Source organism: Halovenus amylolytica, assembly GCA_004015825.1.
Classification (GTDB): domain Archaea; phylum Halobacteriota; class Halobacteria; order Halobacteriales; family Haloarculaceae; genus Halovenus; species Halovenus amylolytica.
This window is the reverse complement of the sequence record SAYS01000013.1, coordinates 1-56236: the sequence shown is the minus strand read 5'-3', so window position 1 is coordinate 56236 and position 56236 is coordinate 1. Positions and strand designations below refer to the sequence as shown.

The 56236-nt window shown below is 56.2% G+C and carries 57 protein-coding genes and 3 pseudogenes (1 of these 60 cut by a window edge); 32 read left to right on the top strand and 28 right to left on the bottom strand.

What is annotated here, in order from left to right; genetic code table 11:
- The 4 genes and pseudogenes from EOW68_RS10920 to EOW68_RS10905 form a co-directional block, all read left to right on the top strand.
- Positions 1-1130 carry the 3' portion of a proton-conducting transporter transmembrane domain-containing protein gene (locus tag EOW68_RS10920; protein WP_128225198.1) on the top strand. The gene continues 358 nt to the left of window position 1, outside the view, so only the last 1130 of its 1488 coding nucleotides appear in the window; the start codon falls outside the window, past its left edge; its stop codon occupies positions 1128-1130.
- Positions 1120-3543, top strand: coding sequence for a DUF2309 domain-containing protein (locus EOW68_RS10915; RefSeq protein WP_128225197.1), 2424 nt, complete (start codon positions 1120-1122; stop codon positions 3541-3543). The genes EOW68_RS10920 and EOW68_RS10915 overlap by 11 nt, the downstream gene beginning before the upstream one ends.
- Positions 3544-3751: 208 nt before the next feature.
- A complete protein-coding gene (locus EOW68_RS10910) occupies positions 3752-4207 on the top strand; it encodes a ferritin-like domain-containing protein (RefSeq protein WP_128225196.1) in 456 nt (151 codons plus the stop codon).
- 242 nt (positions 4208-4449) lie between these two features.
- Positions 4450-5793 (top strand): annotated as a pseudogene (locus EOW68_RS10905) (RNA-guided endonuclease InsQ/TnpB family protein).
- A gap of 371 nt (positions 5794-6164) precedes the next feature.
- Here EOW68_RS10905 and EOW68_RS10900 read toward each other — a convergent pair.
- From EOW68_RS10900 to EOW68_RS10885, 4 genes and pseudogenes are all read right to left on the bottom strand, one after another.
- Positions 6165-6581, bottom strand: a complete 417-nt coding sequence (locus tag EOW68_RS10900; RefSeq protein WP_128225195.1) for a DUF7970 domain-containing protein — start codon at positions 6579-6581, stop codon at positions 6165-6167.
- A complete protein-coding gene (locus EOW68_RS10895; protein ID WP_128225194.1) occupies positions 6578-7417 on the bottom strand; it encodes a ParA family protein in 840 nt (279 codons plus the stop codon). The genes EOW68_RS10900 and EOW68_RS10895 overlap by 4 nt, the downstream gene beginning before the upstream one ends.
- 408 nt (positions 7418-7825) lie before the next feature.
- Positions 7826-8947 (bottom strand): tyrosine-type recombinase/integrase, encoded by a 1122-nt coding sequence (locus EOW68_RS10890; RefSeq protein ID WP_128225193.1) that lies wholly within the window; start codon positions 8945-8947, stop codon positions 7826-7828.
- 360 nt (positions 8948-9307) lie between these two features.
- Positions 9308-9520: pseudogene (locus EOW68_RS10885) on the bottom strand (transposase); the annotation flags it as partial.
- A gap of 50 nt (positions 9521-9570) precedes the next feature.
- On the opposite strand from EOW68_RS10885, the gene EOW68_RS10880 reads away from it, so the two are divergent.
- Both EOW68_RS10880 and EOW68_RS10875 read left to right on the top strand, forming a co-directional pair.
- Entirely contained in the window at positions 9571-9807 is a 237-nt protein-coding gene (locus EOW68_RS10880; RefSeq protein ID WP_128225192.1) for a hypothetical protein, read from the top strand.
- Positions 9804-10157, top strand: coding sequence for a type II toxin-antitoxin system PemK/MazF family toxin (locus EOW68_RS10875; protein ID WP_128225191.1), 354 nt, complete (start codon positions 9804-9806; stop codon positions 10155-10157). Before EOW68_RS10880 ends, EOW68_RS10875 begins: the two co-directional genes overlap by 4 nt.
- A 122-nt stretch (positions 10158-10279) precedes the next feature.
- Here the strand turns inward: EOW68_RS10875 and EOW68_RS10870 are convergent, their stop codons facing one another.
- Positions 10280-10675 (bottom strand): CopG family ribbon-helix-helix protein, encoded by a 396-nt coding sequence (locus EOW68_RS10870; protein ID WP_128225190.1) that lies wholly within the window; start codon positions 10673-10675, stop codon positions 10280-10282.
- A gap of 103 nt (positions 10676-10778) precedes the next feature.
- Here EOW68_RS10870 and EOW68_RS10865 point away from each other — a divergent pair, with 103 nt between their 5' ends.
- From EOW68_RS10865 to EOW68_RS10855, 3 genes are all read left to right on the top strand, one after another.
- Positions 10779-11609, top strand: coding sequence for a sulfite exporter TauE/SafE family protein (locus tag EOW68_RS10865; protein ID WP_128225189.1), 831 nt, complete (start codon positions 10779-10781; stop codon positions 11607-11609).
- A 466-nt stretch (positions 11610-12075) separates the two neighbouring features.
- Entirely contained in the window at positions 12076-12996 is a 921-nt protein-coding gene (locus EOW68_RS10860) for an ABC transporter ATP-binding protein (protein ID WP_128225188.1), read from the top strand.
- A complete protein-coding gene (locus EOW68_RS10855) occupies positions 12993-13859 on the top strand; it encodes an ABC transporter permease subunit (RefSeq protein ID WP_128225187.1) in 867 nt (288 codons plus the stop codon). The genes EOW68_RS10860 and EOW68_RS10855 overlap by 4 nt, the downstream gene beginning before the upstream one ends.
- A gap of 104 nt (positions 13860-13963) precedes the next feature.
- Here the strand turns inward: EOW68_RS10855 and EOW68_RS10850 are convergent, their stop codons facing one another.
- Positions 13964-14284, bottom strand: coding sequence for a hypothetical protein (locus EOW68_RS10850; protein WP_128225186.1), 321 nt, complete (start codon positions 14282-14284; stop codon positions 13964-13966).
- 168 nt (positions 14285-14452) lie between these two features.
- Between EOW68_RS10850 and EOW68_RS10845 the strand changes: the two genes are divergently transcribed.
- The 5 genes from EOW68_RS10845 (at position 14453) to EOW68_RS10825 (ending at position 22303) form a co-directional block, all read left to right on the top strand.
- The gene (locus EOW68_RS10845) at positions 14453-14683 is read left to right on the top strand and encodes a YgaP family membrane protein (protein ID WP_128225185.1); all 231 of its coding nucleotides are present in this window, start codon (positions 14453-14455) and stop codon (positions 14681-14683) included.
- A 6-nt stretch (positions 14684-14689) separates the two neighbouring features.
- Positions 14690-15103 (top strand): DUF6069 family protein, encoded by a 414-nt coding sequence (locus EOW68_RS10840; protein WP_128225184.1) that lies wholly within the window; start codon positions 14690-14692, stop codon positions 15101-15103.
- Positions 15104-15613: 510 nt separating this feature from the next.
- Positions 15614-20785 (top strand): PAS domain S-box protein, encoded by a 5172-nt coding sequence (locus tag EOW68_RS10835; protein WP_128225183.1) that lies wholly within the window; start codon positions 15614-15616, stop codon positions 20783-20785.
- Positions 20775-21218: a response regulator gene (locus EOW68_RS10830; protein ID WP_128225182.1), complete on the top strand. Its 444-nt coding sequence runs from the start codon at positions 20775-20777 to the stop codon at positions 21216-21218. Before EOW68_RS10835 ends, EOW68_RS10830 begins: the two co-directional genes overlap by 11 nt.
- Positions 21215-22303, top strand: coding sequence for a sensor histidine kinase (locus tag EOW68_RS10825; protein WP_128225181.1), 1089 nt, complete (start codon positions 21215-21217; stop codon positions 22301-22303). Before EOW68_RS10830 ends, EOW68_RS10825 begins: the two co-directional genes overlap by 4 nt.
- A 62-nt stretch (positions 22304-22365) precedes the next feature.
- On the opposite strand, the gene EOW68_RS10820 is transcribed toward EOW68_RS10825, so the two are convergent.
- Positions 22366-22851, bottom strand: coding sequence for a hypothetical protein (locus EOW68_RS10820; protein WP_128225180.1), 486 nt, complete (start codon positions 22849-22851; stop codon positions 22366-22368).
- Between the two features lie 272 nt (positions 22852-23123).
- On the opposite strand from EOW68_RS10820, the gene EOW68_RS10815 reads away from it, so the two are divergent.
- Positions 23124-23585, top strand: coding sequence for a DUF4112 domain-containing protein (locus EOW68_RS10815; RefSeq protein WP_128225179.1), 462 nt, complete (start codon positions 23124-23126; stop codon positions 23583-23585).
- A 130-nt stretch (positions 23586-23715) separates the two neighbouring features.
- Here the strand turns inward: EOW68_RS10815 and EOW68_RS10810 are convergent, their stop codons facing one another.
- The 3 genes from EOW68_RS10810 to EOW68_RS10800 all read right to left on the bottom strand — a co-directional run bounded on the left by EOW68_RS10810 (position 23716) and on the right by EOW68_RS10800 (position 25358).
- A complete protein-coding gene (locus EOW68_RS10810; protein WP_128225178.1) occupies positions 23716-24147 on the bottom strand; it encodes a DUF7124 domain-containing protein in 432 nt (143 codons plus the stop codon).
- The gene (locus EOW68_RS10805; RefSeq protein WP_128225177.1) at positions 24144-24407 is read right to left on the bottom strand and encodes a hypothetical protein; all 264 of its coding nucleotides are present in this window, start codon (positions 24405-24407) and stop codon (positions 24144-24146) included. Before EOW68_RS10805 ends, EOW68_RS10810 begins: the two co-directional genes overlap by 4 nt.
- Before the next feature lie 180 nt (positions 24408-24587).
- Positions 24588-25358: a pirin family protein gene (locus tag EOW68_RS10800; RefSeq protein ID WP_128225176.1), complete on the bottom strand. Its 771-nt coding sequence runs from the start codon at positions 25356-25358 to the stop codon at positions 24588-24590.
- Between the two features lie 442 nt (positions 25359-25800).
- Between EOW68_RS10800 and EOW68_RS10795 the strand changes: the two genes are divergently transcribed.
- Positions 25801-26199, top strand: coding sequence for a DUF4112 domain-containing protein (locus EOW68_RS10795; protein WP_128225175.1), 399 nt, complete (start codon positions 25801-25803; stop codon positions 26197-26199).
- 17 nt (positions 26200-26216) lie between these two features.
- Here the strand turns inward: EOW68_RS10795 and EOW68_RS10790 are convergent, their stop codons facing one another.
- Together EOW68_RS10790 and sp36 are read right to left on the bottom strand one after the other, a co-directional pair.
- Positions 26217-27221 (bottom strand): DUF7972 family membrane protein, encoded by a 1005-nt coding sequence (locus tag EOW68_RS10790; RefSeq protein ID WP_128225174.1) that lies wholly within the window; start codon positions 27219-27221, stop codon positions 26217-26219.
- Complete coding sequence (gene sp36 / locus EOW68_RS10785) at positions 27218-27418, bottom strand: Sp36 family protein (RefSeq protein WP_128225173.1); 201 nt, start codon at positions 27416-27418, stop codon at positions 27218-27220. Before sp36 ends, EOW68_RS10790 begins: the two co-directional genes overlap by 4 nt.
- Positions 27419-27634: 216 nt before the next feature.
- On the opposite strand from sp36, the gene EOW68_RS10780 reads away from it, so the two are divergent.
- Positions 27635-28762, top strand: coding sequence for an AI-2E family transporter (locus tag EOW68_RS10780; protein WP_128225172.1), 1128 nt, complete (start codon positions 27635-27637; stop codon positions 28760-28762).
- 217 nt (positions 28763-28979) lie between these two features.
- Here EOW68_RS10780 and EOW68_RS10775 read toward each other — a convergent pair whose 3' ends face one another.
- The 7 genes from EOW68_RS10775 to EOW68_RS10745 form a co-directional block, all read right to left on the bottom strand.
- A complete protein-coding gene (locus EOW68_RS10775) occupies positions 28980-29336 on the bottom strand; it encodes a DsrE family protein (RefSeq protein ID WP_128225171.1) in 357 nt (118 codons plus the stop codon).
- Between the two features lie 164 nt (positions 29337-29500).
- Positions 29501-29806 (bottom strand): putative quinol monooxygenase, encoded by a 306-nt coding sequence (locus tag EOW68_RS10770; protein ID WP_128225170.1) that lies wholly within the window; start codon positions 29804-29806, stop codon positions 29501-29503.
- A gap of 97 nt (positions 29807-29903) precedes the next feature.
- A complete protein-coding gene (locus tag EOW68_RS10765) occupies positions 29904-31331 on the bottom strand; it encodes a dihydrolipoyl dehydrogenase (RefSeq protein WP_128225169.1) in 1428 nt (475 codons plus the stop codon).
- Positions 31332-31442: 111 nt separating this feature from the next.
- A complete protein-coding gene (locus tag EOW68_RS10760) occupies positions 31443-32456 on the bottom strand; it encodes an NAD(P)/FAD-dependent oxidoreductase (protein ID WP_128225168.1) in 1014 nt (337 codons plus the stop codon).
- 71 nt (positions 32457-32527) lie between these two features.
- Positions 32528-32908: a winged helix-turn-helix transcriptional regulator gene (locus EOW68_RS10755; RefSeq protein WP_431358870.1), complete on the bottom strand. Its 381-nt coding sequence runs from the start codon at positions 32906-32908 to the stop codon at positions 32528-32530.
- A 101-nt stretch (positions 32909-33009) separates the two neighbouring features.
- The gene (locus EOW68_RS10750) at positions 33010-33510 is read right to left on the bottom strand and encodes a hypothetical protein (RefSeq protein WP_431358869.1); all 501 of its coding nucleotides are present in this window, start codon (positions 33508-33510) and stop codon (positions 33010-33012) included.
- A gap of 29 nt (positions 33511-33539) precedes the next feature.
- The gene (locus EOW68_RS10745) at positions 33540-34301 is read right to left on the bottom strand and encodes a DUF3179 domain-containing protein (RefSeq protein WP_128225166.1); all 762 of its coding nucleotides are present in this window, start codon (positions 34299-34301) and stop codon (positions 33540-33542) included.
- A gap of 462 nt (positions 34302-34763) precedes the next feature.
- Between EOW68_RS10745 and EOW68_RS10740 the strand changes: the two genes are divergently transcribed.
- A complete protein-coding gene (locus tag EOW68_RS10740) occupies positions 34764-35612 on the top strand; it encodes a sulfite exporter TauE/SafE family protein (RefSeq protein ID WP_431358883.1) in 849 nt (282 codons plus the stop codon).
- Between the two features lie 35 nt (positions 35613-35647).
- Here EOW68_RS10740 and EOW68_RS10735 read toward each other — a convergent pair whose 3' ends face one another.
- The gene (locus EOW68_RS10735) at positions 35648-36934 is read right to left on the bottom strand and encodes a Glu/Leu/Phe/Val family dehydrogenase (protein WP_128225164.1); all 1287 of its coding nucleotides are present in this window, start codon (positions 36932-36934) and stop codon (positions 35648-35650) included.
- A gap of 405 nt (positions 36935-37339) precedes the next feature.
- Between EOW68_RS10735 and EOW68_RS10730 the strand changes: the two genes are divergently transcribed.
- A complete protein-coding gene (locus EOW68_RS10730) occupies positions 37340-37897 on the top strand; it encodes a carboxymuconolactone decarboxylase family protein (protein ID WP_128225163.1) in 558 nt (185 codons plus the stop codon).
- Here the strand turns inward: EOW68_RS10730 and EOW68_RS10725 are convergent.
- The 3 genes from EOW68_RS10725 to EOW68_RS10715 form a co-directional block, all read right to left on the bottom strand.
- Complete coding sequence (locus EOW68_RS10725) at positions 37894-38322, bottom strand: HTH domain-containing protein (RefSeq protein ID WP_128225162.1); 429 nt, start codon at positions 38320-38322, stop codon at positions 37894-37896. The two genes, EOW68_RS10730 and EOW68_RS10725, sit on opposite strands and share 4 nt — an antisense overlap.
- Before the next feature lie 175 nt (positions 38323-38497).
- Positions 38498-39139 (bottom strand): helix-turn-helix domain-containing protein, encoded by a 642-nt coding sequence (locus EOW68_RS10720; protein ID WP_128225161.1) that lies wholly within the window; start codon positions 39137-39139, stop codon positions 38498-38500.
- Positions 39140-39222: 83 nt separating this feature from the next.
- Complete coding sequence (locus EOW68_RS10715) at positions 39223-39483, bottom strand: CBS domain-containing protein (RefSeq protein WP_128225160.1); 261 nt, start codon at positions 39481-39483, stop codon at positions 39223-39225.
- A 157-nt stretch (positions 39484-39640) separates the two neighbouring features.
- On the opposite strand from EOW68_RS10715, the gene EOW68_RS10710 reads away from it, so the two are divergent.
- Positions 39641-40411 (top strand): SDR family oxidoreductase, encoded by a 771-nt coding sequence (locus EOW68_RS10710; protein WP_128225159.1) that lies wholly within the window; start codon positions 39641-39643, stop codon positions 40409-40411.
- 371 nt (positions 40412-40782) lie between these two features.
- Here EOW68_RS10710 and EOW68_RS18685 read toward each other — a convergent pair whose 3' ends face one another.
- Entirely contained in the window at positions 40783-41109 is a 327-nt protein-coding gene (locus EOW68_RS18685) for a DUF7344 domain-containing protein (RefSeq protein WP_431358868.1), read from the bottom strand.
- 234 nt (positions 41110-41343) lie between these two features.
- Between EOW68_RS18685 and EOW68_RS10700 the strand changes: the two are divergent.
- Positions 41344-44025: pseudogene (locus tag EOW68_RS10700) on the top strand (PAS domain S-box protein); the annotation flags it as partial.
- A 22-nt stretch (positions 44026-44047) separates the two neighbouring features.
- Here the strand turns inward: EOW68_RS10700 and EOW68_RS10695 are convergent.
- Positions 44048-45352, bottom strand: a complete 1305-nt coding sequence (locus tag EOW68_RS10695; RefSeq protein WP_128225156.1) for an RNA-guided endonuclease TnpB family protein — start codon at positions 45350-45352, stop codon at positions 44048-44050.
- Positions 45349-45483 (bottom strand): ribbon-helix-helix domain-containing protein, encoded by a 135-nt coding sequence (locus tag EOW68_RS10690; protein ID WP_119821545.1) that lies wholly within the window; start codon positions 45481-45483, stop codon positions 45349-45351. Before EOW68_RS10690 ends, EOW68_RS10695 begins: the two co-directional genes overlap by 4 nt.
- A 59-nt stretch (positions 45484-45542) precedes the next feature.
- Here EOW68_RS10690 and tnpA point away from each other — a divergent pair, with 59 nt between their 5' ends.
- From tnpA to EOW68_RS10640, 10 genes are all read left to right on the top strand, one after another.
- Positions 45543-45971 (top strand): IS200/IS605 family transposase, encoded by a 429-nt coding sequence (tnpA, locus tag EOW68_RS10685; protein ID WP_128225155.1) that lies wholly within the window; start codon positions 45543-45545, stop codon positions 45969-45971.
- 553 nt (positions 45972-46524) lie between these two features.
- The gene (locus tag EOW68_RS10680) at positions 46525-46755 is read left to right on the top strand and encodes a helix-turn-helix domain-containing protein (protein WP_431358867.1); all 231 of its coding nucleotides are present in this window, start codon (positions 46525-46527) and stop codon (positions 46753-46755) included.
- Between the two features lie 418 nt (positions 46756-47173).
- On the top strand, positions 47174-48355 hold the full coding sequence (locus tag EOW68_RS10675) for a DUF7344 domain-containing protein (protein WP_128225153.1): 1182 nt from the start codon (positions 47174-47176) through the stop codon (positions 48353-48355).
- A 364-nt stretch (positions 48356-48719) separates the two neighbouring features.
- Positions 48720-49694: an alpha/beta hydrolase gene (locus EOW68_RS10670; RefSeq protein WP_128225152.1), complete on the top strand. Its 975-nt coding sequence runs from the start codon at positions 48720-48722 to the stop codon at positions 49692-49694.
- A gap of 173 nt (positions 49695-49867) precedes the next feature.
- Positions 49868-50113, top strand: coding sequence for a YgaP family membrane protein (locus EOW68_RS10665; protein WP_128225151.1), 246 nt, complete (start codon positions 49868-49870; stop codon positions 50111-50113).
- A gap of 272 nt (positions 50114-50385) precedes the next feature.
- Entirely contained in the window at positions 50386-50772 is a 387-nt protein-coding gene (locus EOW68_RS10660) for a DUF7475 family protein (protein WP_128225150.1), read from the top strand.
- Between the two features lie 255 nt (positions 50773-51027).
- On the top strand, positions 51028-51798 hold the full coding sequence (locus EOW68_RS10655; protein ID WP_128225149.1) for a CDP-alcohol phosphatidyltransferase family protein: 771 nt from the start codon (positions 51028-51030) through the stop codon (positions 51796-51798).
- 27 nt (positions 51799-51825) lie between these two features.
- A complete protein-coding gene (locus EOW68_RS10650; RefSeq protein ID WP_128225148.1) occupies positions 51826-52308 on the top strand; it encodes a metal-dependent hydrolase in 483 nt (160 codons plus the stop codon).
- A 116-nt stretch (positions 52309-52424) separates the two neighbouring features.
- Positions 52425-53117 carry an SDR family NAD(P)-dependent oxidoreductase gene (locus EOW68_RS10645; RefSeq protein ID WP_128225147.1) on the top strand — a complete coding sequence of 231 codons (693 nt, stop codon included), beginning with the start codon at positions 52425-52427 and terminating at the stop codon, positions 53115-53117.
- A 255-nt stretch (positions 53118-53372) separates the two neighbouring features.
- Entirely contained in the window at positions 53373-53612 is a 240-nt protein-coding gene (locus tag EOW68_RS10640) for an amphi-Trp domain-containing protein (protein ID WP_128225146.1), read from the top strand.
- 91 nt (positions 53613-53703) lie between these two features.
- Here EOW68_RS10640 and EOW68_RS10635 read toward each other — a convergent pair whose 3' ends face one another.
- Complete coding sequence (locus tag EOW68_RS10635; RefSeq protein ID WP_128225145.1) at positions 53704-54801, bottom strand: DUF7537 family lipoprotein; 1098 nt, start codon at positions 54799-54801, stop codon at positions 53704-53706.
- A gap of 100 nt (positions 54802-54901) precedes the next feature.
- Between EOW68_RS10635 and EOW68_RS18680 the strand changes: the two genes are divergently transcribed.
- Complete coding sequence (locus tag EOW68_RS18680) at positions 54902-55072, top strand: hypothetical protein (RefSeq protein ID WP_431358866.1); 171 nt, start codon at positions 54902-54904, stop codon at positions 55070-55072.
- 610 nt (positions 55073-55682) lie between these two features.
- On the opposite strand, the gene EOW68_RS10630 is transcribed toward EOW68_RS18680, so the two are convergent.
- Complete coding sequence (locus tag EOW68_RS10630) at positions 55683-55928, bottom strand: DUF6199 family natural product biosynthesis protein (RefSeq protein WP_128225144.1); 246 nt, start codon at positions 55926-55928, stop codon at positions 55683-55685.
- Positions 55929-56236: the final 308 nt, after the last annotated feature.

Below are 56236 nucleotides of genomic sequence, written 5' to 3'. Positions count from 1 at the left end.
CCGCGTGGCTCGCGATGGGACTCGTGATGGCCGGACTGATCGGTCACGCTGCGGATTGGCCGCAAGCACAGGCTGCTGGCAGGCTTGCACGGCGGCACTTCCTCACGAGTAGTGGTTTGCTCGCAGTCTCACTAGCGACGCTGTGGTGGCAGACCGGGTCGACGACTGTTTCGGGACTCGCCGACTCTGTCGGAACTGTCTCGTCGGCGGTCGTCCTGTTCGCAGCCGGTCTGCTGTTGCTGGCGGCGATGATCCAGTCGGCGCTCGTCCCGTTTCACGCGTGGCTACTCTCGTCGATGACCGCCCCGACACCGGCTTCGGCGCTGATGCACGCTGGCTTCGTCAACGCCGGCGGTGTCCTGCTGGTTCGCTTCGGGCCGGTGGTCACGATCGATCCCGGATTCATGATCCTCGTCGTGATTGTCGGCGCTGCGAGCGCGCTACTGGGCAAACTCCTGAAGACCGTCCAGACGGATATCAAATCCAAACTCGGTTGCTCGACGGTCGGACAGATGGGCTTTATGATCATGCAAGTCGGGTTAGGGTTTTTCGCAGCTGCGATCACGCATCTCGTTTTGCACGGATTCTACAAGGCCTATCAGTTCCTCTCCTCGGGAAGTCAGGTCGCACACGAAACGCCGAGAAAGCAGACGACTTCGGGCTCGGCAGGTCTCGTCGGTCTCGCCGTGGTTGCCATCACCGCCCTCGCAGGTGGCATCCTGTTTGCCACGCTCACTGGCAAGGGGACTGCGGTCGATAGCGGTCTCTTGCTCACGCTGCTTGTCGTCCTGACGGTGCTCCACGCTGCCCGTGATATTGTCACCGAGAGCTCACTTTCGGCGACGATCCGGTACGGGGCCGTCCCGCTGGTCGCGTTGCCAGCGATCGCTGTCTACGCGGCTGTCTATCGAGCGATCGAGGCGCTGCTGGCCGATCTCCCTGCTGCCGGTCAGGCGGCAGAACTGACGGTCGCGCACGGAATCGTTGCCGTCGCCTTCCTTGCCATCTACCTGGCCGTCGAAACTGGCGTCTACAAGCACAGTCAGCGTCTGTACGTGGCGCTATTGAATGCTACCCAGCCGCCATCGCAAACCCAGCTCACTACAACGGAGGAATACAATGAGTACTGAATCAGCTATCGAGGAGTGTATCGAAGATGCAGCAGATGCAGTCGGCTCCGTCTGGCCGCTCCACTCGTTTGTGACGGCCAACCCGCTCGCTGGATTCGAGGATCGGCCGTTTCACGAGGCCGTCGCCGACGCCGAACAGTTACTTGGTGGGGACGGCTACCCCAGTGCTGACCTGTTTCATCGCGCGTGGGAAGCCGGCCAGATCGATCCAGCGGTTTTGCGATCCGAGTTGGAGAGTCACGGCTACGACACTGACCCCGAAACATCGCTCGACCGAATGGCGTCTTCGGAGTCGGTCGACTCGACAGCGACGACGACATCTGATCGTGTCGATGCGATCCTGACGAGGTGGCTGGCAGCATTCCTCGATCAGGGGCAGGCAGAGTGGCCAATGCCAGACCGCGAGGATGGATTCTACGACGCATTCCGTTCGGTTGCTCGCTACGACCGCCACATCCCGGACAACAGCTCGATCGCAGAACTCCCCGACAAGCCGACCGATACGATCCGTAACTGTGTGGCCGAGTACCAGACCGACCAGTGGGGAGATATTTTCGAGCGCCAGCTGGCAGCCCTCCCAGGCTGGACGGGATTCATCAAGCAACGTGCTGCCGCCGAGGACGCCTGGCAGACTGAATATCCGATTACGCTGGCAGGATATCTGGCGATCCGCCTGACACTCGTGGAGCTGTTCGACGCCCCAGTTGCCCCTGCTGACAAACCCGCCAGCGAGGACACCATCGAATCTCCGGACGGCGACGTTCCCCTCCCCGAACTCTGGCTGAGCGCGTGGGAAGCGAGCTATCGTTCGGAACTCGTCGATTCGCTCACCGACGAGAGCAGGCAGGTCGCCGAGATGGGAGACGGTGACCGCCCCGATGCCCAGCTGGTCTTCTGTATCGACACGCGATCTGAAATCATCCGCCGGCACATCGAGGCTGCCGGCGAGTACGAGACCCACGGCTACGCCGGTTTCTTCGGGATTCCGATGCGGTACGACGACTACAGTTCCGACGTGACAGTAGATGCCTGTCCGCCGATCGTCGACCCAGCCCACCACGTTGTGGACCGTCCTGATACCGCTGAAAACAAGCGAGTGGAGTACGACCGCTGGCAGGAGACACGCAGGGCCGCAATAACGGCGCTCAAAGATGTCAAATCCAATGCGGCGACTGCGTTCAGTTTCGTCGAAAGCGCCGGAGCCGGGTATGGAACTGCCCTGGCTGCCCGGACGCTGCTCCCAGGACGGTTCCACGACTTCCTCGATCTCACCGACGAGCAGATCCCGGACGACCACGAGTTCTGTGAGCCGACACTCGATCACGACCACGGCTCCGACTATCAGCTCCCTCAGGGACTGACTCTCGAAGAGAAAGTCGAGTACGCCACGACAGCGTTCGAACTCATGGGCTGGGAGCAGTTCGCCCGCGTCGTCGTCTTCACTGGCCACGCCAGCGAAACGGCGAACAATCCGTTCGATTCGAGTCTCGACTGTGGCGCCTGCGCAGGCAATCCCGGTGGGCCGAACGCCCGCGTTCTCGCAGCGATCTGCAACGACGAGGCAGTCAGAGCACAGCTCCGCGATCGCGGGATCGATGTCCCCGAGGACACTGTCTTCGTCGCTGGCGAACACAACACGACGACAGACGAAGTGGAGCTGTACGCCAGTGACGTCCCCGAGACGCACCAGCCAGAGATCGACCAGCTCCGTACAGATCTCGCCGTGGCACGCGAGGGTGCAACCGCAGAACGTGCCGGCGACATGGGATCGGACACCAGCGCCAGCGTTCGTGAGACCGAACGCCGTGCCGCCGACTGGGCGGAGACGCGCCCGGAGTGGGGATTGGCCGGAAATGCGGGATTCGTGATCGGGCCTCGCGAACTCACCGATGGGCTCGATCTCGACGGACGGTCCTTTCTCCACTCCTACGACTGGACGACTGATCCGGATGGCGACGCGCTCGAGGCGATCATGGCCGGGCCGATGGTCGTCACTCAGTGGATCAACGCACAGTACTACTTCGCGACGGTCGACAACGCGGTGTACGGCAGTGGCTCGAAGGTAACCCACAACCCCGTCGGGAACGTCGGTGTCTATCAGGGCAACGGCGGCGATCTGATGACCGGTCTTCCCCAGCAGTCCCTGATGAGCGCAGACGAAGAACCGTACCACCAGCCGCTCCGTCTCTCGACTGTCATCCACGCGCCAGTCGAACGCGTTACAGAAATCCTGGCCGAACACGAGGAGCTAGTCGAACTCCTCGACAACAACTGGCTCTCGGTGACGGTCGTCGATCCAACACGGGATCATCAGGCGATGCAGTACACTGCCGATTGCGAGTGGACTCCAGCGACCGAACAACCTGAAAAGGCTTCAGACCCAGTACCAACCACCCCTGTTGCAGACGACTGAACAGGGACGTCCCAGTGAAATTGAACTCGTTATTCTGGTGGCTATCAGAAACTGAAGAATTTCGACCCGCCGTCAACAGAACTCTCCTGCTGAGGCCTTCGACGGGACCAGCGATGCCCCAGTCCGTGCTGCGTGCTCTTTCAACAGATTTCGAGAGAATAGGAATCAGCGATGGACATATTTGGGCTTGACTGGTAGTATATCTTGTATGACATCAGATCGTGTCATCAACCTGCTTCAGAAGGCCTACGAGGATGAGATGGAGACGGTCATGAACTACCAGACGAACGCGATTGTACTGGACGGCGTCCGCGCCGAAGAAATCAAGCAGAGTCTCCAGCAAGATATCCAGGAGGAACTGACTCACGCCCAGCAACTCGGAAATCGCCTCAAACAGTTGGATTCCCGACCGCCCAGTTCGGCGGAGTTCACGGCTCGGCAGGACTCGTTGCAACCACCCGAGGATTCGACCGACGTGCTCTCGGTTATCCAAGGTGTTCTCGACGCCGAAGAGGGCGCTATCGAGACGTATCGGTCGCTCATCGACGCTGCCGAGGACGCTGACGACCCGGTCACCGAAGACCTCGCAGTGACGATTCTCGCCGACGAGGAAGCCCACCGAACCGAATTTCGGGGTTTTGAAAAAGAGTATCAGAACGACTGAACAATCCTATCTTGATTCAGCGAGAGAATCCCGCCGTTCACGGCGTTGACGAGACGCTTCGCGTCTCGTTCGCACATCAGAAATCAAAGATTTCTGAGGACGGGCGTGAATCGTGTACGCTCCGGTGGGAAACCACCGCGTTACTGCTTGTCTCGAGTCTCCAACGAGACAGGCGGTGAGTTTTACTTTCACCGTGGATGGCTGACCTTCATATTTCACCGACTCGTTGACTCAGACGGCAAATGAAGCGTGTCAACACGTTCGCCGTGCGACCGCTCTCCGACGACGGAGGGCAGGTGCTACGAAAACTGTTGGACGCTTCCGCCGCTCTCTGGAATGAAATCAACTACCAGCGTCTCATGCGCTACAACGACGAAGATGGCTTCGAGGGTGACATATGGGGCGCCGATACAGGCCACCTCGAAGGGAAATACAAAGGCGTTCTTGCTGCGTCTACTGCCCAGACTGTCCGGCGAGCAAACACCGAAGCGTGGCGGTCGTTCTTTCGATTGAAAAAGAAGTTTCACGACGAGTCGAATAATTCAGTCACGGAACACCCGGAACCGCCGGGCTTCCGTGGGAACGAGGACGACGGACGTGTTCTCAAAGGTGTCGTCCGCAAGGACGCATACACTGTCGACTGGGGCGACCGCTCCCGGCTTGAGATGGTCGTCGGAAAAGAACTCCGAGACAGACACAACAGCCCGAAAAGCCGTCTCCGGCTAGAAATCGTTGGTGACCCAAACTGGCCTGACTACGAGGACCAAGGCCGACTAGAGCTGTGGTACGACGAGAGTGATAGCACCTTCCGAGCTTCGCAACCCGTGACTGTTTCTGAGGAGACACGGGAGACTCCACTGGCCGACGAGACGGCCGCTGTTGACATTGGTGCAAACAATCTCGTTGCCTGTACCACGACGACCGGCGAGCAATATCTGTACGAAGGCCGCGAGTTGTTCCAACGATTCCGTGAGACGACGCGAGAAATCGCCCGGTTGCAGTCCAAACTCGAAGACGGCAGGTACAGTAGCGAGCGTATCCGGCGACTGTACCGGAAACGGACTCGCCGTCGTGACCACGCTCAGGAAGCGTTGTGTCGTGACCTGCTGGAACGGTTGTACGAGGACGGTGTGGACACGGTGTATATCGGCGGCTTGACCGACGTGTTGGAAAGCCACTGGTCGGTCAAGACGAACGCCAAGACCCACAACTTTTGAGCGTTCAAGCAATTCACCGAGCGACTGGCCTGTACCGCCGAGGAATACGGTATCTCGGTCGAAGTTCGATCGGAAGTGTGGACCAGCCAAGGATGTCCGCAGTGCGGTTCGACAGACAGAACGACACGGCATCAGGACACGCTCACCTGTCCATGTGGATTCGAGGGGCACGCCGACCTTACAGCGTCGGAAACGTTCCTGAGGCGGCACACAGAGAAAGCAGTCAGGCTGATGGCACGGCCCGTGCGGTTCGAGTGGGACAGTCATCAATGGCGTTCAACTACAGACGCTTCTTCAAATCCCAAAGAACAGCGTACAGACCAGAGTACCGTCCACGGTGACGGGAATGTTGCCTCGGGGGAATCTTAGACCGGCAGAGACTCCTATGGAGGAAACCGCGCCGTCGTCGGGCTTTGCCCGACTGCCTGCGGGATCTTTGATCCCGCTCTGTTCACGGCGCGGAGGATGTCATTCACGCACCGACGTGGCCCGCCGGCGTTCGCTACCCACCAGAGCGGGAACTGCACAGTCGTACAAACGACCCCCACCAGATCGAGAAATGGTTGTCGGTAATCTAGGCGTCGAGGTAGCTCCCCCAGTGGATACCGACGGCATGAGAAGTCCAGCGAGCGCCAGACGTGAGTCAGATATCTCCCGTGGAAACCATCGCTCTCTATCGGTTGGACTGCACACCTGAAACTCCCATCGGTCGGGATTCCTCCGTGGTTACGAGGAGGATATCAATGCCAGCCGTACCCCCATTCCCCTAACACTTCTTCGACGAGTTCTGGATTTTGCTGTGCAACTAATACTGCTGCTTCAAGAACATCCGTTCTATATACATTTTCGTCAAAGGATGATTCGAGTTTATCTACCAACTCTGGGATACCATCTTCGACGTCGTCTCGCAAAAATATTGGACGCTGTTGTCGATCGTCCTTGACTGAATCGCGTGCGTAAATAAACGGGAGAGACTTTTGTGTATCCATTGACTCGTCTGTTGTCTCATTTTCGGATCCGGAAGACTGGCTCGAAGCGTAAGCATCTTGATTGTCTTCGTCACTGTGATCCCCGTTTGCTTCTGTTGACTCCGCTACCTCGTTCGCTTCGTCCTGTGGCTCTTCAGCAAAGGGATCGTCAGTTGAACCTTGTTTCATGCTGGAACCTCCTTCTCTCGGCGGATGTACTCACTGAGGTTATCGAACTTTTCCAGTGTATCTAGTTCGTGATCACGTTCGCGCTCTCTATGCGTCTCAACATACGTGAATGCAGTACACTGCTCGGCCCAGCAGCCTTCGAGCATGGACGACCGTTCACGGAGCGTAACTGGAAGTTCCCAGCCGTCATCACGTAGTTCGTCCAGGAAGCGGTCCTGATCGTTCATCCCCTTGTATCGATTCGGGATGACAGCTAACACGCCGACTTCGATTTCGAGATTATCCTCTAGTCCGGTAACAAGCTGATCCAGACCTTGCACCGACTCGTACCCTTTCCCCGAGGGCTCGAATGGAATTACGACGTGCCGGGTCGCATGTATAGCGTTATGGAGTTTAATATCGGCCGTTGCCGGCGGATCGATAACTAGCGTATCGTACGTTTCGTGGACTCCCGCCTCTCGAAGTACACGAAGCAGTTGTTTGTTTGGATTGAACGTCTCGCCAAAGTCGGCTGCCTCTTCTTCCCGACGGCGAAGATGTTTTGAAGCGTACTCCAGAATATTGTGCGCTGGAATCACGTCGATCCCCTCACTCGTTTTTATCAGCTCTGAGAAGTCCCCCCGGGGTCGATCGATCATGTGTCTGAGGAGACTATCTGCCTGGTCATTATCCCGGTCTTCGTCGACATCCAGGAGGTACGAGAGGGATGCTTCCTGCGTGTCCAGATCGATCATCAGAACCTTACGACCTGCCCGAACTTCTGCTCGGGCGAGATTTGCTGCCAGTGTGGTTTTCCCAACGCCTCCCGCTTCACTGTACACTGTATATGCCAGCATATGCGTTGTGTTAGACTGATAAGCTATAAAGGTAAGTCAGACAAATGAGCTACTCGAGATGGTTATTAAGTATAGCTATGTAGTATAACTAAAACACGTGGCTAAACTGAACAGCTATCATATAACATCATAGCGTGTAACTATTTTATATGGATCTATCCAAAAGTTAAACAATATAGATATACTGATAGGCTATACCATATATCTGTTTTAATTAGCTATACAGACTACCTATACTAAACAGTCAAACTTTAACGCTATTTTGTATAGGTAGGGTATATAGCCATTAGAATATTCTATACTAAATAGCTAATGAGTATGGCTAATCAGACAAGTAAAATTGTATAACTAAAAAATGAAGCTACTCCAAAAAACACACACGAGAGGGAGACACTCAACGGCTCGGTCTCAAACACCGTCCTCGAAGACGTCATCGGTGACTTCGGCCACCTCACCAGCTTCGATATCTGCGTACATCTCCGACGTTGTCTCTGGATCTGAGTGCCTGAGCGCTTTCTGTGCATATTCGAAGGCTGAATCCTTGTACAATTGCTTCCCAAGTCCACGCCGGGCGCCGTGGGGTTTGAGATACTCGTGATCTCCTTCAACATCGATATTCCCCTCCTCACAGAGAGTCTTCAGAATATTCCGCACTGCTGTAGTGGAGATCGATGGTGGTGGGGTTTCAGTCTCCTGAAGAACCGTCATGGCATCACGACCGTCAAGATCGTCAGTGATTGTCTCTCTTGCAGTCTTATAGAGACTTGGCGCATGGGAAGTAGGGAAGACGGGCCAGTCGTCTGTAGGTGGCTCTAGTACTGTCTCGTAGCGCTGGACAGCAGAATGGGCTATCTCCGGGAATTGGACCTCCTCACGCTGTTGATCCTTGCCGAGAACGGTAATAGTCCGACTCTCGTAATCAATGTCACCCCAGTAGATACCGCGTCGTCGATCGTCGTTACTGTCGTGGACCAACTCTGCACACCGGGCTCCGGTGAAAGCTAACAGATAGACGAGTGCCCGATCGCGACACTGTGTAACCGCATCAGATCCATTTTGGTCGATAGCCTCGTGCGCGCGTGCATCAACGAAGCGAAGGAGCTGGGTTCGTTCCGACTCGCTCCATGTCTGTGGTTTGGTACCATCTCCACGGCTTTCGTCCGGGAGTTCATTGGAAACACGGTCCTGGTCAGCCGGATTTACAGCGATCCATTCCCACTCCTCGCAATAAGAGAGGAAGGCTCGAACGAGCGCAAAGTATTGATGAGCTGTCTGACCCGTGATTTTTTCATTGTTGACTCGGTGGCGGAGATGTTGAATCCACTTTCGGAGTAACCACGCATCGACCGCTCCTATTTTACTCACTCCCTGTTTCTCACACCACTGAGCCCAGTTTCCAACGACACGGTCGACCTCTATCGCGTAGTTCCCGGGGAGTTTGCCTTTCGAACGCGACTCTGTGAATTCTGCCAGTGCCTGCTCGATAGTCTTTTCCCGGGAAGAAACGCCCTGTCGGCTGGAATCCACCATGTATGCTTACCAGAGGGCGGCATCCCACTTGAATCTACTTTCCCTTAGAAGAGTAAGGCAAAGTAAATACCGACGCATTTGTGTGGCACCTAATCTGCCGCTGTCTTGCGGTTCCATAGTTTATAAACCATATAATGATATATGAAAAATAAGGGCGTGAAGTTGAGACTACACTGGCTAGAGACCTGCCAGAATGTACGATACTGGACGAACTGCGTTACCGAACCATTCCTAAATCAGGAATCTGTCGTCAATTTTACCGACTCGTTCCGAGTTTGGTTCATATACCACAGCTTGACCGCGGACCGAGACAGTGCTGCTGCTCACAATTTCGCTGTTCAATCGATAGAGAGAGTCTGGCTAGCCGATTCCCGACTGCTGTTTCAACAGCGTGAGCGTATTATCGGCAGTCACGAGCGGTGACCGTTCGTACTCACCGGTCAATTCGACTTGGACGAGCAGATCGACGGTCCGCCAGATCGAGTACAGGAGACAGGCAAACGCGAAGTAGAAGAACCGCAACACGAAATTCTTTGACGTGGTCGCGGCCATGAACCGCTTAATCGATCTATGGGTAATGGTGGGTAAGACTGATATAGGCGTGGGCAATAGTGGGTTGTGAGATGAAAGTTGACGCCGACAAACTCCAGACGAACGAGACCGACGACCGGGGGCGGGTGTATCTCGGGACTGAGTACGCGAACAAGCGCGTCACAGTGGCTGTCGTCGAAGTTGAGTCCGAGGCTACTGACGAGGAGGAACTGGCCGCCGCGTATCGTGAGGCGTCCGAAAGCGCCAGTGAACTTGCCGACGAGTGGGACGTGGCTTCGGATGAGGCGTGGTCGGGACTTGATGGATGAGCGACGACACCGAGATTCGGCGCGGTGATGTCGTTATCGTTCGACTCGATCCTGCCGAGGGGCACGAAATGCGAAAAACGCGGCCTGCGGTGGTGGTTCAGAATGATGTCGGGAACAGGAACTCGAACACGACAATCGTCGCACCGGCGACGGGGACGTACAGTGGCTATCCGTTCGAGGTTCTCGTGGAAGCGTCGGACTCACCGTTCGAGAAAGACTCCTCCGTGCGGCTCGATCAGATTCGAGTCGTGTCTGTCGAGAAGCGAATCCATTCGGTGGCTGGCAGTCTCGATGACTCGACGATGGGCGAGATCGACGACGCGCTCAAATTGAGCCTCGGACTCGACTGATCGAGAGACCCATTACTGTTTGCTCCTGTGATATCTTTTCAAACCCTTGCATGATCGGCCAGGGCGATAAAGCCAGGTGAAGCACATAGCGAGTGTACTTTTCGGAGGTTTCTGGCAGATTGTTATTTCTCGCCATCCCGGATGACCATCACCTTGACCCGATATACACCGTCAAAGTCGCGGAGCCGGTAGGTGAGGTTACGTACCTGCTCGGCTGGTCCCCGACAAAACAGTGATTCGAGGCACCAGTCTCCTTGGTGCGTATGACTCGTGTTGAGGATCACATCTTGATACTCGTGTTGGACTGCGTGGAGTTCCTGTATCACCTCGTGGTGGCGATAATCGAACGCGATGAGCGCGACGATCTCCCCGCTTGTCTCTTCGAGACGAGAGTGAGACTCGATGAACTCCAGCATCGCTTCCCGGACAGCTCGCGACCTGTTTTCGATATCCTGCTCTTTCCAGACTCGATCGAACTCTTCGACGACTTCGTCTGGAATATTGAAACTCGTTCGCATAGCTATTGGCTCGTCGTGTTTGTACAAGAGGGTCTCGTATTACGATGGCCCCATTTCGGTATTAACAACCGTTATTCACGTTGGTAGCAGATTCTCAACCGTGATGTTACACGGCGAAGGACTCGGTCTCTTCCTCGGGGCAGTCGCGCTCGGTGCGGTTCACGGTATCGAACCGGGTCACGGGTGGCCTGTCGCCGCCTCATACGCGCTCGATCAGACGAACAAGTGGGTGTACGGGTTCGCGGCGAGTTTCATCATCGGCGTCGGCCACCTTATTAGCAGTATCGCGATGGTAGGGGTGTTCTTCTACGCGAAAGACTACTTCAAGCTTACGCAGGTCAACGAGCCGATAACGATACTCGGCGACATCCATATCGGTGGGCCAGTCAGTCTCGTTGCCGGTGTCCTGCTCATCGTGCTTGGGATTCGTGAATACTCCCACGGGCATTCGCACGGTAGTCGTGATGCTGACGGCCACTCCGAGCATCACAGCCACGACCATCAACACGATCGGAACGAGCATTCCAGCCATTCTCACGAGCAGGGCCATTCACATGACCACAACAATGGACTATTCACTCGTTTGAAAGGATTCGTTCCCTTCGTCGGTGGACGCTCTCACTCACATGATGAACCCGAAGAGACCGCTGACCGTGGTCTCCTTGGGATCGCGTGGTTCGCGTTCGTACTGGGGTTCGCCCACGAAGAAGAATTCGAGATTATTGCGCTCTGCGCCGGGTCAAACCACTGCCTCAAACTGATGAGTGCGTACGCCCTCACCGTCATCGCGGGTATCGTTGGACTGACAATGCTGTTGATTGCAGGCTACCAGCACTCCGAGGAGAAAGTCGAGCGGTACACGCCGTACCTCCCGACGTTTTCGGCAGTTGTCCTGATCATCATGGGAGTTGGTTTCATCATCGGAGTATTCTGATACTGGTGGCTATACATTGGTAAAAATATTTGACCCCCCGGAGGGTCGAAAGTCGTCAGTTTCGTATAGCCACCAGTATGACGTTCGGAATCCACCACAGCCGTGGTCAGTAGCGAAAGCGTCAACGGAGTCTTCTGACTGACAAAGAGGACTGGTTGGCGTATCTGTGCGTTCACCGATAGCCGGACGGGCGACGTGTCCGTACTGCGAGAGTGTGGACACGATCAAGAAGGGAACGAAGAGGAGGGTGCTCCACGCTATCAGGGAAGAACTGTACTAGAATCTTGAATGATCCCACCGAGACTGTCTTTGCAGAACACCAGCTTTCTCTCCCACAAATGTTCCATATCGGCAGCAAAATTGAAGCACACAAAACCAACAATATCCATCAGATATTTTCTATTAGAACATAATACTTGGGTTACATTTATTTCGACTTTCTTAGTACAATGTTAGTAGGGAGAAAATGACAGCAATTCAGATCGACAACCTTTCCAAGCAGTTCGGAGATGTCGTCGCAGTCGATGGACTCGATCTAACGGTCGAAGAGGGAGAGATATTCGGTTTTCTGGGCCCGAACGGGGCCGGGAAATCCACGACGATCGACATCATCCTGGATTTTACCCGGCCGACGTCGGGATCAGTTTCGGTCCTCGGACACGACGCCCAGCGGGAAGGGCTGGCGGTCCGTCGGCGGACGGGTGTCCTCCCGGACGCATACCACGTTTACGACCGACTCACTGGGCGGGAGCATCTCGAATTCGCCATCGAGGCCAAGGAGGCCAACGGAGAACCCGAGGCATTGTTGGAGCGTGTGGGGATTGCCGATGCAGCGGACCGCAAAGCGGGCGGCTACTCGAAGGGGATGCGCCAGCGACTCATCATGGCCATCGCCCTCATTGGTGATCCTGACTTGCTCATCCTCGACGAACCGTCGACGGGACTGGATCCAAACGGCGCTAGAGAGATGCGTGAGATCATCCGTCAGGAGAGCGAGCGCGGGACGACCGTCTTCTTCTCCAGTCACGTCATGGAGCAGGTTGAAGCGGTCTGTGACCGTGTGGCGATCATCAACCGGGGCCAGCTCGTCGCCGTGGATACGATCCAGGGACTCAGGGAAGCCACCGAGGCCGGTGAAACACTCTACATCGAGGCCAGCAGGATCGACGAGGAAATCGTGGGGCGAATTCAGCAAATCGACGGCGTCACCGGCGCGACGATCGACGACGATCGGATCCGGGTTCTCGTCGGCGACAGATCGAAATTCAGAGTGCTGGAAACGATCGACGACTCTGTCGTCCAGGTGGAGGATTTCTCGGTCGTCACGTCCTCACTCGGTGATCTGTTCAGCCACTACACGACCGACCAACAGGAGGTCACAGCATGAGAGTGCTCACTGTTGCGAAGAAGGATTTCAAAGACGCCGTCCAGTCACGGGCGCTGTGGTCGCTTGTGGCCGTCATTGTTCTGGTAATGGTGTTCGTCACGTACGGCTATACACAGATTCCGGAGGCGTTCGGGCCAACTGACGAGGCCACGTTCGGTGGCCTGCTATTTTTCACGGATGGTATCCTCAGTCTCTTCGTCCCGCTCACAGCGCTTGTGGTCTGTTACAAAGCACTGGCAGGCGAGCGGGAACTGGGGAGCATCAAAATTTTGCTCTCACTGCCGCTGACACGGTCGGATGCGTTTTTTGGAAAATTCATCGGCCGAACGGGCGTACTCGGGGTTGGCATCGGTGTCGGATTGACCATCGGATTCACACTCGGCGCGGTGTTGCTCGGGTCTGTCGAGGTTGTTCCGTTGCTCGTTTTTCTGCTCCTGACACTTGTGTTCGTTGCAACCTACGCGTCGATCATGGTGAGCCTCTCAGCTGTCACCGGGTCGACGACGCGGGCGACGACACTCGCGGTCGGTTTTTTTGTTCTGTTCGAGTTGGTCTGGGATGCAGTACCGATCGGTCTCGTCTACGTCGTCGAGGGATTTTCACTGCCAGCTACACTCCCAGATTGGGTATTTCTCGTAACACAGGTGTCACCGTCGACAGCGTATGCAACCTCGCTGATCGCGCTGCTTCCGGACGTGGCCGCCGAGCTGGGTGCGAGCGTCGTGGTCGGGTCAGGTGACGTAGACCCGAGCAGTGCCGAACCGTTCTACGTGACAGCAGAAGCCGGGTTGGTTTTCATCGCGCTGTGGCTGGTCGTGCCGCTGCTCGTCGGCTACTCCAACTTCAACAGGTCTGATCTGTGAGACAGAAACAAACGGCTGTTGAGGACTGGTCGCCCCAGCGGACATTGTTTCGACGATGGAGGGGCTACCGAGTTGTCCAGCCTAGTCGAAAATCGTTGGTGTGACTAACCTCGCTGCTCGTCGTCCCTGTCATCCTCGATGCCTGCTTCGTCGTCGAACTCACTGGTCTCGACCTGTTCATTGTCGTTCTGTGCACGACTCTGCAAGAGCAGATCAGTACCGGCCGCGGCGACCATACCGACACCGAGAGCGCGTAACTGTCGGAGATACGCCGGCTTCGCCTCGAGTTGTGAGGCATTGTCGAAGTTCTTGCCGATCATATTTTTAATCATCTTTACACTTATCTGTGGGAGGAGTGCGGTCACCAGTCCCTGCAGGAGTACAAACGCTGCGCCGAACGTGCGGCTTTTTTGACTATGCATCACACTTTCATCTATGTACCGGACAGGGTTTAATATTGTGAAAAATAAACTACACTGTAATACAGAAGCCATCTCTGAGAATTTTTCGAGCCGTTGCAATTTTATCTCGATTATAGTATTGTATTATATCCTCAACGCTGGTATTATACGTCTGGCGACCGGAGTCTGTATATGAACCGGAATGTTGGCTCGGTAGACAGCACTCTCAGAACGGCAGTTGGTGCAGTTACGGGAACGGTCTCGATTGCAATTCTCACCGGGACTCTCCCGTTTCCGACAGGGCTCTCTCCAGTGCTAGGAATTGTTGCGATTATCATGCTCGCTACAGCAACGATGGGAACCTGCCCCATCTACTCGATGTTCGGCATCGACTCCTGCTCGTACAACTCCAGTTCGCCGTAACAACCAATGAGTACAGGCCACCGACATCCCAGAGACACACGGACGCTTGCAACACAAGGCGCAGGGGCGCTGGCGATCGCGCTAATTGTGAATCTAACTCTTGGCTGGATCGCGCTCAGCCAGAACCTCGTGGAGTCGACGGAATTTTTCCACTATCCGGGTATCGTGGTTTGGACCCTGCTCGGGATGGCTGGCGCGACAGTGGTGTATGGGGTGCTGACGCGCCGGTCGGCGACCCCAGACCGTACGTTCGTCCGGATTGCCGCCGTCGTGTTGGTACTGTCCTTTATTCCCGACATCGGGCTCGCACTGTTTACCGAGAGCGTGACGACGAGCGAGGCGATCGGGCTCATGATACTCCACGTCCCGCCGGCAGTCGTCGCGGTGCTGGTATTGCCGGAGCGTCCGCTAGGCCGGTAGTTTGCAGGGCAGCCCGCTCATGTGAACTGCCTCGGGGCTTGATCACGAAGCACTCGGCCTGTTCCGCCTGTAAACGGAACCGACACTGACTGCTAGATATACCCCTGTGTCAGTCCAACCCCCGAAATTTTCGAAGCAAACCATCACGAGTCGGGTGATGAGGGGACAGCACGTATTTTGCAGGTTGCTTTCCTCGTGTAGTCTCAACTACACTCGATCGGCGAGAGTGTGACTTCCCCGGTGACCCACGAGGGATTGAACGTGATGACGATAATATACATATAGTAGTGTAAAAAATGCTATAGTAAATAAAAATAATATTTATACAGTAGTAAAACTACATATATTCATGTTTACTCCTGTGCTGGGATCAAATTATTGGGTGGAACGTAGATTGACCACAGTCAGGGCGTTATCTAGCCCGTTGATCTCGGATCATCGTATTTTCGGTCGAACTCCCGAAGAGTCTGTGCCTGCGACTCACGGCTTCCCTGTACTGTCGAGGTGTGCATGAGTACAGACGCCAGCGGACATTCGCTGGGGAACCGGTCATCAGCGAACGCGCTGAAACGGATTGACGAAGCAGTGTGTGCATTCGATGACGAGTGGCAGTTCACGTTCGTCAACGACCGGGCAGCAACGCTTCTGGATCGCGTACCTGACGATCTCCTCGGCGAGGTTGTCTGGGAGGCCGTGCCGGAGTTCGAGGACCGAGCTATCAGTGACAAACTGCGTGAAGCAGTGGAGACAGAGACCCCTGTCCGGTTCGAGAGTCACAACGATCGGACAGATCGGTGGTTCAACGTTGGGATCTATCCCTCGGACGACGGTGTGACGGCGTGTTTCTACGATAAAACCGAAAAGCGGGGGGAGACACTCGAATTACAGCGACAACGACGGCTGTTCGAAACGGTGTTCGATGAGACAGAAGACGCACTGGTCGTTACCGATACTGACCGCCGAATTACGGATTTCAACCCCGCCGCCGAACGACTGTTTGGCTACGATGCCAGCGAGGTCATTGGGGAGAAATCCCGGCAACTCTACGCAGACTCCGTCGACTACCAGCGAGAGGGCGAGAAGCGGTTCAACGAGCGAACACTCCAAGGGGACGAGACTTACATTGTCGAGTACGAGCGAGCCGATGGTACGACCTTCGATGGCGAGACGCTCGGCACTCCGATCGGCTCCGATGGCGAGGCGTTTGCGTTTCTCGCGTCGATCAGAGATATCAGCAGACGAGTCCAGTACGAACAGGAGATCGAGGCACACAACAATACCCTCCGGAGCGTTCACGAGATAACGACTGACGAGGAACGCTCGTTCGACGAACAGATCGAACAGCTGCTCGAACTTGGACGCCACCAGCTGGGTCTCGATGGCGGGCTTCTAGCGAGCATCGAAGCCGACGTGTACACTGTCGATCACGCTGTCGGGCGGGACGAAACAGTCCAGTCAGGCGACCAGTTCGAACTCCGCGAGTCGGATTCTCCTCTCATCCCTGACGGGACGGACCCACTGGCGAGGGCGGATGCTAGCGACACGGAGAGCGTGGAGCATCCAGTCTACGACCAGCGAGAACTTCGGTCGTTTATCGGTGTGCCGGTCGTCGTGGACGGCGAGCGCTACGGAACGTTGCATTTCTCCGGTAGCCAGCCCCGCGAACAGGCGTTTACAGAGAGTGAACAAACGTTGGTGCGCGTCCTCGCACAGTGGGTCGGTAAAGAGCTTGGCCAACAGCAGAGCAGAACGCGTGCGACAGCAAACCGGAAGCGACTGCGCCAGATCATCGATATACTCCCACAGCTCGTGTTCTCGAAGGATCGACACGGCGAGTATATCCTGGCAAACCAGGCGCTTGCAGATGCCTACGGCACTACCGTCGACGAACTCGAAGGAGCGATGGATGCTGATTTCGCCGAATCAGAAGAAGAAGTCAGGCAGTTCCGTGAAGACGATCTCGCAGTTATCGACTCCGGCGAACCGAAGGAGATACCCGAGGAGCCACTGACGACCGCGGCCGGAGAGCAACTCACCGTACAGACGACAAAGGTTCCGTACGACCCGGTCGACCACGAGACAGAGGCCGTTCTGGGTGTCGCGACAGATATCACGGAACGCAAACAGCGCGAGCAAGAACTCGAAGCGGCTACACAGCGACTCATGTTCGCTCTGGAGGGGACAAACACAGCGATCTGGGAGTTAAATCTCGACACAGACGAGGTGATCTGGACCGGTTCGATGGAACAGCTACTTGGCACCGAAGAAGACTCCTTCGAGGGAACTTTCGACGCGTTTGCCGATCGAGTACATTCCGACGATCTCGCCGCAGTTGAGGAGGCACTCGATCGGGTCGGTAAGCGCACCGACTCGATCCAGATCGAGTACCGGATCCAGCGGGACGACGGCGTGGAGATCTGGGTCGAAGCACGGGCTGAACTGCGCGAGCGCACCGACGGCAGCGACCGCCTGGTCGGTATTCTCTCCGATATCACGGATCGCAAGGAGCGCGAATCAGAACTCGAACTCCAGTCTGAAGCGATGGAGGTTGCGATGGACGGCATCGCGATTCTCGACGGCGACGAGTACGTCTACATGAACCAGGCCCACGCTGACATCTTCGAGTACGACCCCACGGAACTCATGGGTCACGAGTGGCGAGGTCTATACGACGAGACCGAGATAGAACGGCTCGAGCGGGAGGTATTTCCCTCGCTTGCCGAGGATGGTGAGTGGCGTGGGGAAGCACTCGGTCGGAAACGTGACGGGACCAGTGTTCTCCAGGATCTGGGACTCTCGCTACTTGACAGCGGGGAACTGATCTGTACGAACCGTGATATTACCGAGCAGAAAGATCGCGAACGGGAACTGGCACGCCAGCGGACACGTATCCGGGCACTGTTCGATCAGTCACCGGATGGCGTCGTCATCCACGACGAGGAAGGCGATGTGATCGATGCGAACGACACGATGACCGAGAATCTCGGTGTCGACCGCCAGACACTGCTCTCGATGAACGTCTCGGAGTTCGAAGTCGGCATTACACAGTCAGAACTCACATCGATATGGTCCGACATAACCGCAGATGAGACATTGAAAGTCGAGGGGGAACACCGACGACAGAACGGCGAGGTGTTTCCGGTCGAGGTCTGGGTCAACCGGGTAGAGGTCGGCGGAAAAGACCGGTTTATCGCTGTCTCACGTGATATAAGTTCGCGGAGAGAGCGAGAAGAAGAACTCCGTGAGCTGAAAGAACGCCTCGATCTGGCTGTCGAAGGCGGCCAGATCGGTATCTGGGACTGGAATATGTCGACGGACCACGTGACGTTCAACGACCAGTGGGCGTCGATGCTCGGGTTCTCACTTGACGAACTCGAACCGACCCTCGAAACGTGGGAAGAGCGCGTTCACCCGGCAGATATGGCCTACGTCGAGGAACGCCTGGAGACTCACATCACTGGCGAACGCGAGCTGTACGACTGTGAACACCGGATGCAGACCAAAAGCGGCGACTGGAAGTGGATCAGAGACGTTGGAAGAGTCGTCGACCGTGACGACGATGGTACCCCGATACGTGCAGTCGGCATCCACCTCGATATCACCGACCAGAAAGAATCGGAGCTATTTCTCGAAGAAGAACGTGATATGTTCGCACAGGGACCTGCTGTCGTCTTCAAGTGGGCAAACGAGGAGGGATGGCCCGTGGAGTACGTCTCCGGGAACGTCACCGAAACCTTCGGCTATACACCCGAACAGCTCCAGTCCGGGGCGGTCCCGTACACCGACTTGATCCACGATGAGGATTTCGACCGCGTGTCGAGCGAGGTCGAGAACCAGACAGACGAAACGACCGAGCGGTTCAGCCACGAACCATACCGGATGGTGACCAACGCCGGGGAGATACGGTGGGTCACGGACAACACGAAAATCATCAGGGACGAGGGTGAGATAACTCACTACCTGGGGTATCTCATCGATATCACGGAGCAGAAACGTCTCGAACAGTCGCTTCGAGACAGCGAACGGTCGCTCCGACAACTCACCGAGATTGCGTCGGACACAGACCAGGGCTTCGAGGAGAAACTCTCGAGGCTGCTCGAACTCGGAACCGAACGGTTAGGAGTTTCCTTCGGCTTCCTCAACCGAGTCGAGCAGGACACACAACACGTCGTCCAGGCCGTCGGCGACCATCCACAGCTCCAGCCGGGGGAAACAGCGCCCAAGTCGGAGTCGTACTGCCGCAAAACCCTCCAGCAAGACGATGTCCTTGACATCAGCGACGCCGTCGCGGAAGGGTGGGCAGACGACTCGGCCTACGAACGGTTCGATCTGGGCTGTTATATCGGCGGGACAGTGGTCGTCGACGGAGACCAGTACGGCACACTCTGTTTCGCCGATCACGCCGACCGTTCCCACGCCTTCGACGATACCGAGAAAGCGTTCGTCGAACTGCTCGTCCAGTGGATCAGTTACGAACTGACCACCGACTCCTTCGAGCGGAAACTGCAGGAGATAAACGACACGGCACAACGACTCATGACAGCCCCGACAAGAGCAGATGTTGCAGCACTCACCACGAAGAGCGCCAAATCAATCCTCGGGATGCAGGTGACCGGAATCTGGTGGTACGACGAGGAGGCGGATGCGCTCGTTCCCGAACAACAGTCAGACGAGGCAACTGCCATCGTCGGTGAACAGCCAACATTCGAACGCGGAGGATCGATCGCATGGGACGCCTTCGAGGAGGGGACAGCCCAGGTCTACGACGACCTGCAAACTGTGCCTGAGCGGTACAACGACGCAACGGCGTTACGTTCGGAAGTGGCCGTCCCGATGGGCGAGTACGGTGTTATTATCGCAAGCTCGACAGAGCCCCAGGCATTCTCTGAAACTGATCTGAACTTGCTGGAGGTGCTGTCGGCGACAGTCGAATCGGCAGTGACCCGCGCACGGCGCGAACAGACGCTCCGGAAGACACAGCGAAAACTCAAACAGTCGAACGAAGAGCTCGAACAGTTCGCGTACGCAGCATCCCACGACCTGCAGGAGCCGCTCAGAACAGTGTCTAGCTATCTGACCCTGCTGGAGCGCCGGTACGGCGACGAACTCGACGAGGACGCCACCGAGTTCATCGACTTCGCGGTCGACGGCGCAGACCGGATGCGCGAGATGATCCAGGCGTTGCTGGCGTACTCCCGTGTCGATACCCGCGGGCGCCAGTTCGAGTCAATCGAGGCTTCGACTGTTTTCGAGCGTGTCACAGAGAATCTCGCAATGACCATCGAAGAGAGTGGCGCCACGGTCTCGACGCCAGATGGAGAGACGACGATCAGCGGGGATCAAAGCCAGCTCGTTCAGCTGTTCCAGAACCTGATCGAAAACGGTATCAAGTACAACGAGACGACGCCACACATCGAGATATCGGCAACCGCTCACGATGGGCTGGTCTCGTTCGAAGTGACGGACAACGGTATCGGAATGGAGTCCGACCAGATCGACACCATATTCGACGTCTTCCAGCGGTTGCACACCCGCGAAGAGTTCGACGGCACCGGGATCGGACTCTCACTCTGTCGGAAGATCGTCGAACGACACGACGGCGAGATCGCGGTCGAATCCGAGCCAGGCAAGGGTTCAACATTCATAGTGACGGTTCCCGAAGGTGAACGCAGTGAACAGTGATCCGACCTCCGGGGTTGCGAGGCCCCAGGTGTATACCATCGAGGATAACCCAGCAGATGTCCGGTTGGTCGAAGAAGGGATCGACGCGGCTGGCACGGAGATCGATTTACAGGTTATCAACAACGGGCGCCGGGCGATCGACCAACTCACAGGAGTCGAACCGGACGAGCGACACCCGGATCTGGTCCTCCTGGATCTGAACCTCCCGGACAACTCGGGCTTCGAGGTGCTCACCGCGATACGGGCAGAGACCGCCTTTCGGGAGGTGCCCGTCGTTGTTGTATCCAGTTCCGACAACAGTGCCGACATCAAACAGGCCTATGATGCGGCGGCAAATGCCTACGTGATGAAACCTGCCGACCCCGACAAATACATCCAGATGGTCGACTCCGTCGTCGATTTCTGGATCACCAATACCACATACGACAGATGACTGAGACAGACCTGACAAGTGTCCTCCTCGTGGAGGACAATCCGAGCGATGCACGGCTTATCGAAGAATACATGACAGAACAACCCTGGTCGGATACCGATACCGACGGTCCAGTAATCGAACGGTCCGACAGGATTGAAGAAGCTGTCACTGCATCATTTGACGAGATAGACATTATCCTGCTGGATCTGGGGCTACCGGACAGCACTGGACTCGATACACTCGATGAGATGGTTGCTGTGTGTGATGGCACACCAGTCGTCGTCCTGACTGGGCTCGACGACGAACGCGTCGGTGCCGAGGCCGTCGAACATGGCGCACAGGACTATCTGGTCAAAGATGACCTTTCACCACGCCTGCTTCGGCAGACACTTCGATACGCCATAGAGCGGGAACGTCGGCAACAGGAGTTGCAGCAGCGGAACACCGAACTGGCACTGCTGAATCAGGTCGTTCGACACGACATCCGAAACGACGTCACGGTCATTCTCTCGTGGGGGGACACGCTCACGGCACACGTCGACGACGATGGCAGTGAGTATCTCGATCGGATGCTCAACGCTGGGAAGCATATCACGAACATTACCGAGACTGTCGGTGATTTCCTCGACGTTCTGGAGGGCAACAGCGATCCGGAACTGCGACCGATCGATCTCGAGGGTGTCCTGATAAATGAAGTCGAGAAGGCGCGGTCGGCACACGACGATGTGACGATTGCGCTGACTGTCAATCACAAGGGAAGGCTACAGGTTGCAGCGACAGAACTGCTCTCGTCGGTATTCCGGAATCTGCTGAACAACGCAGTGACCCACAACGACAAACCGGAACCGGAGATTACTGTCCACGTCGAGGTTCTGGCGGAAACCGTGACCGTCGACGTCGCTGACAACGGTCCCGGTGTTCTCGACGGCCAGAAAGACGAAATCTTCGGACGCGGTGAGATGGGACTCGAAAGTTCCGGCAGCGGTATCGGTCTCTATCTGGTCGATACACTCGTGGACATGTACGACGGTACCGTCGTTCTCACCGACAACGACCCGGAGGGGAGTGTCTTTACCGTCCAACTGCAGAGGTATCGGAACTAAACGGTCTGTGGTATCTTTCTGCTACCCACGGCTAAAGCTGTGGGGTTTCTCATGGTTTTTTATTACCGCTTTGAATCTGCGACGATTTCGAGGAGTGTCTGCTGGTCGTCGAAGTATGCCGGCGCATCGTGACGCTGTTCGAACTGGACGACCCGTTCGAGCGCCTCCTGCCCGTCGTCGGCACTCTCGGTGAGTTCTACTGCCAGTTCAGCATATGCTTCGGACAACTCCTGGAAAGCGGCCATACGCTCCCGTTTAGCCTCGGCAACTGCCTGTTTCTCTTCAAGTGCTGTCTCCAAATCATCGAGCTGTGTGACTTCATCAGTCTCTGTATTGTTCGGAGTCGGTGGTGAAGCAGCGGATGCGTCAGGACCCGCCGAATACGTCGTCAATCGCTCGCGAATCTCTGCAATATCCTCGTCGATCTCGTCCAGTAACTCGTCGGTCTCCCTCCCGATCGTCTCGGAGCGCCCCGCGAGGAACCTGGCCTGTGTCCCACAGTAGTCGGCCAGTTCGGCTACAGAGAGCGTGACTCTATCGTCGCTCATTGTTTCCGTTTTGGACTCTGGATTCAAGACCGTTGCCACGCGAGACAGACTCCGTGACAGCACTCTTCCCGGCACCTCCGTTCTATTTCTGCCCGTTCTGTCGGCTTGGTCGGCGAAACAAACTAGCCGAATCGCTCTGTACTACGTTAAAGATGACCAACAGATAGCGGCGGGACGATCTCTACAGGCGGCGCAGGCCGAGTGCCTCTTTGCTTGACCCCGAGGCGGTTCACCACGCAGGCTTTATGTCAGCCACACGTAACAAAATTATCATGTGCGCTGACTTCGAATCTCGCTTCGACGTCGACTACGATGGTGAACTCCCGGAGAGCGTCGACAAAGCCGCGCTCACGCGGATGGAGACGGTTGCACACATCCTCGACGAGAGTGTGCGCGTGCCCGGCGTCGGCTTCCGAATTGGTGTCGACCCGATACTGGGCGCACTCCCCGTCGCTGGTGACGTGGTGAGTGCAGCCTTCTCCCTGTACATCGTCGCCGAGTCAGCGTACCTCGGCGTCTCTTTCACGACGTTGCTTGAGATGCTCGCCAATATCACCATCGACGTGGCGGGTGGGTCGATCCCCTACGTCGGTACTGTGATCGACGCGCTCTGGAAGGCGAACAAGCGCAATGTCGAACTCGCCCTGGAGGATCTCGCCGAAGCGGTAGAGCCGGACAGATCCAGCGATACGATAGACGGCGGCATCGACATCCCCGTCGAACCAGAGGACTGAGTGAACTCGCTGATATTTCGTGCCCGTCGGGCGCGTCCACAACCTGCTTGGACACCGTCACACTCTTGCTATTCGTCGGTCACCTCCTCGTGAGGCTTACTGCCCCCGATACGCGTCACCGGCGAAGTCGTTACTCGAACAGGTCTCGAACCGGAGCCAGGAGACGGCTGATGAGACCCGGTTCGGATCGAGTCTCGGAGACCGCCCAGCCAGCTTTCTCGGCCGCCTCGGTAACCCGAACGTACTCCCAGTCGAACATGGTTGACACCCGCATGTCCTCGTCACTCGCCCCAACGTAGACGTGCCGTGGCGTCGGCGTCGTCTCGCATATCTCATCGAGAGCAAACCACTTGTCTCGGTCTTGCATGTCGTAATCTTGCCGGAGGTCGTACTCGGCGACGATCCGCTCGATTCGTTCAGTATCGTCGTCGATGAGACCGATTGCCCAGCTCCAGGTCTGTGCATCCTCGAAGACTGCGTTCGGGTCTTCGAGTTGCTCGATAGCCGAGAGCGAAAACGCGAGCGTAACCTCGCCGGTGTCGGTGTTGCTGTCGGCGATCATGAGGCTGTCAGGCGTTCACAACGCGCGTCACCCGCCTCGTTCGCCGCCAGGATCAACTGGACGACCGCGCCGTCAGCGAGGTTCTCCCGGACCAACGTGTCCTCCCATCCGGGGCCGTACTCCTGTAGCCAGCAGTGATCGTCGTCTGGATGGTGTGCTCGATACATACCGACGCGATCGTCCCAATCTGTGTGCGAGACTGCTTCGGTGATCTCTTCCAACAACAATGCTTCACCGTCGAATCCGAGACGCATACTCATAGGCGGCAGTAGGTGATCAGCAGTACTTGTCCTTGGGGACTCACAGCCCAAGTTAGCAGAGACGCCCTGTTCCGCCTGTCGACCACTGACTGGTATCAACATGAATCCTCAAAATGAAAGGACTCGAACCGACAGGAGGTGTAAATACTACCTGCGAGGATTCATCGAGAACGGGTAAGGTCACCGACCGATCGTTCCCTGGCGGGTGATTTGCGCGTCAGGATCGACACAGAAGGCGACGAGAATCGAATCCTCGCTTGCGGTCAGAGATACTTCACCCTCATCAGTGACGAGGCCGCTTTCAGTGTACCCGAGAGTTACTGCTCCATCGTCGGCTGTCACCGCGCCCTCGAACACGTAGACGTATGTGTCCCAGTCGGAATGTGACGGGAGCCTGACGGTCCTCCCGGCGTCGAGTTGACAGTCATAGAAGTGGACATCGTTGCGGACGAACAGCGGTGCGTCACTATCGTCGGGGCCGAACAGATGCCGCCACGTATTCGGCATCGAGTCGGGAATTGGTTCGTGCTGGATGGTAGGTTCGAGATCCAGGGTATGCGGTCGGACAAAAATCTGGAGCATCCGAAGCGGCGGATCGTCTTCATAGGTTTCCTCGGCGTGCCAAAAGCCACTCCCTGCATTCATCACCATCAGGTGGTCACGGTCAGTAACGAGCGAATTGTTCTGTCGGTCTTCGTGACGCATCACTCCATCTGGCACCCACGAGATAATTTCCTCGTTACGATGCTGATGCATCCGGATCAGCGTCCCAGGGTCCATGAAGGACTCGACGACAGTCGCCAGTGGCCCGTACCCATGGTCGTCGTGGTCCGGTAGTACCCGTCCAGGAAAGTTGAAATGGATCCGGAATTTGCCCTGATTCTGGGATATCTCTGTTCGTGGCGCAGTATAGATACGTGGCTGTGTCTGTGTCCCAGAGGAGTCGTCCATTTGGTAGCCATAGGATCTCGGGTGGTATATTGGTTCTGCGCGGTTGTGCTCTAACTTTAACAGGTAATCTCGAAACAACTGATCGCTACAGACACAGTCTGGACCACCGACAAACAGCGTTCTTGCCCAACAGTATCTCGACCAGTTGATCAAGAAATACGACGGTGACGACACCGTGTTTCTCACCGATGGCTCGCACTCACTGATACTGCCGGCTGTAAGAAACTGAAGAATTGTGCCACCCCCGGGGTGGCGCATATCTTTACGAATATACAGCCGGCAGTATGAAAGACGCTTGCTCTCGACACGGTCTTGCTCTCTCTGTCGACCGCTACGAAGATTTCAACAGCGGTGAACGTGTCCTGTAAAAAATCAGCGCCTCTGAACAGTATACCCCATTCGTTCCAAAGAGCTAACAGGTTTTAGCGACAATACGAGAGTGATGGATCTTTTCAGAACAACTACCAGTCCCTCGACTGATCACTCCGAGCAATTTGAACACCCCACGCTGTCGCGTGTCCGGTCAGTGAGCACCGTTCTCGACGATTTTATCCGTATTCCAGGGACGAATATCCGGTTCGGGCTCGATCCGATTCTGGGGATCTTGCCTGTCGCGGGTGATTCGGTTTCCTCACTCATTTCGCTGTACATCATTGCTGAGAGCTACCTCGCAGATGCACCCCCGAGTGTGCTCGCGAAGATGCTCGGATTGCTGGCAGTGGACTTCGCGGTCGGTTCTATCCCGGTAATCGGACCAGTGTTCGACGCCTTCTGGAAGAACAACAAATGGAGTGTCAGGCTTCTCGAAAAGCATCTTGAGCAAGCCGAGGCAGAGTTGTAATTTTATCAGTACCAGTATCAGCTACGGAGAATCAGTGGTTCGATCGCCAGGGTCCGCTTTGCCACTGTGAGAATTCGGAGAATATAGGAGACGAAAAGAAGGAACGGGAGCAGTGTCACACTGAACGCAGCGCCCACAAGGATGGTAATTGCTTCGACACCGTAGAGAGTCCCCGAAACGGTCTCTGGGCTGACGACGGCGGCCATGACGCCTGCAACGATCACGGCCGGAATAGCCGCATAGAGGATCATCTGGGAGAGCGAAATCAGTGCCCACTGGAAATACAGCGTCTTGATATGCTCCCGCGCAGGGCCGAACATCGACAGCACTGTTTTGAGTTCTTCGAGTCGGTCGACGTCGACATCGGTGAACTGTTGTTCGTACTCACTTTCCAGTCGCTCGATCCTGCCGATTTTCCAGCTGTAGTTGAAATTCAACGAGGCAGAGATGACGTTGAACGAGCCAAACCCGTTCCCGTCTAGTCGCTCGCTCACCTCCCGGGCGTTCTCCAGGATGCTCTCGACGAATCCGTTGATATTTTCCTGTACCTCGACATCAGTCGCTTCCAGTCCGTCACGCAAGGCGATACTCCGGCTGATCGTCTCATCGACTAACTGTCCCAGAAACTCGTCAGGACTCGTCGCAGCCGGCTTCCCAGTAATCTCCGTGGTAAAATCTCGAAAATCCATCGCGTTGGCCATCCGATCACGCTGGTCCCCGAGTGGGCCAGTTTCCTGTGTCAGGACGAGTTGCCCGATGGAAACCACCAGTGTCGTCCCTGTCAAAATGACGCTAATCATCGTCGTAAACATCGTTTCGATCGTATCAGCATCACGTAATTTATAGACAAACGATGGCTCCAGGATGGTGACCGTGAACACAAAGCAAAAAAAGACCACGAGACAGAGGCCGCCTGCGATCGCAAGACGGTTTACTTCCATCAGTACAAACATTTTGAACCGGTTTTCGTCAGCGCGATCCCCCATCGTGTTGTCTGGGCTATTCTCACCCCGGTCTGTCACGTGCGTTCACCTGCTGGTCGTTTGAAGACGAGATACTTCGTCCCGCCCCCTGTGTAGTCGATCGTCCCAACAAGTTCCCATCCCTCGGTTCCATGCCGATTTAGTTCGGCCTCTGGATCTAATGCCTCCTTTTTTGTCTCGTCCCGCGGCGGCCGACACGTCCGGTACTCCCACCGGGTCGAGTGCGACTCGGACATTGGTCCAAAAACGGGCTACAAACGCCTTAACAGATAGTACTTACCGAGTGTCGTGCACAGTTAGCCATTACCTTTCGACAAAGTAAGCGATGGGCAGCACGCAGTGGTCCCTCCGAAACGTGGCTATTTTCTCTCTCATTTCGGATTCCAAAGAACTTCTTTCGCAGCCAGCAACAGCCCGAGCAATTTATACGCAAGAGCCTGGCAACAGGATACATGGATCGAGCACGAGGAATCATAGGTGGTCTTATCGGTACGTTGTTCGTGCTTGCGGTGTTGCTTGTACTCCCGTTTCTGGAGTATTTTTTGCTCGCAGTGCTTCTGGCATACGCGCTCCGACCGATCCAGCAACGGTACGAGCGCAGGCTCGGTCCCCGAATAACGGCCGGCGGGCTAGTCATCGGTAGCGCCATCGCAATCATACTGCCAGTCCTGTGGCTTCTACGAATCGTGATCCGCGAGACGACGCGATTCGTTCGGCGTGTCCGCAGCGGCGATATCACGTTCACACAGGTAGAAACGTGGATATTCGATCTGACCGGCGAGGAAGTCGATATCCTCGGAACTATCGACAACGTCATCCGGGACACCGGTATCGGAACTCTCAACGGCGCGCTCGGCGTCTTTGGAACGATCACGAATCTCTCGATCGGGATCGCCCTCACGCTGTTTTTACTCTACTACTTCCTCAAGGATGGCGACAAATTCAACCACTGGCTTCGGATGACGGTTCCTCTCCCGGGTCACATTCAGGACGACCTTCAGCGGGAACTTCACGACGTCGTCTGGGCAGTGCTTCTTAGCCACGTACTCATTGCAGTTATTCAGGGTGCCGTCGCAGGGGCGGGGTTGATCGTTCTCGGTGTCCCGAACGCCATCTTCTGGACGATGGTGATGATCATTCTCGCTGTTCTCCCGATCATCGGCTCGTTTCTCGTCTGGGGACCAGCTGCGATCTACCTTTTCAGTGTTGGTCGGCCGGTCGCCGGTGGTGCCCTTCTGGTGTATGGCGCGATTGTGGTCAGCTTCAGTGACGACTTCCTTCGACCGCTCATTATCGAACGACACACTGAAAATCGCCTCAACCCCGGCGCTATCGTTCTCGGTATTCTGGGTGGTGTTTACGTAGTCGGCTTCATCGGTATCTTCTTCGGCCCGGTCATTATCGGCTCGCTACGTGCAGTGCTCGATATCTACCGGCGTGAATATGTCGAGGAGACGTCGACCAAAGATACAACAGCCAGTGACGGGGCTGAGATGAGCGAGAGTCGAGTGGAGCCAACACCGGGCGATGAGACCCAATCTGGTCCACAGCCCCACGGTACCACAGGCAGCGAGGAGTGAACACGATCGCGAGAAAATCCCGCCCTTCCAGTGAACGACGAGTGTTCCGACAGAGCGTCGGAAGCGAGCACTGAGCAGGGCGGGAGTGAATCGGGGACACTCTGATACGACGCCGCCGGCTAATAGCTTCGCAACGTCGTCGTCCGCGAGAACTGACGCTCGAAAAATTCCAGTCGGCTTTCGCAACGGTCGACGTCTGGCTGTCGGAACTGTCCTTCTAGAACGTGATGATCTCGTAGTCGTCGGCGACCAGCGAGCGGACACTCGGGTGGCCATCGTGGTCGTCCAGGGTGACGAGACCCGAATCAGCGACTGCGTCCTCGACACCGAACGCACCGGCACAGAAATCACAGACGGATGTGTCGTCACGAACTGCCTGATAGAGTTCGTGGTAGTCGCTATCCTCGTCTTCGAGTTCCGGAATCCACTCGGTTCCAGCGCCGTCGAAGATGAGTTCTAGCTCGTCTCCCTCTGTCTCTGCGAACTCTTTGGCTGTCTCGAGGCCGTTCACGAGGTAGCCGGCGTTCTCGTGGCCTTCTGTCCCTGCGAGAATTATTACTGCTGCTTTTGTCATTGCATCCAATAATACGAGTGCTATGGTCTACCCTGCTGGGGGTAACTGCAACCAGAATGCGCTCGCGACGAATATTTATATCGCCCAGTGGGCCATCCTGAGCCAAATAGAGCTTCCGACACCGTCAGCGTTCGTCGGAAAACGACGGCCCCTTCGAGATGGTATCAGAGTTCGACATCCGACACTGAATCCACGTCGAACCGGGTAACCTCGGGTTCCCCCGCGAGCAGCTCTGGGAGTTCCGACTCGAACTCGCCGAAATGTTCACTTTCGGCGTGGGCACCGAACGCCGCTTCGTCTTCGTACTGTTCGGTGAATCTGAACAGGTTCGGGTCGTCGATATCTGTGGCGACCTGATAGTCGATAATCCCGTCCTCGTCCCGTGAGTTCTCTGCCAGTTCTCGCACCAGATCGATGGCGTCCTCGCGTCGATCCGGATCGACCGGGAAGGTCGCGTGAATTACTAACATCGCTATAAGGAACAACAGTTGAGTTGTTCATATACCTATCGTGGAAGTGTACAGGGTATGCCAGACAGCCGTCTGAAAGACCAGCACACCATCGTCGTCAGTGTGAGTGGCCGCTGCCTCCGCGGCTGAACTGTCCGGAGAACCCACGCTGGACGACTTCGGACAGTGCGGGGTGGATGTGGATCGATTCCCGTATATCTTTGACAGTCCCCGATCCCGCTTTCATCGCCACGACAACCTCCTGAATGAGTGTCGAGGCATCCGGTCCGATGATGTGACAGCCCAGAATCTCCCCATCCAGGTCGATGATCGCCTTCAGAAAGCCGTCTGTTTTCATCGCACTCCCTCGTGCTGTCTGATCGTACTGGTAGGTCCGGGTTGCATACTCCCGTCCCGCATCTTCGAGTTCTTCTTCGCGTGCGCCGACGCCGGCGACTTCGGGGGCGGCAAAAACCGCAAAGGGCATCGCCGTATAGTCGACTGGCTGAGGATCCTCACCGAATATATTCCGAGCGACGGTCTGTGCCTCGTGGTTCGCGCTGTGTTTCAGCAGATACTCACCGACGATGTCGCCGAGTGCCCAGATATCGTCCGCTGTGGTCTGCAGATACTCGTCCGTCTCGATGAATCCCTGGTCGTCGGTTTCGACGCCCGTGGCGTCGAGATCGAGTGTATCCGAGTTCGGTCGTCGTCCGGCTGCCACGAGGAGTTCGTCACCCGTGACAGTGATCGGGTCCCCGACAGTCGAGCCACCATCGTCGCCGTATTCGTACGGCTGGGCCTCGACAGTCACTGTTCCGTCGGACTGGGACACGGCTGTGGCAGCGTGTCCAGTGTGGACCGTAAACCGCTCCGCATATCGCTCGGTGAACGCCTCGGCGACTTCCTCGTCGGCGTCCGGTAACAGATTCGGCCGTCGACCGATGATCGTCACGTCAGAGCCGAAGGTTCCGAAGAAATGAGCCAGTTCTGCTGCGATGTACCCGCCACCGATGATAACGAGATGTTCCGGTGGCGTCTCCAGCTGGAGCGCCTCGGTACTCGTCATGTACTCTGTCTGTTCGATCCCATCGATGGGCGGGATCGATGGCCGAGTGCCAGCCGCGATCAAAACCGTGTCCCCCCTGAGACGCTCGCCTTCGTCAGCGCCATCGGTTATCTCGATCGTCTTCTCGTCGACGAACCGTCCCTCGCCCTCGTAGAGTTCGTGCTGTGACGAGGAGCGAAGCCCCTTGTGAATCGACTCCGAATCAGCTTCGACTTCCTCGTTGACCTCGCGGACGATTTCGTCGAATGCGACATCGTCTACCGAGGCATCGATGTGGAACTCACCGGCGCGCTCGATCGTTTCGAGCACGTCGGCGTGATACAACAGTAGTTTCGACGGGATACAGCCACGGTTGAGACAGGTCCCCCCGAGTGGCCCCTTCTCGACTATCGCGACGGACTGGCCCTGATTGACGGCGGCGTTGGCAACATCGAGACCCGAGCCCGATCCGATGACGACAAAATCGAATTCTTCCATATGGTTTGTTCTCGTCCCATCCTAAAGTAGACTGCTCATCAGTGAAGTTCGTGGTTCGATTCACTCTCGGTCAGTTCGTCCAGTCCGTGCAGAATTCATCGACAAATTGGGTTACTTCCCATAGGTGTGGAAGTCGACGGCCTGTTCGAGCAGTTCGTCCGGAATGCCGGGCACCTCGTCGGACCGAACTGGCCCCTGCTCGTCGAGCAGTTCCGGATCCCGTGGGAAATCACGGAGCGAGAAGTGGATATCGATACCTGCCTTCGCACCCTGGCCGAGTGCGACAGGGATCTGATTGTGTCCGGCCGTACAGTCCCCGACAGCGTAGACGTTGTCGACCGATGTCTTTCCGTGGTCACCGACGTCGATTGTGCCATCCTCGTTTATCTCACAGCCGAGTTCTTTCGCGAGTCCATTGTTGTACTCCGCGCCGTACATCGCAAACCCACCCTTGTACTCTCGTACACTGCCATCTTCGAACTCCAGGGCCTCGAGCCAGCCGTCCTCGCCGTTCTGAACGCCCGTCACGTCCTCGTCGACGACGTCAATCGGGTGGCGTTCGATCATCCCGGCTGTTTCCTCGCTCCAGTCCGGTTCGTCGCCTCGCAGGAGAATATCCACCTCGTCGGTGAAATTCAACATGATACCTGCGACGTGGGCCGTGCTCTCGCTGTGTCCCATCACGTACACCGACTGGTCGACGAACATGTGGGCATCGCAATGCAGGCAGTAGTGGAGTCCACGTCCGGTTCGGGGCAGCGGTGGATCAGGTCGAACATCGTTGAAGCCCGTCGCGAGCACGACCATCTCCGCCGAGTATTCACCGCTGTTGCCCGACAGCGTGATCCGGTCACCGTCACTGGAACACGAGGAGACCATATCACGGTGGATATCACAGCCGTACTCTTCGAGTTGTTCCTGCCCGATCGAGAGATACTCGCCGCCGGTTGTCTCCTCGCGAATACCCAGGACATTGTGGACCTCCTGCATCATCGCTGCGCGACCGCCCCCACGCGTGACAACTGCAGTCTGGTGTCCGAGACGGGTACTGTACAGTGCAGCAGTCATTCCCGCCGGGCCACCGCCGACCACGACAACTTCGTACTCTGTGACATCTTCTGTCATAGTTGTTCAGTCACCTGCATCTCGCAAATAGCTGCGTGTGCCGAACAATCTCTGCTGTCTGGGAGAGACATCTATTGTACCTCGTCGTGTTCACTTCCCCAGTGGACCATCTCGGTGATGAGCGGTTCGAGTGATGCACCACGCTCGGTGAGCGTATACTCGACACGCACTGGCTGTTCGCTCAGTACGTCACGTGCGACGAGCCCATGGTCTTCGAGAGTGGTGAGGCTGGTCGAGAGCATTTTCGACGAAATTCCGTCGACACGGCTTTTGAGCGTACTGAAACTCAGCGGGCCATCCGTCAGCAGATAGTGGAGCACGATCGGATGCCACTTCCGACCGACGATCTCCTGCATCCCGTGTAACGCCGACTCGGCATCCACGAAGAGGTTCTTTTTCGTCCCCGGCTCTTTCTGTGCCCATTCGCCAGTCTGTTGCTGTCCTGAACTCATCGACTGATCCTACGCTAACTACACTCCTTAAAATAGCTTGCACAGGCTCTCCAGTTCGCTATCCCCGCCAATTATTTATACTACGGTTGGTTGTGGAGTGCTCACACGACGCCTGCCCCGAGAACACCGCCCAGCACGACTCCGTAGGTGAGATGAAAGAACAAAAACATTCCAACCGCCTTGCCCTCCGGTTCCAGCCCGAGGACGACGTTCATCCAGAAGGCCGCAGCGCCGACGAACAGAACGAATCCGTAGCCCACCCCGATTCCGACCGCGGTCAAGAGTTCGATATCGCCAACGCCAGCCAGCGGCAACAGGACTGTAAGGACGATGCCTGCACCGATGCCATAGAGAATGTGTAACGCCATCCCTGGCATCATGTACTCACTCGGCTTTCCATCCCCGAGATACTTGGAGACGAACAGTGCCGTCGGCGGTGGCGCGTCGTCCCCGAGAGTCGTCATGAAAACAGTCATAACGATCGTTGCAACCAGTCCGCCGACGAGTCCACCGAGTAGTGTAATTTCGACCATGTGTGATTCCAGCGTCCCGGACGTACCGAGTCGCGCTACGTACTGATTCGCGACAGATCGTATAACCACTACCTGAACCGTGGGAAACTCGATAACAGTCAGGTAACCCGCTGTCCTGACAAATCACCATCTTGCTCGAAAGATATATTATTCCTTTCGTAGGCAAAAATTCCGTCCTCGGTCGCAAAGACAACCAGTTCGGTCCCGCCGAGTGTATCGGTTACGACGCCATCTGCTGCTGTCACGGCTGCCTGTGGATAGCCACGTGACTCTCCGTCGATTGTAACTCCAAGCGTGAGCGTCTTCGGATGGAATTCGAAGGGCCAGTCTTCGATCGCCGTCCGGAGGCGTTCGTCACCGCCGGGACCGACGTAATCGCTGTGCATGTACTCGACGAAGCGATCTGTTCCGTAGTCGGCGGTTCCCCACTCCGGAGGCTGGAGTACCTTCCCGTCTGGAAATCGCTCTTCGAACGCCGCCCACGTCATCGTCGCTGCTGGCAACACGGTCAGTGATCTCCCTTCGTACGTGCCCGATAGACAGATTCCGCTGGATTGTTTCCACTCCGACTCGGTTTCGCGGTCGTACAGGACGAGGTCGTTATCCGCCAACTTGCCCGAGACACCAAACGTCAGAGTCTCACCGTCGACTCGACGGTCGTAGACGACAGCGCTGGCACAGAGTGGACACCAGGTGACTGCGATCTCCTCACCCGCGAGCGTCTCGTTGACGACCTCGTGATTCTGCAGGATGCGGGTCGGATAGGCTCGTACCGTGTTTTCTCTCTCGACTACGATAACTTCGTCCGAGCTATCTCCGTCGAAGGAATTAGAATAGAAGGGATCGTCGATGGATAGCATCCTTCGGGAGGAGATCTACTACAGTGTGTGTCACTGTATACGCACCTCGTCGTCCGGGAGACGGAGAGGCCCCGTATTTCGCCAGGTAATCCCGCGAGTACAGTCAAAAACGGTCATACACACCTCTTTCTCACGCCAGCTACTCAAATCGTGTGGGCTCCCCGACGGTCGAACCAGGAGTCGAATCGGTATACAGCACCCGGATTTTCTGCTGTTGTTGGTTACCTTCGTGTAAGGAACCAATTTAATAAGTCTATACTTACCACCGAGTATGATTCGACCCGATCAGAGCTGCAACTGGTCTGCTCTGTCCCAATTCCGTAACTATCTGAACGCAACTGATAACAGACGATGGTAATGAGACGAACGCTAGTATTCGCCGCTGTCACAGTCGGGCTGATCGCATTCGTTGGGACAGCTTCGGCCGCTACTGGCGGGAGTACGTCCACAACAGCGTTCACGATGGATCGGCTCCTCACCCACTGGTGGGTGTTCCCAGCAGCGATCACGTTCTCGACGATTGCACTCGCGTCGGGCGTTTCCGCCGCCCTGTTTTTCAGCCCATTCTTTATGCTCGTCGTGGGGTTGACCCCGGCACAGGCGATCGGGGCAGGGCTCCTGACGGAAGTGTTTGGGATGGGTAACGGGCTCCGCTCGTACGTCAAACAGGGGGTCGTCAATTACGGGACTGCCAAGTGGCTGCTCCTCGGCGCAGTGCCGGCCGTCATTGTCGGCTCGGTAGCTGCTCACTTCGTCGACCCGACACTGCTCAAAATCCTGTTCGGGGCAGGACTGATCCTCCTTGGTAGTTTTCTCGTCTACTACGACCCGCGGAAAAAGTGCGAACCCGGTGAGTGTGAAGGTGAGTACCTGAAGAAGAAAAATACCGAGCACGGAACGACGACGATCGAAGCGACAGATGGCGAAACCTACACCTACGACACCTGCTGGCGACCACCTGGTGTTGGCCTCTCGACAGCCGGTGGGTTCATCACAGGGCTGATTAGTGCCGGGTTGCCGGAAATTGTCACGACACAGCTCATCGTCCGCTGTCGACTCCCGCCACGGGTCGCTGTCGCGACGAGCGTCTTCACCCTGGCTATCGCTGCGGCTGCCGGTGCAATCGTCCACGCAATTACTGCTACGCCGGTCTGGTCCATCGTCGCCTGGTCGATTCCGGGCGTAATCGTCGGTGGGACGATCGGCACTCGTGTCGGAAAATACGTCCCCAGCGATCTGATGGAACTGGGACTCGGCATCGTCTTCGCACTGGTGGGCGCACTGGTCCTCGGCGTCGAACTGATGGCCTAGTTTCAGAAGAGATCCCACAACGAGATACCGCTGGTTTATGCATGTGCTCCGGTTGGGATGTTACTCCGGAGCCGCTCGGCTTCGAGTACGGATTCCACGGCGCGAGTGTAGGCAGCTTCTCGCCAGGTCCGGTTGCCGTCACCGGCTCGTTTGATTTCGTTCAGCTCCTCGAATGCGGTCTGCATCTGCTGGTTCAGTTTCTCCTGGACTGTCGCTTTCGTCCAGTACTCGTTCGTAGTGTTCTGGACCCACTCGAAATACGAGGCTGTGACGCCGCCGGCGTTGGCGAGAATATCCGGGATGACCGGAACGCCGCGGTCGGCCAGTATCTGGTCTGCCTCGGGCGTGGTCGGGCCGTTGGCCATCTCCAGGACTGCATCTGCCTGGACGTCGTCGACATTTTCGGCAGTGATTTGATCTTCGATCGCCGCCGGAATCAAGACGTTCACGTCGAGTGTCAGCAGTTCTTCGTTCGTGATCTCTGCAGTATCGAGATCGAAGAGATCCTCGTTACTCTCGTATCCTGCGTGCAGGGCAGGGATATCGACTCCGGATTCGTCGTAGATCGCCCCGGCGGCGTTACTCACCGCGACGACGTCGTATCCACGCTCGTCGAGGAATCTCGCGAGGTAGGAGCCGACGTTTCCGAACCCCTGGATCGCGACAGAGATGTTCTCCGGAGGGATGTCTTCTGCGTCGAGGAATGCGTCGAGGATCACTGCACCGCCGTAGGATGTTGCGGACGTTCGCCCTCTACTTCCCCCCAACTCGACCGGCTTCCCGGTAATGACACCTGGTGCGTGTTCGCCTTCGATCCGTTCGTACTCGTCGAGCATCCAGGCCATAATCTGCCCATCCGTATTGACGTCTGGGGCCGGAATATCGGTCTGTGGCCCGATGGAATCGTGATACTCTGTGACGTACGCCCGGGAGAGTCGTTCCAGCTCTCCCTCGGACAGTTCCTTCGGATCTACCTGGACACCGCCTTTCGCACCACCGAACGGAATACCGACCACCGCACATTTCAGGGCCATCAGAAAGGCCAGTTCGTCGACTTCGGTCTTGTCGACGCCCGGGTGAAACCGAATACCGCCTTTCGTCGGCCCCCTGGCACTGTTGTACTGGATCCGAAACGAGGGGAACACTTCGATCGAGCCGTCGTCCATTCTGACTGGAATGTTAGCGTTGATCCGTCGTCGCGGCTGCTGGAGCAGTTCCAGATCCTGCCCAGTGAGCATCGCTGCTTCTGCAATCCTGTCGAGTTCGATTGCACATGTCTGACAGACCGTTTCCGTCCCGTGTGGGCCGAGATCTGTATCCATACTTTCCCTTCCTGTACTCGTCGTAAATAGTCGACTTACCTTCGTGTTACTTCATCTGTGTTTCTTGGACAAACGACATACGCAATCGGTGGCGTCGACTAGAAAATTGCGGCTCCTACCCTCTCGCGGAGCATGGGCAGTGGTTCGGGAGTTCATACTGCCGGCTGTAAATTCGTAAAGATATGCGCTACCCCGGGGTGGCGCAATTCTTCAGTTTCTTACAGCTGGCAGTATCAGCTGTGACTGGGACTCCACCAGAGTGGGTTGCAGGCGCAGGGGTCTATGCGTGCAACCTGACGACACTGGGAGTTGATAGACCCATCTGGTGAATCAGGGACCTGGATATAAAATTTACCTAACACGAGGGTTAGCTACCGTTATAATCGAGTCCGCTGAGTAGACACTGTGACTCGCCTCAATCGCCTCGAAATGGACGAGATTCCCGAAGAGTATCAGTACCTGTTCACCGACGACTACCTCGGCGATCGGCACATCTTCCGGGTGTGGGCGCACAACCCCGAGATCCTCGAAGCCACGCTCGATTATCTCAACACCCTGTACGACCAGCTCACGCCCCGGCGAAAGGAACTGGTCATTCTGACTGTCGCCCGCACTCGCGGTGCACGCTACGAGTGGCACCAGCACGTCGATATCGCCCGAGACAAAGGTGTCGAACAACAAGAAATGCGCGCGATCGGCGGCGACGATTTCTCCACGTTCGACGACGAGGAGTTCGTCCTGCTGCAGTACGCCGAAGCGGTGGCAGAGGGCAGTGTCACTGATCAGATCCACAGTGCGCTCGAAACGGCCTACTCGCCCGCCGAAATCGTCGCGATCGGCCTGATCGTCGACTTCTACGTCGGACTCTGTAACTACGTTGCATCCGTCGACCTGCCCTTCGAAGGTGGGGAGTTCGTCGGCTGGACACCCAGCGACGAGAAGATAGCCTCGCTGTTCGGTTAGTACTCCTCGACCCGATCGAGTACAGTCGTATTTTCGGACCCGTTGCGTGACGGAGCAACGAAGGAGAGATCCCCACTGCGATACTCCGCGAGGGCGAGACGCGGAAATTTGAGCCCGGTTATATGTGTCCCGGAGAGCGTCGATTCTGTGTCCTGTTCTGTAAACCCCGCAAGTGTTCGGTTACGTTCTGCTGACCACTCCTCGAACGAAGCGAATCGATCGAGCAGCCGCTGGCCCACTGCTGTCTTCGCCGTCGCCAGCGATGCACAGACACAGTCACCACAGAGGATGACTTCGAAGCTGTCGATCCGATCGGCCCGGTCCAAATCGTCGAGTCGCGCGATCACCGTCTCCTGTTTGTCACGGATATCGGTCGGCGCGAGCGAACGGATGTAGAGTTCGATCTCTAGAGATTCCTGTGTCATTTTTCTGGTGGCTGTCGACAGTAATACCCGGTAGCAACTCTCACTAACAGCTACGACGGGAGACAGACGATTTAATCACCCTCCGAACCGAAAAACATCTGCTTGTTACAAAACTATTATATACAGCGTTACACCCAGCTCTCGGATGTATCACTGAACGGTCTTCTGAAAACGGTCACTCGGTGTCGCCACGGCCTGATCTCTTCTGGAACGATTCCCAGAAGACCTCGTTCATACTCCCTTCACTCGAGGCATCGAGATAATCTTCTTTCGTGAGGTTGGCTTCTTCGATCAGTGTCGCTGCCTCACCCGCCCACATATAAAATCCCGCAAGGGACTCCCGTTGCATCTCGTCGATATCGATCGATCGGTAGACGTTGACGAAGCCACCATCTTCACGGTTCAGTTGCATCTTCGTGAGAATCCCAACTTCGGTAAGCTGGTTCAGATAGCGTCGGATCGTACTGCCATCGTATCCGAGTTTCTCTGCGACTTCGTCCGGTGAGAGCGGCCCTTCATCGATGACACAGAGACAGATATCGAGGCCGACCTTCGGGATCCCGAAGACATTGAGCAATACGTCCCGCAGATCGGGTGGGTTGACGTTCATTTCGACGTCTCGGACTTCCTCCATCTTCTCCCCGTGGCAGGTCATACCGCCCCCACACTCGTGCAGGGAGAGGACAGTGTTCTTACAATCCTGACACCGGTAGATATTGTACGGCCGATCCGTGAGGTTGATCTCCGTCGACTCTGCCCGATCGGTGAACGGTGAATCACTCGAATTTCGGTTTGCTGTTTCATTATCGTTGACCATAGCGTAATTCAGTTAATTTTCTATTCAGTAGAAGATTATATAAAGGTTAGTTCGACTGTGGGCGTGACATGGACAACCGCCGCCTACTCCTCGGGTTCACAGTCCAACAGCAACACTCCGTCATCCTCGATTTCGAGTTCGAGTAGTTCCCGTGCTGTCACAGTCGGGCGATAGCTGCCATCTTCCCGTGCCAGCAGATACTTCGACTCGAAGTCCTCGAAACAATCCCTGATCGACTGTAGTTGTGTGGGTGTCCTCGCGAACTCCACGGGTTTGACTGGCTGTTCGCACTCGTCGTAGCGGTCAACGATCGCAGCGAGCAGCTCGATTTGAGACTGTCCCATTGTACTGTTGTCCGGCGGCTATGGCGACTCTGGCCGGTATTCGCTACTCCGTGGACAGTCTATAAAAATGGGCCTTACCTGTAACTCACTCTGTGTAGCAGATCTCCACCATGTGGTTTCTTATGAGACCGGATAGAATGTCCGTTTGGGTGAGAAAATGGCTAACAATCTACTACAAGATCAGGTTACGATCGTGACTGGTGGATCGAGCGGTATCGGTCGGGAGATCAGTCTCCAGTTCGCAAACGAGGGTGCCGACGTCGTCGTTGCTGACGTCCGCGAGACACCACGCACCGGAGGCGATCCGACACACGAGGTGATAGAATCTGACACAGAAGCGAACGCGACGTTCGTGGAGTGCGATGTTACCGAAAGTGAGGATCTCGCTGCGATGGCCGAGGCTGCGGCCGAACTGGGTGGTGCTGATGTTCTCGTGAACAATGCAGGTATCTTTCGGGGTGAGGAGTTCACAGATGTCTCGGAAGAGGAGTTCACGCAACTCATGGACATCAACGTCAAAGGGCCCTACTTCGCGACACAGGCGGTAATCGACCAACTCCTCGAGGACGGTGGAAACGTAATCAACCTGTCGAGTGTTGCCGGGCTCGAAGGATCGGGCGATTTCATCAGCTACTGCACGTCGAAAGGCGCAGTCCGGCTCATGACCTATTCGTTGGCGGATAAATTCGGCCCCGAGGGGGTCCGGGTGAATGCGATCCATCCCGGTATCATCGACACGTCGATGGTGACCGAAGATGTGCCGATAATCGGCGGTGAAAGCGAGGAGGCGTTCCTGCAGACGGTCCCACTCCGCCGGTTTGGTGATCCAGAGGAGATCGCCGACGCAGCCCTCTATCTCGCGAGTGAGATGAGTAGCTACGTCAATGGTGAATCACTCGTTGTCGATGGCGGCATGACGAGCACCTGACCAGTACAACTCTCTTCTGTTTCACCGTACCAGAACTCTCAACAAAGCGATTGTTGTCCAACCGGATCTCTGTGCGCCCCATCGGGTGAGTTGACATCCTCCGGGCTCTGAAGGGCGAGGATTCTCGACCGCCGTAAACCGCGAGGCTTTCTCCTCGTTACTCCGTAATGCCCAGTTCCGCTCCGGAAGGGACTACATCGAGAGTAGCTTGGCACTCGGGGCATCTGTCCATCTCACTGGCGATGTACGTGGTGCTACACTTTGGACAGGCGTAGAGTGTTGTCTCGATAGAATCTTGCCTGTTTATGCCGTTGCCTGGTAGTTGGTCAGTGACTGCCGTCTGGATCTGTTTGATGATTTGCATCGTTCTGTCACCGGTTAGTAGGATCGTCGAACTCGATCTGGTTCGTCTCTGGATTCGAGCCGATGATCCCCATATTCGCCATCATCGGAAGGTGTGTGTGATGGAGACTCACCATCATACGGTCGACAATAGACTCGTCGACAGTCGTCGTACTGGTCTCTCGTTCGGCTATCTTCTTTGCGAGTGTCTCCATCTGTATTGGGGATGAACTGGAAGAAAGTATCGTGATCAGTATCCGACGTCGCTCCGCCGCGAGCAGCCGATGTCGTTCGGTTTCTGTCAGATCAGCTAATCTCCGATACTTCCCTGTCGCGTGGTTTTGATATGGTGTCATTTGTGTATTCCCTGGCTGCTGACCTAAGATCAGACTATACCATAACATATCATCCGTTCGTGGTAAGACTGTACCAAAATTGGTTAGGTCAAACTAACCAACGTAAACTAACTTCTCGTATTAGATTGCTCATAATATTATTCAGTGTAGTTACCAGTCTTCTAAATGTAATAACGGTTGTATTCACTTCCAACAGCGGAAGTTTGATGTCGGTATGGAGAAATTTATCTCCCGATGGCATCCTCATCGCTGCACGGGTCCCTGCAGGAAACACTCACACTCTTCGATACAGCTGGCACACCACAGACCACGAGCGAGATTGCTGGGAATCTCGACATCGGGAGGCGGAGTACGTACAACCGTCTGGATCAACTCGTCGAACAGGGATTCCTCGAAACCAAAAAGGTCGGTGGAAACGGTCGTGTCTGGTGGAGACCAGCCGACGAAACCGGCGCTTCCGGACCAGGCTGGGATGGGGTAACCGAATCCCTCGTTGCAGTTCTAACTGGGACTGACGCGGCCGTATTCATTATCGACGAGGACGATACTGTAACATGGGTGAACGATGCGGCCGTGCAGTACTTCGGATTCGATCGTGAAACGGTCCTCGGACAGGAAAGAAGTCAGGTCGTCGAAAACCGACTTGCCCCAGGAATCGAGGACTCGGGCACGTTCACCGAGCTAATGCTATCTCCCGAAGGTGACTATAGGGAACATTCCGAGTGGCACGTCACCGCCGGCCGTGACCGGGAAGAGCGCTCGCTCGAATACGAAAGCGAACCGATCGAGACAGGGACGTTGGCCGGTGGTCGAGTCGAGTTTTACGATGAGATGAGCGGGCAGCGATGGTCGAATCGAGGGCGGTACGGAGGGCCAAAACAGTTCGATCAGTTGGTTGACGTTGTCGAGGAGTATGCCATTTTCGTCCTCGACACAGAGGGGCATATTCAGTCCTGGAACGACGGTGCTAGACGGATCAAAGGCTACGAGGCCGAGGAGATCGTCGGCGAACACGTCTCGACGTTTTATACTACCGACGATCGTGAATCCGGAGTCGCCGAGCAGAACCTCTCTACAGCGGCGACTCAGGGTTCGATCGAGGACGAGGGCTGGCGTGTCCGGAAAGACGGCTCCCGGTTCTGGGCGAATGTTACCATCACGGCCATCTACGACGATACCGGGAATCTCGATGGCTATCTGAAGGTCACCCGGGATATGACCGACAGAAGAGAGTACAAGCAATCACTCGCGGAGCAGGCCGAGCAACTCGAAGCCCAGCGGGACGACCTGGAGACTGAACTCGACGAGATGTTCGAGCGTATCGACGATGCATTCTACGCACTGAACGAAGAGTTCCAGTTCGAATACCTAAACGACAGCGCTGCTGACCACTTCGGCAAACCTGAAGGGGAACTCCTCGGCCAGAATATCTGGAACGTACTCGATGTCGACGATGAGGATCCGATTATCGATAGATTCGAAACAGCCATGACCACACAGGAAACCCTAAGCTTCGAGCGCTATTCGGATATCCTCGGGATCTGGGCGTCAGTCAACGTCTACCCATCACTGACCGGACTCTCTGTCTATTTCCGCGATATCAGCACTCGCAAGAAACACGAACAGCAACTCAGGAAATCCGAGCAACGGTACCGGACGCTCGTGGAGAACTTCCCAAACGGTGCCGTTACACTCGTCGACGAGAATCTGCGATATATCACTGTCGGCGGCCACCCTGTGGATGAGGCCGACACAACAACCGATGAACTGGAAGGGAAACCGCTTCAGGAGACGTTACCGTCTGAGATAGCTAATTTCTTACTCCCAAACTACGAGGCTGCTTTAGAGGGTGAGACACAGGACGTTGTCCACGAGATAGGTGAATACGTCTACCAGTTCCATTTCATCCCGGTGCGTGACGGTGATGGCGACGTCATCGCTGCCATGGGGATGTCACAGGACATCACAGAGGCCAGAGAACGGCAACGAAAACTCGAACGCCAGCGCGAGCAACTTGTTGCCCTGAACAACCTGAACGATACCGTTCGTGGGATTACTGATGCAGTCATAAATCAGTCGACCCGCGAGGAGATCGAGTCAATCGTTTGTGAGCGCCTCGCAGCCGCCGATTCCTACGCTTTTGCCTGGATCGGTGACGTCGATGTCGCAACACAGACCGTGACGCTACGAACTGAAGCCGGTGTCGACGGCTACCTTGACGACACGACTATTTCTGTCGACCCCGACGACGTTCACAGCCTCGGACCGACGGGGAGAGCCCTCCGGACCGGTGAGTTGCAGACCGTACAGGACGTTACGACCGATGCCAGCTACGAACCGTGGCGAGACAAAGCCGAAGGATACGACTTCCAGTCGTCGGCTGCTATCCCACTCGTCCACGACGACAGTATCTACGGGGTACTGAACCTCTATGCCGACCGGCCGAACGCATTCCAGAATCAAGAACGGACGGTCATCAGACAGCTCGGAGAGATTATCGGGCACGCCATTGCCGCGATCGAGCGCAAGCGAGCCCTCATGAGCGATGAAGTAATCGAACTCCAGTTCCGGATTCAGAACCTCTTCGATGCCCTCGGCATCGACGGATCTGCCCAGGGGGAAATTACAATGAATCATACGATTCCGATCGGGAACGACGAGTTCCTGGTCTACGGGACAGCAACACAGGACGCGATCGAAAGTGTGGATACAATCGTCGAAACCGTTCCACACTGGGTCGAGGTGACCTACCGGGATGCCGAGGGAAAGACTGTCTTCGAACTCCGGGTTTCGGACCCACCAATACTCTCGAAGGTTGCCGCAATGGGTGGCTCGATCGAAAACGCCGTCATCGAGGATTGCGATTACCGGATGACATTCCACGTATCACCGAGTGCGGATATCCGACAGATCATCGACACTGTGAACTGCTCCGGGGTCAAGCCCCGGAGCTTCTTCCCGTGGATTGGTCGGACACACCCGACACACCATCGGTCTGGTAGCCTTCAACGGTGTGGTGGGTCACGGTCGGGCCGTCCACAGGCCCCGATGCCTGCCGTCGCAACTCCCATTTCCGAACCTGTGGGAGTGTGTTGAGAGCAGGCACATTTCTGTCCTCTTGTGTTCGTAGCCATTGCTGTGCGACACTGATACCAGCGCCACGGTCGGCGTGGTCTTGATGCTCGCACTCACGGCATTTGAACCGCTTCTTGTGGCGATTTGCCCGTTCTGTGTGTCCACAGACCGGACACTGTTGGCTGGTGTACTCCGGGTTAACGTCATCTGACGGAATCCCGTGCCATGCGGCCTTGTACGTGATAAAGTCGCGGAGTTTGGCGAACGGTAGTGAATGGAGTCGCCGGTTCATGCGAGTCCCGTACTCAATGTCTTCTCTCATGTCTTTGAGGTTTTCAAAGACAATCACGGGACTGTCGAACCGCCGTATCCACTCGACCACGCGCCGTGACACCGTGTGTAGCTGGTCGTGAACGAACCGTTGCTCCTTATCGCGGAACACGTCGTTAAACGCGGTCTGTCCGGCTTCTTGCATCCGTTTCCGCATCGTGAAATAGCAATGTCGTTCTTCCTTGATTTCTGGGTAGTCGATAACAATTGAATCTTCGATACCGCTCTCAGTCAGTGTCGCTAGCGCAACGCAGTCTTCGTTAATATCGACGCCAACAATGGTATCTGCCGCTGTTTTTGTACCAACTTCGGCGGTTTCGTTCGTGACGGTGACGTGCAATTCTTCGCGTCCGTTTCGGCAGAGTGCTTCGGCAGTGCCAACGTGCCAGTCATCGTCTTTCATCGCCTGCGTGAGCAGGTTGAACTGGTCTTGCGTACCGTGAAGCTCGCCTTTGACGTGGTTGTACGGCTTTGCTGAAATGCGGAACCGTACCGTTTCGTCTTCGAGAAAGAGGTTGTAGCCTTCGCCGTAGTTCATCCGTAACGGGAACGTCTCGTGTTTGTACCACGGTCTGCCCCAGTCGTCGTTGTCGTAGTAGTTGTTGAGTGCGTCGAAGGCTTTGTCGATGATACGCTGTGCGGTGTTTTGCACGAGGTCGGCGTTCTGCTCAACAACATCTTCTACCTCGTCCCAGTCCCACCCGTCATAGTTGAGACGTAGCACCTCGTTGAACACACGGCGACACTCCAAGCGGGCGTCGTAAAGCAGGCTCTCGTTGCCACTCTGCACGTCAAGCGGAAACACGAGCGTCTTGGTGAGAGCCTGTGTCTGCGTCATTCTTGGTCGTTTACCCAGTCTTGGACAAGTTCACGCACAACTTCTGATTTCGGACGTTCAGCGTCGATGCATTTCTTCGAGAACTCCTTGTACAAATCGTCCTCGAAGTCTACAGTGAGGCGTTTGGTCATCTTTACAGTACATACTTAGATACGTTTATACTTAATTTTTTGGCATGACTCTAGCCGATATGGACGAAGCACGGTCAAATCACACGGTGTACAACATCAATTACCATTTTGTGTGGTGTCCGAAGTACCGCCACTCAGTGCTTGATGAGATAGAACAGTCGTTAGAAACATCCTTCAGAGAGGTGTGTGACGAGTACAACTACGAGATATTGTCGTTGCATATCTCGCCAGACCACGTTCACTTGTTTATTTCAGCACATCCGAAACATTCCCCGAGCGAGATTGTACGGAAAATCAGAAGTATCACAGCCAGAGAGATGTGGCAGCAACACGAACACCTCTTGGAAAACTACTTCTGGGGTGGTGGTTTCTGGGAAGAATCGTACTACATTGGAACGGCTGGTGAGGTATCTAGCCAGACAATTGAGCAGTATATCGAACGTACTGACTCGATGGAAACGCTGCTATCCCTGAAGAGCGTGAGGTAAGCATGGGACGCAAGAGACCGACCTGTATTCAGTGCCTTAGAGCACGTCGTGCTGACTGGTCCATGCGCGAAAGAAGCCGAGTCATGGGCGCTACAGCCCGGATGCCGCGGGGGCGCGGCATCCGGGAAAGCCCGAATAGGTGAATATCTGCCTCACGCGCTGGCGTCCCGAGTCACAAGATAGCAACCCCGGCAGTGAAGCCAGCTGTGTGATCGTCAAGACGAGGGAACTGAGGGCCGCCCGACCGGCGGCCCTCAGTGGCCGGTCGAGGCCACCGTTAGCGACTGCTATCGCCAGACAGCAACCGCACCGCATGACGATTTGAGCCGCCTACCGGTTGGGAGAGAAATAGATCCCCGGACGGCACAACTACTTTATCGAAAACGGTGGTTTGTGTAGATAGCAGCGTTTCCATAGGTGAACACGTCTAATGGAGCTTACGGCATTCACCCTCGGGGTCAAGCCCCGAGGCACTCTGCCTGCTATCTCTGTAGAACAAACATATCCTGCAGCAGAGATGGTAAAGCGTCAGCAAACGGTACGCCGTGACAGGGTGAGTAGACCTGATCTGAACGAAATTATATCGGAGTTGACCGACCGCCAGCGAACCTGTCTGGAGACGGCCGTGTATTCGGGATACTTCGAGTGGCCCAGGGACGCCTCTGCAGAAGACGTAGCCAAGTCGATTGGGGTCTCACCGCCGACATTCCACGAGCATCTCCGAAAAGCACAGAAAGATGTGTTCAGTTCGCTGTACTCCTCACCAGCAACAATCACAGAGTGAAGATCCTCCCAACGCTGTGGCTTGCTACCATTTCAGGAGTCGTTGCCAGTAATTGGAGCAAGCGACGGACTCGGAACAATGTAGTAGGACGTTCCTGTATCGAACTGTTTGTGTGTTCGGCGAGTAGTGATATTGCTCGGGTAGTTCTGACGTGTGATGCGAAATCACGATCGGGTGGTGAACACCCTCTTCGAGATAATTATTCTACATTAGACTCCGTCGACGGAGAAACCGTTTAGGTAAGAGAAATAACCTTGCACGTATATATAACTAATCGACTAATGTCGAGTTAGCAGGGGTACGAATTTCTAAATCTGTACGCTGTACATAGTCTAACCGCTTCTAGTTGGCTCTTATTTCGCCAGGGATACTGGGTAGTATTACAACGGTGTTATGCCGGAAATAAAACCGATATATCATGACACAGGTATCATCTACTGGAAGCGAACAGATTACGCCCGAGTTAACAGATACTGACTGGTATCAGCTGTTATCAGCACAGAAGCGGCGACGGGTACTCGAAATACTCTCGAACCGGTCGAAACCGATTACGGTGATAGATCTGGCGACACAGGTGGCTGCAGCGGAGACAGACCAGCCGCTGATGGATATTTCCAGAGAAGAGACACGAGCGGTTCAGACGACACTTCGGCATATTCATCTTCCAAAACTCGAGGAGGCGGACCTGGTAACCGAATCAGATGGCACTGTGTCCACAACGCCACGTATGGAGCGTCGGAATCCGAGGATCGAAGCGATCCTCAGTACGGATTCACAGGACTGGGATGCAGTCCTCGACTGTCTCGCCAACGAACGCCAGCGGACAGTGCTGCGAATTCTCTCGGAACATGGCGAGCAGATGGATCGATCTGCACTCGCCGCCGAAGTTGCTGAATCCATCCGGAATGACGAGGACACAGATGTAAGAACTGGGGCCGTAGAACTGAGACTGCACCACCAGTATCTCCCAAAACTTGCAGAAACGGGGCTCGTTAGGTACGACCGTAGCGATGAGACGGTCAAGTACGTGGGACAACCGTCGCTGCCCGAGGAATACCTGCAGACAGGCCTCACCAACACCCCCGAGGCAATTCTGTCTGTGGCTACAAGGTCCCCCGATATCTGGCGAATTACGGGCAGAGAGGATGTCGTTGCCCAGGGTCAGTCACTGATCGACGAGGCCAGTTCGGAACTGTTTCTCATGCTCACTACGGATGGGCTCCTCGAAGAGAACTGCATCCGGAAACTGCAGGCGGCGAGCGAGCGTGGTGTCGATGTGTATATCGGCTCCCAGACCGCCGTCGTTCGTAATCTGGTTCGAGAACAGCTTCCCGAAGCCGTCATCTGGGAACCACAGCTGGACTGGATGAATCTCCCACCAAATCAGGAAAAAGTCGGACGGCTCCTGTTAGCCGACAGGGAGGCCATCATGATTGGAACTCTCGGCGAGGAGGGTACAGATGGCGTACCAGAAGAGACTGCACTCACCGGAGTCGGTCAACACCATCCGCTCGTCATGCTCTTCCGAGAAGTGCTTGGCGCTCGTCTCGACCATCTGGACGAACAGAGTGAGGACTTCCGGTCTCAGATCCCGCTCTAGATGACTGATAGTGTTTGTTGCGGTAATTTTTGTGACCACGTCACAGATATCGGCGTTTCACGCCGTGTGACCGATATCTTGTTGCACCGTAGCGGTAAAGACTCGCAACAAACACTATGACTCCGGGCGATCGCGGATGTCTACGGTAGCGACGATGCGGAGACGAAATTCGTGCAGGATTTCGTTGGGACGTGGCATAAGGTGATGACTCTGGATCGCTTCAATCTCGACTGATCTCGGCTGGTAGACTCCGGTAACCATTCCCTCTTCGTACCCTATACGGTTCGGTTCGACATGTCCGATCCGATGGGACTGGAATGTGACTGGTAAATATGTTTATTAGATAACAATACGACCATGTCGTATGGTACCAGACCCATCTGACAGGCGGGCCGACGAACCCCGGGCGGAAGCACAGGAGTTGCTCGACGCGCTAGAAGAGGCTGCACCGCCGGACCTGCCGACACTGTCCGCCGAGCAGGGACGGGCGCTACTGGGTGGGTTGTTCACACCCGACGTCGACCCCGTGTCTGTCGCCGAGGTAGAAGAGAAGAAGATCCGGGCCTACGCACGTGACATTCGCGTGCGAACGTACAACCCCGAACCCGGTGGCCAGCTTCCAGCGGTGGTCTACTTTCACGGTGGTGGCTGGGTCGCTGGCAATCTGGACACGCACGATTCGGTCGCCCGGTCGCTGGCGAACGAGTCCAACGCTGTCGTCGTCAGCGTCGACTACCGGAAGGCACCCGAACATCCGTTTCCAGCCGCCGTCGAAGATGCCTACGAAGCGACGAAGTGGGTCGAGTCACACGCCGAGGAGCTGGGAGCCGGCGGGGGACTCGCTGTCGCCGGCGAGTCGGCCGGCGGAACTCTCGCGACCGTGGTCGCTCAGATGGCCAACGAGAAGGCGGTCGGAGCGCCAGAGATCGACCATCAGTTGCTGTTCTACCCGGTCACGAACCACTCCTACGAGACACCCTCTTACGAACAGAACCACGACGGCTACTTCCTCACCCGGCGGGCGATGGTGTGGTTCTGGAGCCACTATCTCCGGGACGACATCGACGGCGCGAACGTCCGGGCCTCGCCACTCCGGGGTCGTCTCGACGGACTGCCGCCAGCGACGGTTTTCACCGCCGGATTCGATCCACTCCGTGACGATGGCTTCCAGTACGTCGCAGCGCTCGAAGAAGCGGGAGTCGATGTTTCGCACACCAACTACGAGGGAATAATCCACGACTTCGCCAACATGCACGATCTCGACGGCTTCCCCGGACTGACCGAAGCCAGCAGTGAAGTCCTGGAGGAGGGCTCGGCGGCCCTCCGGGACACCTTCTGACGGTGTGGCTGCCGGGGTACACTCACATTCTGCTCTGCAACCTCCGACACTTCGGGTTTCGGCGAATTTCACTACATCTCACCGGCGATCGAAACGAACGCTATTCCTATCGTCTGGGAAACAGGTACGCACTTTATTCCCTACAAGAACGTAGTTGAATCGAGGGGATTACCATGAAAAAGAACGTCGGTGGTATAGACCGAATCGCACGACTCGTCATCGGACCTATCCTGATCCTGGCGGGAGTCGCTGGCTACGCCGGCTTGCTCGTCCTCGCAGTTGGTCCGCTTCCACAGACACTCACCGCGGTGATCGTCTTCGTCGTTGGAACGATCCTGCTCGTCACAGGGCTTAGCCAGACCTGTCCGATGAATCGACTTCTGGGAGTCAACACGAACCGTGAGAAGGGAACGAGATAGTCGGACGCACCGAGACTCACGAGCAGACCGAACCTCGGCGATTCGTCGGGCGGCGATACTGCTCGATCGTGGCTGGTGAGTTAATCGACCGTCGCTGCTACCGAAGGACTTTCTGAAGAAATCGACCGCATCGATTCACTCCGACAGTCCGATTCCGACCGCTGAGAGGTTCGTTCCCCAGTCTGGTAGCTCCTGTCGGAGAATAACTGGCACTGCTGGCAGTCCAGAGTCGATGACAATACGATTACATGCATCCCGCCGAATGGGATGGTATGGCAACAACGAAGACAGAGAAAGCAATGCTCCAGACGGGTTCACTGGGTGGATTACACTGGGTTGGCATTCTCGCCGCCCTGATCAGTGCTGCGATCCATCTCCTGTTGGGAATCAGGATGCTGCCGTCCGCAATGGGTATCAGCTTCGCCCTTGCAGGACTGGGTTTTCTGGGTGCTATCTGGCTCGTACTGGTCGGATACCGCCGTAAGACGGTCTACGCTGCCGGGATCCCGTTCGTCGCCGTCCAGATCCTCCTGTGGTTCGTCATCAATTTCGTGACCGGACCGAAGGCTTTTCCAGGTGACATCGGGGCTATCGGGGCACTCGACAAGTTCGCACAGGTCGTTCTCATTGGCGTCCTGATCGCACTGTTGCGCTCCTGATACTGCCGGCTGTAAATTCATAAAGATAAGCGCCACCCCGGGGTGGCGCAATTCTTCAGTTTCTTACAGCCGGCAGTATGAGCCGCGCTTCAAATCGGTGATGGTGTCCGGACCCAACTAGTCTGGTTAGACGTTTAGGTGTCTCCGGGCCCAACTACTGGACGATTTGTGTAATGCAACCCTGTTTCCTACCGATTCTGGGTCTCGTATTTCAGCGTTGCTCGACCAGCGGCTGGTGGGCTACCGGGGTGACTGATGGCACAGCGACCTGAGCGGTCACTCTCCGTCGGGGTTCAGGTGGTGGTCTCTCTGTCCATCGCACTTGCATTCACTACTGTACTCTGGGGGCTGTATCCGCCCGTGACGGTTAACACCTGGATCCTCAACCCAGCAGTCGTGACTGGGCTCTGTCTGGCTGGGCAACTGTGGTATGTCTGCCGCAGTCTCGTTTCGCCCCGGGTGACCAGAAGTCCACAGGTCAGGCTGTTTGGACTTGCGAACACGCTGACGCTTATCCGTGGTACGCTGTACGCAGTCGTTGCAGGATTCGTTGTCGTCCCGCCCGATACCCGCTTTGCGTGGGTACCTGCACTGGCCTACGGGGGCGGAGTCGTTCTCGATAAACTCGATGGAACGGTCGCACGGACTGTCGGGCAGACAACCGCCCTCGGTGAGCGACTGGACATGACCTTCGATACCTTTGGCTTCGTCGTCGCACCGCTGGTTGCCGTTCTGTGGGGACAGCTCCCGGTCTGGTATCTCTCACTTTCGGCGGCCAGATACGTCTACCGCGGTGGCCTGGCCTGGCGACGATACCGTGGTCGACCGCTGTTCGACGAGCCCGACAGTGACCTCGGCAGATATCTGGCTGGGATACAGATGGTGTTTCTCACTGTGGCTCTCACGCCGGCCGTGCCGACAGCGTTCGTCTGGTCTGTCGCTCCGATCGTTCTCGCCCCCTCGCTTCTGGTGTTCGCACGCGATTTCTTGACCGTCAGTGGTCGACTCTCTGGCCAGGGGGACTAAAGCAGATCCGGCCCTGTAGTTTCGAACGTGCTCTTTCCGACCCACCTCCTCGTGGCTGCCATCCTGGGTCGTCTGTCGACACTGTCGATCCCGTGGCTGGTAGTCGGTGCAGCGGTCCCGGACCTGGTCGATAAATCTCTCGGACTGGTTGGGATCGTCGACCTCTATCACACTGTTGGCCACTCTGTCCTGCTACTGGTCGTGGCGGTTCCGATCGCGCTGTATCACTCTACTGGCCGTGCAGCAGCGGTCGGGTGGGGATCACACCTCGCTTTCGACACGGTACACATGGTCATCAACGGACGGCCAGCCGACGTGCTGTCGCTGGGCTGGCCGGTGACGACGCCACCCGATCCGCTAGCTCTCCCACCCATCCCGTTCCTCTTCCATTATATTGGGTCGCCGTCGTTCTTTCTCGAAATTGCGCTGTGGCTGGTCGCGGCAGTGATCGTACTTTCCGATATCCGTCCGGATCTCGGTATGCGTCGCCGGGTGGGCGGAGATGAGTGATCGGGGATCGCTCGCTCGCGTTCACCGATAGCAGAGGAGCGTGTCCGGAGACCCACCGAGATACAGTCTCGAGTGCCCAGCAGGCAGTTTTTGTCCCCGCTGTCCCTGATACGCCTATGGAGATTCCACTCTACGACACCCTGGAAGGCCAGGTAGCGCTCGTTACCGGCGCGACCCGTGGGATCGGGAAGCGAATCGCGGATGGTCTCGTCAGACACGGCGCAACGGTTTACGCTGGCGCACGCGACACCGACGATATCACTGGCGGCGATCGACACACACTCGAACTGGACGTCACTGTCGAGGCCCAGCGTGTGTCGGCAATTGATCGCATAGAGTCGGATGTCGGCCGGCTGGATATCCTCGTCAACAATGCCGGTGTGATGGACAGCAGAGAATCACTGGCAGATATGCCGACCGAGACAATCGACCGAACGCTCACGACGAATCTTCACGGGCCGATCCACCTGACGAAACACGCGCTCGATCTCCTGTTGGCACGACCCGGCGGGCGTGTGGTCAACCTCTCGTCGGGACTCGGGGCAGTTACCGAGCCACAGTCTGGCGGAATGCCGGCCTACCGGATCTCGAAAACTGGCCTCAACGGGCTGACACGGTATCTCGACGGTGAGTACGAGGCGCTACTCGCCAACGCTGTCTGTCCGGGATACGTCCAGACAGATATGACCGACGGGACCGCGCCGCGGACGCCACAGAAGGGTGCCGAAACCCCGATCTGGCTCGCTCGCTTTCGCCCAGGTGCACCGAGCGGGGAGTTCTGGCGGGACCAGTCGCTGAAAGCGTGGTAACGATCCAGAAACACACAAATGTTCGTGGAAGCTGTAGCGCCTGCCTCGAAGCTGCGAAATTATGATTCGAGGTCTTCGGAGCCGCACTTTTTATCTGGAACGACGAAGACCCCCTATCGGGGACACAGTCGTCCAGATTGTCGAGACTGGATCAGTATTCGATGTGACCGTAGCGTCGGTGTGTACCGACAATAAACGAGAGATCCCACACCGTAGGTACAGTATAATGAAACGCTTTCAGGCCTGTTCTCTCGTATGGCCGAAGAGACAAAAGTCACTGAACAGTTGACTCGTGAGCAGGCTACTGATCGACTGAACGAAATCGCGCGTGAACTTCGCGAAGGTGAGGATATGACTGTCAGTGTCGGCAACAAAGACATCGCACTCAGCCCCTCGGATACTGTCAATTACAGTATCACCGTCGTCGAGAAACAGAGCCGATTTCGTGGGAGTCGGGAAACGATCCAGATCGAACTCGACTGGAAGCCGAAGTGAGACTGGTGGCTGTAAGATAATTCGATGCTGGCCACAGTAGGTAGCACAGTCACACTTTGTAACTGCGTGGCTGGGATGGGATCAGTCGTCGTTACTGGTCACGACCTCCACCACTGGAATTACTCGTCGTGCCCTCGCTGGCGGACTCGGAGCCCCACGCCATGCTTCCACTGTGAAGTGCCGTCTCACCAGCTGTAACTTCGATCGAAGCAGGACTAGTGAGAGTCGTGGTTGTGTCGCTAGCCGGCTGTTCATTCCTCAGGACCAGTGAGCCGTCGTTCGTTGCAAAGTAGGCGTACCGGGTCTCGCCCGCCTCCAGTGCGGAATCAAACGCGACGGTCCCGCTTGCATTGTCAGTCGCCACTTCGAGTGTGGCATTTCGAGGAACCGCATCACCACCAGTGTGGTCAATGCGAACGTATGAGTCGTTCTCCACATCGACGGAGAGTTCCGGGTGTAATGCTGCAGTCGGCGGGATCTCACTAACCCATCCGGGGGCAGCCGCCCGCTCGACGGCTGACTGACGCAGTTCGTAGGTGAAGGTGACCGTTTCACTGCGCTGTTCACCCGTTACCGTAAGATTCTGGACCTGTCCGGACTGATTGATAACGAGTCGTGCGCTCACCGCGTTTGCATCGTCGAGGACTTCACCATCCTCGAGGCCGCTGAAGCTATCCGAGGTGAACACGGCTGTTGTCCCATCACTAGAATCATTCGATACTGTGAACTCGCCAGCGGCGAGGTAGGCTGTGAGCGATGAATTGATCCTGTCGAACGCATCTCCCGGTTGCTCGACGACACGATAGCGTGTCTCACTGCCGGACTGCATCTGCACGTACGTCGCCGTCTCGTTACTGTAGGTTTCGAGACTCCCGGATTGGTCTGGACCGTCAGAGGTCGTTGTCGAGAGGACGGATGTACCATCTGCTCCGACTGTCAACACAGACTCGCTGTTGACGTCGGGTGCATCATAGACGACACTCAGTTCTCCACCCGTTTCAGCGATACTGGCGCTGTTCGCCGCGACAAGAGCCTCTGCATCGGTTACTGTTCCATTCGAAACGCCAGGCATCTGATCGGGCTCTCCGTCGGTCCCGTCATCTGTCGGCGTCTCTGTCCCCTGGAGACCAGCACACCCGGCGAGGACGACTGACGCGAGAACAACAACGAGAAGCATTCGACGTGTCATCACTCGATAAAGATGTGGGCATCAAATAAGTACGCCGTAGACACAAACAGTCATTTGAGTCTGCGGGGTAGTTATTGGAGTCCCCAATCCACATCATGATGTGAAACGACGCACGTTCATCACGTCACTCGGTGCAGTCGGTGGTATCGGTGCTGTCGCAGTCGGCACGAATGCTGTCTTCGCAACCTCATCAACGGTCAACGGAACGGTTGCGGCCAAGTCGATTACGGGCCGTGGCGGTGCCGAGAGTCATGCGGTCTTGGCACACTAAGGGGGGGGACACTGAATGTAGATGACGCTGAATACCGCGACGCCTTCTCGGACTGGCAGGACATCACAGTTGATGATTCCCTGGCCCGCCAGTTTGAGACCGACTACGAGACAGTCCACTACAATCTTCACGTCCACCACGAGACACCAAACAAAAAACAGAGCATGACCGCGGGTGAATCGCTGGCCTATCGAGCCGATCGACCGGTCTTCAACAACGTGCAGATCGGCGACGCGGTACAATTCGAGCCAGTCGGTGCAGACGTCCCGCGCATTGATTCTCTCAAGTAACACGGGTAGATTGGACGGCAATTCATATGATGGCTATCAGCAACCCAAAAATTTCGACCCACCGGGGGTGAGCCGAACAACGTGCGGCGATCCTCGTGATACTGGTGGCTGTACATTCGTCAAAATATTCGACCCCACGTCGGGTCGAAATTCTTTCGTTTCTTACAGCCACCAGTATGACCACTCGTTCTCACGGTGGATTATCTGTCCGGATTTGTACCCACCAGTACCAGTTCATCTGGAAGCAGTAGTTTCATTGAGACGAGCTTCAGTAGTTCTCAGGGACAGCACCACTGACAGCTTCTCTCCGAGCGGCTATTTCATGGGAGTATCACACGGCTCCCAAACGCCATGAGGAGGGCAATACCCGCGACAAAGATGCCCATGAGACGCGTCATGAGAAGACGCATCCGACTCGGTTCGATTTGTGTCGTGCCGTCGGGGCCACGCATCTGCCATCGGGTCATCTGACGAGGAAACGCAGCCATCGCAAGCGCGAAGACTGCGATGAGGAGGGCAATCAGCTGGAATACCAGCTGGAACAACTGGAAACCTGTCGGGACCATACTGGGAAATATTTCACGCAAATCATGAAAATGTTGTGATATACCTTCCCAAGCTCTCCGTTACAGTGCACCCTCGAAATTGTTCTAACTCTCAGAAGCCAGAGATTCCCGCGCGTATCAGGCGAGTTATTTTTCGACGTGAGACCTGGTGTCTTGGAGAGTTCTCTTTCGGTTAGGACCCGAGCGTGTCATAGAAAGCCTCCCAAGGGAGGCCGCAGGATTTGGAAACTGTGTCCAGCAGCACCAAAACCCTGCAAGACGTAGCTTCGGTCGACGACTTCTTGAATGTCGCGGCTACGGAGACAGCA

Excerpts from the sequence above, each read along its gene's own strand:
- EOW68_RS10875 (WP_128225191.1), top strand. The coding sequence starts at position 9,804 with ATGAGCGACGACACCGAGATTCGGCGCGGTGATGTCGTTATCGTTCGA.
- EOW68_RS10775 (WP_128225171.1), bottom strand. The coding sequence starts at position 29,336 with ATGACAAAAGCAGCAGTAATAATTCTCGCAGGGACAGAAGGCCACGAG.
- EOW68_RS10630 (WP_128225144.1), bottom strand. The coding sequence starts at position 55,928 with ATGGTCCCGACAGGTTTCCAGTTGTTCCAGCTGGTATTCCAGCTGATT.
- EOW68_RS18685 (WP_431358868.1), bottom strand. The coding sequence starts at position 41,109 with ATGACACCATATCAAAACCACGCGACAGGGAAGTATCGGAGATTAGCT.
- EOW68_RS10645 (WP_128225147.1), top strand. The coding sequence starts at position 52,425 with ATGGAGATTCCACTCTACGACACCCTGGAAGGCCAGGTAGCGCTCGTT.
- EOW68_RS10780 (WP_128225172.1), top strand. The coding sequence starts at position 27,635 with ATGGATCGAGCACGAGGAATCATAGGTGGTCTTATCGGTACGTTGTTC.
- EOW68_RS10710 (WP_128225159.1), top strand. The coding sequence starts at position 39,641 with ATGGCTAACAATCTACTACAAGATCAGGTTACGATCGTGACTGGTGGA.
- EOW68_RS10825 (WP_128225181.1), top strand. The coding sequence starts at position 21,215 with ATGACTGAGACAGACCTGACAAGTGTCCTCCTCGTGGAGGACAATCCG.
- EOW68_RS10810 (WP_128225178.1), bottom strand. The coding sequence starts at position 24,147 with ATGATCGCCGACAGCAACACCGACACCGGCGAGGTTACGCTCGCGTTT.
- EOW68_RS10805 (WP_128225177.1), bottom strand. The coding sequence starts at position 24,407 with ATGAGTATGCGTCTCGGATTCGACGGTGAAGCATTGTTGTTGGAAGAG.
- EOW68_RS10880 (WP_128225192.1), top strand. The coding sequence starts at position 9,571 with ATGAAAGTTGACGCCGACAAACTCCAGACGAACGAGACCGACGACCGG.
- EOW68_RS10725 (WP_128225162.1), bottom strand. The coding sequence starts at position 38,322 with ATGACACAGGAATCTCTAGAGATCGAACTCTACATCCGTTCGCTCGCG.
- EOW68_RS10695 (WP_128225156.1), bottom strand. The coding sequence starts at position 45,352 with ATGACGCAGACACAGGCTCTCACCAAGACGCTCGTGTTTCCGCTTGAC.
- EOW68_RS10910 (WP_128225196.1), top strand. The coding sequence starts at position 3,752 with ATGACATCAGATCGTGTCATCAACCTGCTTCAGAAGGCCTACGAGGAT.
- EOW68_RS10890 (WP_128225193.1), bottom strand. The coding sequence starts at position 8,947 with ATGGTGGATTCCAGCCGACAGGGCGTTTCTTCCCGGGAAAAGACTATC.
- sp36 (WP_128225173.1), bottom strand. The coding sequence starts at position 27,418 with ATGTCCGAGTCGCACTCGACCCGGTGGGAGTACCGGACGTGTCGGCCG.
- EOW68_RS10660 (WP_128225150.1), top strand. The coding sequence starts at position 50,386 with ATGGCAACAACGAAGACAGAGAAAGCAATGCTCCAGACGGGTTCACTG.
- EOW68_RS10855 (WP_128225187.1), top strand. The coding sequence starts at position 12,993 with ATGAGAGTGCTCACTGTTGCGAAGAAGGATTTCAAAGACGCCGTCCAG.
- EOW68_RS10740 (WP_431358883.1), top strand. The coding sequence starts at position 34,764 with ATGGATCGGCTCCTCACCCACTGGTGGGTGTTCCCAGCAGCGATCACG.
- EOW68_RS10715 (WP_128225160.1), bottom strand. The coding sequence starts at position 39,483 with ATGGGACAGTCTCAAATCGAGCTGCTCGCTGCGATCGTTGACCGCTAC.
- EOW68_RS10900 (WP_128225195.1), bottom strand. The coding sequence starts at position 6,581 with ATGAAACAAGGTTCAACTGACGATCCCTTTGCTGAAGAGCCACAGGAC.
- EOW68_RS10870 (WP_128225190.1), bottom strand. The coding sequence starts at position 10,675 with ATGCGAACGAGTTTCAATATTCCAGACGAAGTCGTCGAAGAGTTCGAT.
- EOW68_RS10860 (WP_128225188.1), top strand. The coding sequence starts at position 12,076 with ATGACAGCAATTCAGATCGACAACCTTTCCAAGCAGTTCGGAGATGTC.
- EOW68_RS10720 (WP_128225161.1), bottom strand. The coding sequence starts at position 39,139 with ATGGTCAACGATAATGAAACAGCAAACCGAAATTCGAGTGATTCACCG.
- EOW68_RS10640 (WP_128225146.1), top strand. The coding sequence starts at position 53,373 with ATGGCCGAAGAGACAAAAGTCACTGAACAGTTGACTCGTGAGCAGGCT.
- EOW68_RS10770 (WP_128225170.1), bottom strand. The coding sequence starts at position 29,806 with ATGTTAGTAATTCACGCGACCTTCCCGGTCGATCCGGATCGACGCGAG.
- EOW68_RS10690 (WP_119821545.1), bottom strand. The coding sequence starts at position 45,483 with ATGACCAAACGCCTCACTGTAGACTTCGAGGACGATTTGTACAAGGAG.
- EOW68_RS10760 (WP_128225168.1), bottom strand. The coding sequence starts at position 32,456 with ATGACAGAAGATGTCACAGAGTACGAAGTTGTCGTGGTCGGCGGTGGC.
- EOW68_RS10670 (WP_128225152.1), top strand. The coding sequence starts at position 48,720 with ATGGTACCAGACCCATCTGACAGGCGGGCCGACGAACCCCGGGCGGAA.
- EOW68_RS10655 (WP_128225149.1), top strand. The coding sequence starts at position 51,028 with ATGGCACAGCGACCTGAGCGGTCACTCTCCGTCGGGGTTCAGGTGGTG.
- EOW68_RS10675 (WP_128225153.1), top strand. The coding sequence starts at position 47,174 with ATGACACAGGTATCATCTACTGGAAGCGAACAGATTACGCCCGAGTTA.
- EOW68_RS10840 (WP_128225184.1), top strand. The coding sequence starts at position 14,690 with ATGAGTACAGGCCACCGACATCCCAGAGACACACGGACGCTTGCAACA.
- EOW68_RS10800 (WP_128225176.1), bottom strand. The coding sequence starts at position 25,358 with ATGGACGACTCCTCTGGGACACAGACACAGCCACGTATCTATACTGCG.
- EOW68_RS10635 (WP_128225145.1), bottom strand. The coding sequence starts at position 54,801 with ATGACACGTCGAATGCTTCTCGTTGTTGTTCTCGCGTCAGTCGTCCTC.
- EOW68_RS10755 (WP_431358870.1), bottom strand. The coding sequence starts at position 32,908 with ATGAGTTCAGGACAGCAACAGACTGGCGAATGGGCACAGAAAGAGCCG.
- EOW68_RS10865 (WP_128225189.1), top strand. The coding sequence starts at position 10,779 with ATGTTACACGGCGAAGGACTCGGTCTCTTCCTCGGGGCAGTCGCGCTC.
- EOW68_RS10820 (WP_128225180.1), bottom strand. The coding sequence starts at position 22,851 with ATGAGCGACGATAGAGTCACGCTCTCTGTAGCCGAACTGGCCGACTAC.
- EOW68_RS10835 (WP_128225183.1), top strand. The coding sequence starts at position 15,614 with ATGAGTACAGACGCCAGCGGACATTCGCTGGGGAACCGGTCATCAGCG.
- tnpA (WP_128225155.1), top strand. The coding sequence starts at position 45,543 with ATGGACGAAGCACGGTCAAATCACACGGTGTACAACATCAATTACCAT.
- EOW68_RS10665 (WP_128225151.1), top strand. The coding sequence starts at position 49,868 with ATGAAAAAGAACGTCGGTGGTATAGACCGAATCGCACGACTCGTCATC.
- EOW68_RS10765 (WP_128225169.1), bottom strand. The coding sequence starts at position 31,331 with ATGGAAGAATTCGATTTTGTCGTCATCGGATCGGGCTCGGGTCTCGAT.
- EOW68_RS10735 (WP_128225164.1), bottom strand. The coding sequence starts at position 36,934 with ATGGATACAGATCTCGGCCCACACGGGACGGAAACGGTCTGTCAGACA.
- EOW68_RS10915 (WP_128225197.1), top strand. The coding sequence starts at position 1,120 with ATGAGTACTGAATCAGCTATCGAGGAGTGTATCGAAGATGCAGCAGAT.
- EOW68_RS10745 (WP_128225166.1), bottom strand. The coding sequence starts at position 34,301 with ATGCTATCCATCGACGATCCCTTCTATTCTAATTCCTTCGACGGAGAT.
- EOW68_RS10895 (WP_128225194.1), bottom strand. The coding sequence starts at position 7,417 with ATGCTGGCATATACAGTGTACAGTGAAGCGGGAGGCGTTGGGAAAACC.
- EOW68_RS10795 (WP_128225175.1), top strand. The coding sequence starts at position 25,801 with ATGGATCTTTTCAGAACAACTACCAGTCCCTCGACTGATCACTCCGAG.
- EOW68_RS10815 (WP_128225179.1), top strand. The coding sequence starts at position 23,124 with ATGTGCGCTGACTTCGAATCTCGCTTCGACGTCGACTACGATGGTGAA.
- EOW68_RS10845 (WP_128225185.1), top strand. The coding sequence starts at position 14,453 with ATGAACCGGAATGTTGGCTCGGTAGACAGCACTCTCAGAACGGCAGTT.